51 protein-coding genes (1 of these 51 running past the window's edge) are annotated in these 57,329 nt (G+C 58.4%); 23 read left to right on the top strand and 28 right to left on the bottom strand.

From position 1 onward, the window contains the following. From NP603_RS17135 to NP603_RS17105, 7 genes are all read left to right on the top strand, one after another. On the top strand, positions 1 to 1,412 hold the 3' portion of the coding sequence (locus tag NP603_RS17135) for a complex I subunit 4 family protein (protein ID WP_256612117.1). Its footprint begins 61 nt before the window's first position; the window shows 1,412 of its 1,473 coding nt (coding positions 62–1,473); the start codon falls outside the window, past its left edge; its stop codon occupies positions 1,410 to 1,412. A 43-nt stretch (positions 1,413 to 1,455) separates the two neighbouring features. After that, positions 1,456 to 4,608 carry a DUF2309 domain-containing protein gene (locus NP603_RS17130; protein ID WP_256612113.1) on the top strand — a complete coding sequence of 1,051 codons (3,153 nt, stop codon included), beginning with the start codon at positions 1,456 to 1,458 and terminating at the stop codon, positions 4,606 to 4,608. 5 nt (positions 4,609 to 4,613) lie between these two features. Continuing rightward, positions 4,614 to 6,185: a proton-conducting transporter transmembrane domain-containing protein gene (locus NP603_RS17125; protein ID WP_256612112.1), complete on the top strand. Its 1,572-nt coding sequence runs from the start codon at positions 4,614 to 4,616 to the stop codon at positions 6,183 to 6,185. Continuing rightward, positions 6,182 to 7,717, top strand: coding sequence for a complex I subunit 4 family protein (locus tag NP603_RS17120; protein WP_256612111.1), 1,536 nt, complete (start codon positions 6,182 to 6,184; stop codon positions 7,715 to 7,717). The genes NP603_RS17125 and NP603_RS17120 overlap by 4 nt, the downstream gene beginning before the upstream one ends. Beyond that, on the top strand, positions 7,710 to 9,272 hold the full coding sequence (locus NP603_RS17115) for a complex I subunit 4 family protein (protein WP_256612110.1): 1,563 nt from the start codon (positions 7,710 to 7,712) through the stop codon (positions 9,270 to 9,272). The genes NP603_RS17120 and NP603_RS17115 overlap by 8 nt, the downstream gene beginning before the upstream one ends. Before the next feature lie 147 nt (positions 9,273 to 9,419). Continuing rightward, entirely contained in the window at positions 9,420 to 10,052 is a 633-nt protein-coding gene (gene can, locus NP603_RS17110; RefSeq protein ID WP_256612109.1) for a carbonate dehydratase, read from the top strand. Positions 10,053 to 10,085: 33 nt separating this feature from the next. After that, the gene (locus tag NP603_RS17105) at positions 10,086 to 11,645 is read left to right on the top strand and encodes a SulP family inorganic anion transporter (RefSeq protein ID WP_256612108.1); all 1,560 of its coding nucleotides are present in this window, start codon (positions 10,086 to 10,088) and stop codon (positions 11,643 to 11,645) included. Positions 11,646 to 11,678: 33 nt separating this feature from the next. On the opposite strand, the gene NP603_RS17100 is transcribed toward NP603_RS17105, so the two are convergent. From NP603_RS17100 to NP603_RS17085, 4 genes are all read right to left on the bottom strand, one after another. After that, positions 11,679 to 12,749 carry a phosphotransferase enzyme family protein gene (locus NP603_RS17100; RefSeq protein ID WP_256612107.1) on the bottom strand — a complete coding sequence of 357 codons (1,071 nt, stop codon included), beginning with the start codon at positions 12,747 to 12,749 and terminating at the stop codon, positions 11,679 to 11,681. Continuing rightward, positions 12,746 to 13,330, bottom strand: a complete 585-nt coding sequence (rdgB, locus tag NP603_RS17095) for an RdgB/HAM1 family non-canonical purine NTP pyrophosphatase (protein ID WP_256612106.1) — start codon at positions 13,328 to 13,330, stop codon at positions 12,746 to 12,748. The genes NP603_RS17100 and rdgB overlap by 4 nt, the downstream gene beginning before the upstream one ends. A gap of 4 nt (positions 13,331 to 13,334) precedes the next feature. Further along, a complete protein-coding gene (rph, locus tag NP603_RS17090) occupies positions 13,335 to 14,084 on the bottom strand; it encodes a ribonuclease PH (protein ID WP_256612105.1) in 750 nt (249 codons plus the stop codon). Between the two features lie 61 nt (positions 14,085 to 14,145). Then, positions 14,146 to 15,045, bottom strand: coding sequence for a serine/threonine protein kinase (locus NP603_RS17085; protein WP_256612104.1), 900 nt, complete (start codon positions 15,043 to 15,045; stop codon positions 14,146 to 14,148). Between the two features lie 55 nt (positions 15,046 to 15,100). On the opposite strand from NP603_RS17085, the gene NP603_RS17080 reads away from it, so the two are divergent. The 7 genes from NP603_RS17080 to NP603_RS17050 all read left to right on the top strand — a co-directional run bounded on the left by NP603_RS17080 (position 15,101) and on the right by NP603_RS17050 (position 23,621). Further along, positions 15,101 to 15,952 carry a YicC/YloC family endoribonuclease gene (locus tag NP603_RS17080; protein ID WP_504137975.1) on the top strand — a complete coding sequence of 284 codons (852 nt, stop codon included), beginning with the start codon at positions 15,101 to 15,103 and terminating at the stop codon, positions 15,950 to 15,952. A gap of 421 nt (positions 15,953 to 16,373) precedes the next feature. Next, complete coding sequence (locus NP603_RS17075) at positions 16,374 to 16,514, top strand: hypothetical protein (RefSeq protein WP_256612102.1); 141 nt, start codon at positions 16,374 to 16,376, stop codon at positions 16,512 to 16,514. A gap of 123 nt (positions 16,515 to 16,637) precedes the next feature. Then, the gene (locus tag NP603_RS17070) at positions 16,638 to 16,952 is read left to right on the top strand and encodes a hypothetical protein (protein WP_256612101.1); all 315 of its coding nucleotides are present in this window, start codon (positions 16,638 to 16,640) and stop codon (positions 16,950 to 16,952) included. A 721-nt stretch (positions 16,953 to 17,673) separates the two neighbouring features. Then, positions 17,674 to 19,005 (top strand): TolC family protein, encoded by a 1,332-nt coding sequence (locus NP603_RS17065; protein ID WP_256612100.1) that lies wholly within the window; start codon positions 17,674 to 17,676, stop codon positions 19,003 to 19,005. 17 nt (positions 19,006 to 19,022) lie between these two features. After that, on the top strand, positions 19,023 to 20,201 hold the full coding sequence (locus NP603_RS17060) for an efflux RND transporter periplasmic adaptor subunit (protein WP_256612099.1): 1,179 nt from the start codon (positions 19,023 to 19,025) through the stop codon (positions 20,199 to 20,201). A gap of 15 nt (positions 20,202 to 20,216) precedes the next feature. Continuing rightward, positions 20,217 to 23,285, top strand: coding sequence for an efflux RND transporter permease subunit (locus NP603_RS17055; protein ID WP_256612098.1), 3,069 nt, complete (start codon positions 20,217 to 20,219; stop codon positions 23,283 to 23,285). 9 nt (positions 23,286 to 23,294) lie between these two features. After that, positions 23,295 to 23,621 carry a P-II family nitrogen regulator gene (locus NP603_RS17050; protein WP_256612097.1) on the top strand — a complete coding sequence of 109 codons (327 nt, stop codon included), beginning with the start codon at positions 23,295 to 23,297 and terminating at the stop codon, positions 23,619 to 23,621. A 52-nt stretch (positions 23,622 to 23,673) separates the two neighbouring features. On the opposite strand, the gene NP603_RS17045 is transcribed toward NP603_RS17050, so the two are convergent. Further along, entirely contained in the window at positions 23,674 to 24,567 is an 894-nt protein-coding gene (locus NP603_RS17045; RefSeq protein ID WP_256612096.1) for a phosphoribosylaminoimidazolesuccinocarboxamide synthase, read from the bottom strand. A gap of 69 nt (positions 24,568 to 24,636) precedes the next feature. Here NP603_RS17045 and djlA point away from each other — a divergent pair, with 69 nt between their 5' ends. Then, positions 24,637 to 25,440, top strand: a complete 804-nt coding sequence (gene djlA / locus NP603_RS17040; protein WP_256612095.1) for a co-chaperone DjlA — start codon at positions 24,637 to 24,639, stop codon at positions 25,438 to 25,440. A gap of 89 nt (positions 25,441 to 25,529) precedes the next feature. On the opposite strand, the gene NP603_RS17035 is transcribed toward djlA, so the two are convergent. The 12 genes from NP603_RS17035 to NP603_RS16980 form a co-directional block, all read right to left on the bottom strand. Continuing rightward, entirely contained in the window at positions 25,530 to 25,691 is a 162-nt protein-coding gene (locus NP603_RS17035) for a hypothetical protein (RefSeq protein ID WP_256612094.1), read from the bottom strand. 157 nt (positions 25,692 to 25,848) lie between these two features. Beyond that, positions 25,849 to 26,409 (bottom strand): IMPACT family protein, encoded by a 561-nt coding sequence (locus NP603_RS17030; protein WP_256612093.1) that lies wholly within the window; start codon positions 26,407 to 26,409, stop codon positions 25,849 to 25,851. 1 nt (position 26,410) lies between these two features. After that, on the bottom strand, positions 26,411 to 27,151 hold the full coding sequence (locus NP603_RS17025) for an ABC transporter ATP-binding protein (RefSeq protein WP_256612092.1): 741 nt from the start codon (positions 27,149 to 27,151) through the stop codon (positions 26,411 to 26,413). Further along, entirely contained in the window at positions 27,148 to 27,909 is a 762-nt protein-coding gene (locus tag NP603_RS17020) for an ABC transporter permease (protein ID WP_256612091.1), read from the bottom strand. Before NP603_RS17020 ends, NP603_RS17025 begins: the two co-directional genes overlap by 4 nt. Then, on the bottom strand, positions 27,909 to 28,871 hold the full coding sequence (locus NP603_RS17015; protein WP_256612090.1) for an ABC transporter substrate-binding protein: 963 nt from the start codon (positions 28,869 to 28,871) through the stop codon (positions 27,909 to 27,911). Before NP603_RS17015 ends, NP603_RS17020 begins: the two co-directional genes overlap by 1 nt. Positions 28,872 to 28,966: 95 nt before the next feature. Further along, positions 28,967 to 32,239, bottom strand: a complete 3,273-nt coding sequence (locus NP603_RS17010) for an EAL domain-containing protein (RefSeq protein ID WP_256612089.1) — start codon at positions 32,237 to 32,239, stop codon at positions 28,967 to 28,969. Between the two features lie 50 nt (positions 32,240 to 32,289). Continuing rightward, a complete protein-coding gene (locus NP603_RS17005; protein ID WP_256612088.1) occupies positions 32,290 to 32,760 on the bottom strand; it encodes a pyridoxamine 5'-phosphate oxidase family protein in 471 nt (156 codons plus the stop codon). 4 nt (positions 32,761 to 32,764) lie between these two features. Further along, positions 32,765 to 33,334: a DNA-3-methyladenine glycosylase I gene (locus tag NP603_RS17000; RefSeq protein ID WP_256612087.1), complete on the bottom strand. Its 570-nt coding sequence runs from the start codon at positions 33,332 to 33,334 to the stop codon at positions 32,765 to 32,767. Continuing rightward, on the bottom strand, positions 33,334 to 33,693 hold the full coding sequence (locus NP603_RS16995) for a YajD family HNH nuclease (RefSeq protein ID WP_256612086.1): 360 nt from the start codon (positions 33,691 to 33,693) through the stop codon (positions 33,334 to 33,336). The genes NP603_RS17000 and NP603_RS16995 overlap by 1 nt, the downstream gene beginning before the upstream one ends. A gap of 14 nt (positions 33,694 to 33,707) precedes the next feature. Next, positions 33,708 to 34,712, bottom strand: a complete 1,005-nt coding sequence (gene moaA, locus NP603_RS16990) for a GTP 3',8-cyclase MoaA (protein WP_256612085.1) — start codon at positions 34,710 to 34,712, stop codon at positions 33,708 to 33,710. A 108-nt stretch (positions 34,713 to 34,820) separates the two neighbouring features. Continuing rightward, complete coding sequence (locus NP603_RS16985; protein WP_256612083.1) at positions 34,821 to 35,264, bottom strand: arsenate-mycothiol transferase ArsC; 444 nt, start codon at positions 35,262 to 35,264, stop codon at positions 34,821 to 34,823. An 86-nt stretch (positions 35,265 to 35,350) separates the two neighbouring features. Beyond that, the gene (locus NP603_RS16980) at positions 35,351 to 36,337 is read right to left on the bottom strand and encodes a hydrolase (RefSeq protein WP_256612082.1); all 987 of its coding nucleotides are present in this window, start codon (positions 36,335 to 36,337) and stop codon (positions 35,351 to 35,353) included. A 141-nt stretch (positions 36,338 to 36,478) separates the two neighbouring features. Here NP603_RS16980 and NP603_RS16975 point away from each other — a divergent pair, with 141 nt between their 5' ends. Beyond that, a complete protein-coding gene (locus NP603_RS16975) occupies positions 36,479 to 37,546 on the top strand; it encodes a lytic transglycosylase domain-containing protein (RefSeq protein ID WP_256612081.1) in 1,068 nt (355 codons plus the stop codon). Positions 37,547 to 37,702: 156 nt separating this feature from the next. On the opposite strand, the gene NP603_RS16970 is transcribed toward NP603_RS16975, so the two are convergent. Continuing rightward, on the bottom strand, positions 37,703 to 38,791 hold the full coding sequence (locus tag NP603_RS16970; protein WP_140911429.1) for a phosphatidylinositol-specific phospholipase C: 1,089 nt from the start codon (positions 38,789 to 38,791) through the stop codon (positions 37,703 to 37,705). A 324-nt stretch (positions 38,792 to 39,115) separates the two neighbouring features. Between NP603_RS16970 and hemF the strand changes: the two genes are divergently transcribed. Both hemF and NP603_RS16960 read left to right on the top strand, forming a co-directional pair. Beyond that, complete coding sequence (gene hemF / locus NP603_RS16965) at positions 39,116 to 40,033, top strand: oxygen-dependent coproporphyrinogen oxidase (protein WP_256612080.1); 918 nt, start codon at positions 39,116 to 39,118, stop codon at positions 40,031 to 40,033. Between the two features lie 209 nt (positions 40,034 to 40,242). Next, the gene (locus NP603_RS16960) at positions 40,243 to 40,683 is read left to right on the top strand and encodes a copper resistance protein NlpE (protein WP_256612079.1); all 441 of its coding nucleotides are present in this window, start codon (positions 40,243 to 40,245) and stop codon (positions 40,681 to 40,683) included. A gap of 216 nt (positions 40,684 to 40,899) precedes the next feature. Here the strand turns inward: NP603_RS16960 and NP603_RS16955 are convergent, their stop codons facing one another. The 4 genes from NP603_RS16955 to NP603_RS16940 all read right to left on the bottom strand — a co-directional run bounded on the left by NP603_RS16955 (position 40,900) and on the right by NP603_RS16940 (position 44,205). Next, positions 40,900 to 41,406 (bottom strand): YchJ family protein, encoded by a 507-nt coding sequence (locus NP603_RS16955; protein WP_256612078.1) that lies wholly within the window; start codon positions 41,404 to 41,406, stop codon positions 40,900 to 40,902. Continuing rightward, positions 41,385 to 42,446 carry a dual-specificity RNA methyltransferase RlmN gene (gene rlmN / locus NP603_RS16950; RefSeq protein ID WP_256612077.1) on the bottom strand — a complete coding sequence of 354 codons (1,062 nt, stop codon included), beginning with the start codon at positions 42,444 to 42,446 and terminating at the stop codon, positions 41,385 to 41,387. The genes NP603_RS16955 and rlmN overlap by 22 nt, the downstream gene beginning before the upstream one ends. A gap of 73 nt (positions 42,447 to 42,519) precedes the next feature. Beyond that, positions 42,520 to 42,876 carry a hypothetical protein gene (locus NP603_RS16945; protein ID WP_256612076.1) on the bottom strand — a complete coding sequence of 119 codons (357 nt, stop codon included), beginning with the start codon at positions 42,874 to 42,876 and terminating at the stop codon, positions 42,520 to 42,522. 201 nt (positions 42,877 to 43,077) lie between these two features. Then, positions 43,078 to 44,205: a GlxA family transcriptional regulator gene (locus tag NP603_RS16940; protein WP_256612075.1), complete on the bottom strand. Its 1,128-nt coding sequence runs from the start codon at positions 44,203 to 44,205 to the stop codon at positions 43,078 to 43,080. On the opposite strand from NP603_RS16940, the gene NP603_RS16935 reads away from it, so the two are divergent. Genes NP603_RS16935 through NP603_RS16925 form a run of 3 tightly spaced genes read left to right on the top strand, consistent with a single transcriptional unit; the run spans position 44,204 to position 46,197 of the window. Continuing rightward, on the top strand, positions 44,204 to 45,001 hold the full coding sequence (locus NP603_RS16935) for a sterol desaturase family protein (RefSeq protein WP_256612074.1): 798 nt from the start codon (positions 44,204 to 44,206) through the stop codon (positions 44,999 to 45,001). The genes NP603_RS16940 and NP603_RS16935 overlap by 2 nt on opposite strands. Continuing rightward, a complete protein-coding gene (locus NP603_RS16930; RefSeq protein ID WP_256612073.1) occupies positions 44,998 to 45,423 on the top strand; it encodes a hypothetical protein in 426 nt (141 codons plus the stop codon). The genes NP603_RS16935 and NP603_RS16930 overlap by 4 nt, the downstream gene beginning before the upstream one ends. Before the next feature lie 48 nt (positions 45,424 to 45,471). Continuing rightward, complete coding sequence (locus NP603_RS16925; RefSeq protein ID WP_256612072.1) at positions 45,472 to 46,197, top strand: class I SAM-dependent methyltransferase; 726 nt, start codon at positions 45,472 to 45,474, stop codon at positions 46,195 to 46,197. 182 nt (positions 46,198 to 46,379) lie between these two features. On the opposite strand, the gene NP603_RS16920 is transcribed toward NP603_RS16925, so the two are convergent. The 6 genes from NP603_RS16920 to NP603_RS16895 all read right to left on the bottom strand — a co-directional run bounded on the left by NP603_RS16920 (position 46,380) and on the right by NP603_RS16895 (position 54,971). Beyond that, entirely contained in the window at positions 46,380 to 46,637 is a 258-nt protein-coding gene (locus NP603_RS16920) for a hypothetical protein (protein ID WP_256612071.1), read from the bottom strand. A 167-nt stretch (positions 46,638 to 46,804) separates the two neighbouring features. After that, a complete protein-coding gene (locus tag NP603_RS16915; RefSeq protein WP_256612070.1) occupies positions 46,805 to 47,710 on the bottom strand; it encodes a diguanylate cyclase in 906 nt (301 codons plus the stop codon). A 9-nt stretch (positions 47,711 to 47,719) separates the two neighbouring features. Then, a complete protein-coding gene (locus NP603_RS16910; protein WP_256612069.1) occupies positions 47,720 to 50,731 on the bottom strand; it encodes a response regulator in 3,012 nt (1,003 codons plus the stop codon). A 4-nt stretch (positions 50,732 to 50,735) separates the two neighbouring features. Next, positions 50,736 to 51,245, bottom strand: coding sequence for a YfiR family protein (locus NP603_RS16905; protein ID WP_256612068.1), 510 nt, complete (start codon positions 51,243 to 51,245; stop codon positions 50,736 to 50,738). Positions 51,246 to 51,813: 568 nt separating this feature from the next. Further along, positions 51,814 to 52,908, bottom strand: coding sequence for a lipocalin-like domain-containing protein (locus NP603_RS16900; protein WP_256612067.1), 1,095 nt, complete (start codon positions 52,906 to 52,908; stop codon positions 51,814 to 51,816). Positions 52,909 to 52,934: 26 nt separating this feature from the next. Next, entirely contained in the window at positions 52,935 to 54,971 is a 2,037-nt protein-coding gene (locus tag NP603_RS16895; protein WP_256612065.1) for a TOL_0244 family TonB-dependent receptor, read from the bottom strand. A 334-nt stretch (positions 54,972 to 55,305) separates the two neighbouring features. Here NP603_RS16895 and NP603_RS16890 point away from each other — a divergent pair, with 334 nt between their 5' ends. Continuing rightward, positions 55,306 to 56,337 (top strand): agmatine deiminase family protein, encoded by a 1,032-nt coding sequence (locus tag NP603_RS16890; RefSeq protein ID WP_256612064.1) that lies wholly within the window; start codon positions 55,306 to 55,308, stop codon positions 56,335 to 56,337. Between the two features lie 68 nt (positions 56,338 to 56,405). Then, the gene (locus tag NP603_RS16885) at positions 56,406 to 57,290 is read left to right on the top strand and encodes a carbon-nitrogen hydrolase (protein WP_256612063.1); all 885 of its coding nucleotides are present in this window, start codon (positions 56,406 to 56,408) and stop codon (positions 57,288 to 57,290) included. Positions 57,291 to 57,329: the final 39 nt, after the last annotated feature.

Here is a 57,329-nt window from a genome sequence, read left to right as displayed (position 1 = left end):
TACCCGCCCATCGGGCACAGGCCGTCCGTTTGGCCGCCAATCTGTTTGCCGCGGCGGCGCTGATTTTGGCCTGCCTGTTATTGGCGCGTTACGACGCCGCCGATCCGGCTTTGCAACTGACCGAATTCTACCCGCTGAATCCCAAACTCGGTAGCGCCTACGCGCTAGGCATCGACGGCCTGTCGCTGCCGATGCTGATCCTGGCGGCCTTGTTGACCTCGATCTCGCTGATCGCATCCTTCAGCCTGGCCGACGGCGTCAAGGGTTACCACATCTGCATCCTGCTGCTGGAGTTCGGCATGCTCGGCGTGTTCATGGCCCAGGACTGGGCCTTGTTCTATATCTTCTGGGAAGTGACCTTAATCCCGCTGTTTTTTCTGATCGACCGTTGGGGCGGCAAACGCCGTCACGCCGCCAGTTTGAACTTCGTGCTGTACACGATGGGTGGCTCGGTGTTCATGCTGCTGAGTCTGTTGGCGATCAGCCAGTACGATTTGCAGAACCAGGGCTCGTTGATGGCATCGATGGGCCAGGCGGCACAGAACATGCCGGCCGTCGAACAGGTACTGGTGTTGTTGGGCTTTCTGATTGGGTTCGGCGTGAAAATGCCGATTTTTCCGTTGCACGGCTGGTTGCCGCTGGCGCACGTCGAAGCGCCGAGCGCGGTCAGTATTTTGTTGTCCGGGATTTTATTGAAGATGGGCGCCTACGGTCTGCTGCGCTCGGTGGTGATGTTGCCGGTCGCCGCGCAACTGATTCAACCGTTGCTGATGTTTCTGGCCTTGTTCGGCATGGTCTACGGCGGTCTGCTGGCCTGGCGCCAGCCGGACATGAAAGCCATGGTGGCCTATTCCTCGTTGAGCCACATGGGCGTGGTGTTGCTCGGCATCGCCACGTTGAACCAGACCGGCTTCATCGGCGCGATTCTGCAAATGACTGCGCACGGCCTGATCGCCGGCGCCCTGTTCTTACTGGTCGGTTTGCTGTACGAACGCACCCACACCCGCAATATCCAGGATTACAGTTCGCTGGTTCAGGTCATGCCGCGCTTTGCCGGGCTGGCGACGCTGGCGCTGCTGGCGGCAATGGGCTTACCGGGCTCGATCGGCTTTGTCGCCGAATTGCACATGCTGATCGGCGGCTTTCAGCAATGGGGCGGCTGGATGGCGTTTTTCAGTCTGAGCATACTGATCAGCGCGGCCTATGCCATGCGCACCATCGGCTTGCTGTTCACCGGACCGGTCAAGCCGCAGATGCGCGACATCGCCGATTTGACGCCGCCGGAGCTGGTGGCGTCGGCGGTACTGGTTGGCTGTATCGTCGTGTTCGGCTTGCTGCCGGCACCGTTGATCGAATTGTCGTCCGCGTCGGTCGGGCGGATGCTGGCCGTGATCGGCGAGAGGTTGCTGTGATGCGGGCGCGGCGTCTTGGTTTGCCAGGTCGGGGAGCGATCTGATGGCGGCATCGGTTTGCGAGGCTGGCGATCTGCGCGACATTGTTCGTCACGCGGTCGCACATTTGGACCATGTGTTGCCGGGCCAGGCGCCGATCCACGATTTCGTCCACCACAACACTCTGCACGGCTTTCAGCATTTGCCGTTCGAGCAGGCGCTGGCGGAGTTTACCACTCTGACAGGGATCGATTGCTATCTGCCGGCCGACAAGTTCCGCGAGTTTTACCGGCAACAACGCATCACCGACCGCGATCTCGATGCGGCATTGCAGCATCGGTTCGGGAGTGTATTGGCCCAACCGCTGGCCGGTAGCGCCGCTATTGCGCGGCGCGAACTTTACCGGACCGTGTTACTGCACGATGTACAGGCCATTAGCCCGCAGCAACTGGCCTGGCGGCTCGGCGAATCGGCTGAATTCGATATCGAGACGGCCGGCGGCCGGCCGCTGCGCGAGCTGTGGCAAGCGGTTTCGGCGAAATTGGCATTGCCGGCGGCAGAATTGCATCCCGAGGATTTGCTGGATCTACCTGCCGCGCCCTTCGACAATGAATTGCCGCAAGCGGACGATGCCGATAACCCGGCGCTCTGGTTCGACCGGGTCGGCGCCACTCTGACCTGGCGCGGTGTATTGCTGGCTTTGGCCGGCAAGGACATTTTGGAACTGGTGCGGCCGCAATTGATTCGATTGTGCGCATCGTTGCTGGACGAAGGTTTGGCGGCCTGGCGTTTGCCGGGACGCCAGGAATTGGGATTATATGCGGCCTGGCGGCAGGCGCTGGACTACGATGCGCTGCCCTTGTTTCACGATCTGGCGGAGTGGCGCAGCGTTACGGCGCGCTTGCCGGAAGATGCGGCGGACGCCATCGTCCAGCAACTGCAAGCCATGGCCTTGCCGGCGGATCGCTGGGAAGGCTATTTGCGGCGGCTGGCGCTGGAATTGCCGGGCTGGTCCGGGTTGATCAACTGGCGGCAGCAGCACCCGGATTATCGGGAAGGGCGGCCGGTTCCGGTGCGGCTTGCCGATTATCTGGCCATCCGCCTGGTGTTGGATCGGCTTTACGCTCAGTCGCTGTGTCGCAGCCTGTGGCATTGTCCGGCTCAATTCGACCGCCTGCAGGCCTATTTCGAAAAACATCAAGCCGAATTCGGCGTCCGTCGGGCGCTGTTCGCCGGCGAGTTGCCGGAGTACCTGGCTCAGGCCGCACAGCAATTGGCATCCGCGGCCGAGAGCTCCCGGCAAACTTGGCAAACGCTGGCGCAACGGATTCTGAGTTGGCGGCAAAGCCCGTTGGCGGCAGCCGACGGCAGGCTCAACGCTCACGACCACGGCTGGCGACTATTTTCGCTTTGTCGGAATTTAGGTTTGGGGCCCGATGCGGTGTCGGCTCTGGAAAAAAGCCAACTGCTGGCCTGGTTGACGCCGGTCGACGAATTCGACGAACAACAACGGGCTTCGGTCTGGCTGGACGCTTACGAGCGGCATTATCGCCAGGATTTGTTGCAAGCCTTGCACGCCAATCACGGTCGCGGCCGCTGGCAGCGCCGGGAACGCCGGCCGCAAGCCCAAGTATTTTTCTGCATGGACGAGCGCGAGGAAAGTTTCCGTCGCCATCTGGAAGAGTGGAATCCGGCCATCGAAACCCTGGGCGCTGCCGGATTTTTCGGCGTGGCGATGGACTACCAGGGGTTGGACGACCATCATCCGACGCCGTTGTGTCCGGTGGTGGTGACGCCGGCGCATCGGGTAGCGGAAGTTTGTCTACCCAGCCTCGAGGATTTGCTGGCCGACCACCGTGCCGGCTTGAACCGGGCGCAAATCATCAGCGACTGGTTGCATCAAACCTTGCGCCGGCATCTGTTGCGGGCTTATCCGCTGTTATACCTGTTTGCACCGCTGAAGTTGGTTGGACTGTTGGGCAAGACCTTATGGCCGGACCTGCAATACCGCCTGGAACAGGCTTGGCAGGCGCGGCTGGTGCCGGCGGCACCAACCCGCTTGCAGTTTACGGCCGGTACCGCAACGCCGGCCGCGGCAAAACCCGGGTTCAGTGACGAGGAACAAGCGCAACGGGTCGGCCAATTCTTGCGCACCACCGGACTCAGCTACGGCTTTGCCCGGATCGTCGCCATTTTGGGCCACGGTTCCACCAGCCAAAACAATCCGCACGAGGCTGCCCACGATTGCGGCGCTTGCGGCGGCCGCCGCGGCGGCCCGAATGCCAGAGTATTCGCGGCGATGGCCAATCGGCCGCAGGTGCGCGCCTTGCTGGCCGGGCAGGGCATTGCCATTCCGGACGATACCTGGTTCGTCGGCGGCCAGCACGATACTTGCAGCGACGCGATCGTCTGGTACGACGCGGATCTGGTACCGGCTGCGCTGGCCGACGATTTCACCCGCTTGCAAGCCGATCTGGCCGAGGCCGACCGGCGGGCCGCAGCCGAACGTTGCCGGCGCTTCGCCTCGTCGGGTTATCCGGTTTCGCCTGTGGCCGCGTTCCGCCACGTCCAGCGCCGCGCCGCCGACTTGAGCCAAGTGCGGCCGGAATTCGGCCATGCCACCAACGCCGCCGCCTTTATCGGCCGGCGTGCGGCGACCCAGGGTGTGTTCTTCGACCGCCGCCTGTTTTTGATTTCCTACGATCCCACTCAGGACGGCGACGGCACGATTCTGGAGAATATTTTGCTGACCGCCGGGCCGGTCGGCGCCGGCATTAATCTGGAATATTACTTCTCGACCGTCAACAACGACCGCCTCGGTTGCGGCACCAAGATTCCGCATAACGTCACCGGTTTGTTCGGGGTCATGGAGGGCGCGTTCAGCGATTTGCGCACCGGTTTGCCGCTGCAGATGGTGGAAATTCACGAGGCGATGCGCCTGCAAATCGTGGTTGAAGCCAAAACCGAGACCTTGGCGCGGATTTATGCCCGGCAACCAGTGTTACAGGAGCTGGTCGGCGGCGGCTGGGTGCATTTGAACGCGCTCGACCCGGACGATGGCCGGATTTTCGTGTTCGACCGCCGCGAAGGTTTTCTGCCCTGGCAGCCGGAGGACCGCGAACTGCCGCTGCGCGATGATTCGGCAGCCTGCTACGTCGGGCAGACCCAGGCCGTGGCGCCGATCCTGGTTCGGCAACCGGACATCGCAAGGGAATAACGACTATGGCCGCATACGCATTTTTGATTCCGTTGTTACCGCTGCTCGCCGCCTTATCTATAGGCGGCCTGCATTTTTTTAATCTGCTGCGCGGCGAAGCCGGCGAGAAACTCAGCGCCCGGCTGGCGGCCTGGGCGATCGGCTTGGCGGCAGCGCTGGCGCTCGGTTTGCTCGGGCTGGAGCTGGCCGGCAATCCGAGCGGGTTGCAGGTCTACGGTAGTTGGCTGGCCAGCGGCAAATTGATTATAGGCTTTTCGTTGCAGGCGGGCGGCCTGAATATGGCGTTGGCGGCGTTATTCGGGGCGCTGTTGCTGGCCGTGGCCCGCTTTTCCCGCAATTACTTGCACCGCGAGCCCGGTTTCCAGCGTTTTTTCTTTATTCTGAGCCTGTTTGCCGCGGCAATGCTGTTGTTGGTGTTGTCCGGCAACGCGGTGTTCACCTTTGTCGGCTGGGAAATCGCCGGCGTCTGTTCTTATCTGCTCATTGCCTACGCCTACGAGCGGCCTGTCGCCGCGCACAATGCCACCCGCGTGTTTATCACCAACCGGGTCGGCGACGGCGGCTTTTTGCTCGGCATCGGCTTGATGCTGGCCTGGCTGGAATCTGCCGACTGGCAAACCTTAAATACCGGCGCGGCCGACCTGGACCGCGGCGACGCTACTTTGCTGGCCTTGAGCTTTGCCGTCGCCGCCTTCGCCAAATCGGCGCAGATTCCGTTCTCGCCCTGGTTGGCGCGGGCGATGGAAGGGCCGACCCCGTCCAGCGCGATCTTTTACGGCGGCGCAATGGTGCATGCCGGGGTATTCCTGACCCTACAACTGCGGCCGTTATTCGAGCGGGCGCCGGCGGCAATGGCCTTGCTGGCGGCGATCGGGGCTATGACCGCCATTTACGGCTATTGGGTAGGTCTGAGCCAGACCGACATCAAAAGCTCGCAAATCTTCGCCGCATCGGTACAACTGGGCTTGATGTTCCTCGAATGCGGCTTAGGCTGGTGGACCTTGGCCGCCTGGCATTTGGCGGCACATGCCGTGGTGCGTTGCTATCTGTTTCTGACGACGCCGTCGATTTTGCATAACACCCATGGCCGGCCGATCGAGCCGGTGCCGGCGGCGCTCGCCGACTGCCGCTGGGCCTTTATCGCCTCGTTGCAGCGCGGCTGGCTGGAGCCGGCGGTGGATTGGCTGTTAGTGAAGCCAATCCTGCAACTGGCCAAGGATGCCCGTTACATCGAAGAGCGGATTCTGGACCCGTTGATGGGGTCGCCGGCACCGGCGATCAGGGCGATGTCGTCGTTGGCGCAGCAGGAAGAACAAAAGATGGGGGCCAATCTGAGCAGCACCGAAGACCGTTTTGCCCAGGGCAGCGGCCTGGCCGGCAAGTTGGCGCAATGGACTTCGGCGCTACTAAATTGGTTCGAATACCATTTCATTCTGCGCGGCATCGGCCGCGAGTCGATTCGGGTCGGACGCCGGCTGGGGCAGGCGGCGAACCGGTTCGAACACTTGTTGCTGCGCGCCCGTTATCTGGCGTTGTTCGTGTTGATTACGTTGATGGTAGCTTTGGGGTACCGATGACGACCGATATCGTTTACTGGCAGGCGGCCGCGGCGTTTCCGGTGCTGAGCGTGTTGACCGCGTTGCCGCTTTTGACCTGCGGCGCAGTGTTGGGTTTGAAAAGCTGGCGGCTGTGGCCGACGGCCTTGACCGGCGCGGTGGCGAACGTGTTGTTGAGCATTTACCTGCTGTGGGTGTTCGATGCCGAAGCGCCCGGCATCCATCTGGCCGAGAAAATCGACGGCCTGGGCTATCGGGTCGGCGTCGACGGCACCAATATCCTGTTTATTCCGTTGACGGCGGTGTTGGGCGCGCTGGCGTTGGTCTACACCCTGATCACTCGCCACCGCAACGACCGTTTATTCGTCGCTTGTCTGCTGGCTTACCAAGGCATCCTGATCGGGGCGTTTGCGGCGCTGAATACGCTGCAATTTTGGTGCTGGAGTCTGCTGGAATTGGTGCCGGTGGCGTTGCTGACCATGTTTGCCGGTACCGGTCGCTTGCGCAACCAGGCCGTCAAAACCTTGCTGCAATATTGGTCGTCCGGTCTGGCGATGAGTCTGGCCGGTTTTCTGTTGCTGAGTTTCGGGCTGGCCGGCAACGGTATGGAATTGAGTTTCGATTGGCTGGCGCTGAAACACCATAATTTGGCGATTCCGAACGAAACCTTGATCTTTCTGTTGCTGTTTTTCGGCTTTGCGGTGCGGATGCCGCTGTTTCCGTTCCACGCCTGGTTGCCGGTCTTGGGCGAGCACGGTACCGCAGCCAGCGCGGCGATTTTTCTGCACGGCTTGAAGCTGGGCATTTATGCGCTGATCCGCTTCATCTTGCCGCTGACGCCGGGCGCAGCCGAGCAATGGACCCATTTCGTCGTCACCCTGGGGTTGATCGGGATTTTCTACGGGGCGTTGCTGGCCTTGATGCAAATCAACATGCGGCGTTTGATCGCGTTCGCGGTGATCAGCCATACCGGCATGTTGGCGATCGGCGTGTTTTCGTTCAACGATTTCGCGCTGGAGGGCAGTATTTTGTTGTCGGTGGCTTACGGCTTGGCTACCGCCGGTATGCTGTTCTGCATCGGCCTGATTTACGAGCGGACCCGGACCTCGTTCCTGCCGCGCCTGGGCGGGCTGTTCGAGACCAATTCGACCTTGGCTTTACTGTTTCTGATCTCGGCGCTGAGTACGATGGTGATGCCGGGCACGCCGGGATTCGACGCCGCTCATTTGCTGATCGAGGGTACTATCGAAGAACACGGTTGGTGGATCGCGATCGCAATTCTGTTGGGCAACGTGTTGGGGGCGGCATTCTTGTTGTGGGCGTTTCAGCGCTTGTTCATCGCTCATCCCAAACGCTTCGTACAGCCTTACGGCAGTATCCACCATCCGGTATTGAAAGAACGTATCATCGCCGTGACGGTGTGCGGTTTATTGATCGGTACCGGTTTTTATACGACGCCGTGGCTGAAATACATCGACCAGGAGGCGCGGGAAATCGGCGAGCATTATCCGGCCCATCACAGCCACCATATCAACGAGACCCACCATGAATGACGCTGTGCCGCTGCTGACGCTATGCCTGCTCTGGCCGTTGCTCGGCGCATTGGCGATTGGCTGCGTGCGCGATGGCGGCCGGGCGAAGCGGCTGGCCTTGGCCGTGGCGGGTGTCGAGCTGCTGTTGACCATGGCCGTCGTCTTCGGTTTCGATCCGAGCGACGGCGGCTATCAATGGCAGGAGCAACATTTGTGGATACCCAGCCTGAACGCCTATTACGCGGTCGGAGTGGACGGTATCTCGCTGTTGTTCCTGCCGATGACGGCCTTGTTGACCTTGATGGCGCTATTGGCGGGCTGGAATTCGGCAACCCGATTGAACCGGTTTCAATTGGCGCTGGTACTGATTTTGGAGAGCACCACCATCGGCGTGTTCGTTGCGCTGGATATGGCGCTGTTTTTCCTGTTTTGGGAGTTGACGCTGCCGCCGATTTTCTTCCTGGCCGGCTTGTGGGGGGGCGGTGCCGAACGGCGCCAGGCCGCGCTGAAATATACTTTATATATGCTGTTCGGCGGCGTGCCGTTGTTGTTCGCGATTGCGACGCTGGCGTTGAACCATGCCCATTACACCGGCGGCGACGTGCCGGGCGGTTTGGGCTTCAATTTGCCGGATTTACTGAACACGCCGATGGATGCAGTGACTCAGGAGCTGGTGTTTTTTTTGCTGATGCTCGGTTTTGCAGTGAAAGCGCCGCTGGTACCGTTTCACACCTGGCTGCCGACCATGGCGATGGAAGGGCCGGCGTTTCTCACGGCCTTGCTGGTCGGGCTGAAGTTAGGCTTGTACGGTATTCTCCGCTTCGCCTTGCCTTTGGCGCCGCAAGCGGCGCTGGAGCATCGTTGGCTAGTGGCGATCGTCGGCGCCATTACGTTGGTATATACGGCCCTGATTGCGCTGCAGCAAACTAATTTGCGCCGGCTGCTGGCCTATTCCAGCATCAGTCACGTCGGTTTGGTGTTGATGAGCTTGGCGGCGTTCAATTACCAGGGGCAGCAAGGGGCGTTGCTGCACTTGCTGAATTTTACCCTGATAGCCGGCAGCCTGATGCTGATGGCCGGCATGCTGCAACAGCGACTTGGCAGTTGCGAACTGGTGCATCTGGGCGGATTGGCCAAACCGGCACCGCGCCTGGCTTGCTTGTTCTTTCTGTTCGCGCTGGCTAACATGGGAGTACCGGGTACCAACGGCTTTCCCGCGGAATTGCTGGTGTTGATCGGTACGCTGCAGGCCTATCCGGCCTTGGCTCTGGTAGCTTTGTTCGGCGCCGTGCTGGGCGCCGCCTATTTGCTCGGCTTTGTCAGGAAGGCTTTTTTCGGGCCGACCGGAGCCGTTTCCGCAACTTGTCCGGACCTGACCGCGCGCGAGCTTGTACTATTGCTGCTGCCAGCTTTGTTGGTGTTGCTGGTTGGATTCAGCCCGCAGACCATATTGGCTTGGCCGGAAAGCGCCTTGCGCGTGCGGCAGCAGGCCGTGGCCGAAGCAGAGGCGGTGCGTGCCGCATCCAGGTCGGCGCCGTCGCGGGCCGCGGCGGCTTATCAGGAGGGCTCGATTTAAACGATGTCGAAAGCGCGAACTGTGCCGGAAAATTGATTGGCATATAGTTTCGAATCGATATAGTATTGGCTTCGACCCGGTCTGCCATAGGCCGGCAACCCGACAAAACACTTTCTGTTATTGGGATTCCCATTAAGGATGACAATCATGCATACTCCCGCGAAATTATTGTTAGAAAACAAAGCCTGGTCCGAGGAAGTCAGTCGCAAAGACCCGGATTTTTTTGCCCAGTTGGCGAAGGAACAAAAGCCGGATTTTTTGTGGATCGGCTGTTCCGACAGCCGGGTTCCGGCTGACACCATCGTGAATGCCAAACCGGGCGAGATTTTCGTCCACCGCAATATCGCCAATCAGGTCATCGTTACCGACTTCAACTGTCTCAGCGTCGTGCAATATGCGATCAACGTGCTCAAGGTGAAACACGTCATCGTTTGTGGCCATTACGGTTGCGGCGGGGTCAAGGCCGCGTTGCAGCAACAAAAATCCGATCTGGTGATTGCCAATAAATGGCTGATGCACATCAAGGACGTATACCGGCTGCACCAGGAAGAGTTGGAGTCGGTCTCGCCGGAGCAGAAAGTGGACCGTCTGATCGAATTGAACATCGTCGAGCAGGTTTATCGGTTGGCGCATACTTCGATTATCCAGTCCGCCTGGCGCCACGGTCACAAGCCCACCTTGCACGGCTGGGTATACGGTTTGAACGACGGTTTGATCCAGGAGTTGATCAAACTCGACCATAACACCCAGATCAATCCGATTTACCGCTACGCGGATTAAGCCGCCGGATCCCTCGACTACCGATTGAAGCCAATGACATCGCACCCGAATTCTTACTTGAAACATTTGCACCAGGATCTGCCGGCCGGCATCGTGGTTTTTCTGGTGGCTCTGCCGCTCTGCCTGGGCGTGGCGCTGGCGTCCGGCGCGCCGCTGTTTTCCGGAATCATTGCCGGTCTGGTCGGCGGTTTGTTGGTCTCCTGGGCCAGCGGTTCGCAGCTCAGCGTGTCCGGTCCGGCCGCCGGCCTGACCGTGATCGTATTCGAAGCCATCGAGACCTTGGGCGGCTTCGGCGGATTCCTGTTGAGCGTCGTGCTTGCCGGCGGTCTGCAGGTTATTTTGGGCTTCTTGAAAGCCGGGGTCATCGGCGCGTTTTTTCCGGCGGCGGTGATCAAAGGCATGCTGGCCGCCATCGGTTTGATTCTGATCATCAAACAGACGCCGCATGCTACCGGTTACGACGCCAGCCCGGAAGGCGACGAGAGCTATATGCAGGAGACCGCCGAATCGAGTTTCTTCGAGCTGTCGGAGGCGTTGGAGGGCATTACGCCGGGCGTGACGCTGGTCAGCGTAGTGGCCTTGGCGATCCTGATCGCCTGGGAAAGCGCTTTCGTCAAACGTTTCAAAGCGTTACGGCTGGTTCCGGGGCCGTTGTTGGCCGTGATTTGGGGCGTCGGTTTCAATGCTGCAGCGTTGCACTACTTCCCGGAGCTTGCCATAGGCGAGAAACATTTGGTTTCGCTGCCGGAGCTGGGAACTACCGCCAATTTCGTCAACCAGTTGCGGTTGCCGGATTTCAGCTATTTCGGTAATCCGAAAATTTATTCGATTGCGGTGACCATTGCGATCATCGCTAGCCTGGAAACTTTATTGAGTATCGAGGCGGTCGACAAGCTGGATCCGCACAAACGGGTGGCGCCGACCAACCGCGAGCTGAAGGCGCAGGGCTTGGGCAATATGGTCAGCGGTATGATCGGCGGCCTGCCGATCACCGCCGTGATCGTCCGCAGCTCGGCCAATATCAACGCCGGCGGCCAGACCCGGTTGTCCTGCTTTTTCCACGGCGTGCTGTTGATGGTCAGCGTGCTGTTTTTCGCCAAGTACCTGAATATGATTCCGCTGGCCTGTCTGGCGGCGATTTTGCTGCAAACCGGCTACAAATTGGCCAAACCGGGAATGTTCGTCGAGTTTTACCGTAAGGGCTGGAACCAATTTCTGCCGTTCGTGATTACCGTCGCCGCGATTCTGTTGACCGATTTGCTGGTGGGTATCGCGATAGGCATGGCTTGCGGTTTCTTCTTCGTGTTGCGTGCCAATTTCCACGCGGCGATTACCTTGACCCGGCATGGCCGGCATTGTCTGCTGCGTTTGCACAAGGATGTATCGTTCCTGAATAAGGCTCTGCTGCGCAAGTATTTGCAAGAGGTACCGGATGATAGCGAACTGCTGATCGACGGTTCCAAAGCCCAATTCATCGATTTGGACATCCTGGAGACCATAGGCGATTTCATGCTGGCGGCGCCCGACCGCGGCATCGTCGTCGAGATCCAAGGTATCCCGCTGGAAGAAATTACGCCGTCTGCCGGTCATTGATTCCTCAGTCCGCCCGCATCGCCGCGGGCGGCGTTATCTGTCGGATACCGGGGTTAAACCCGCTATCAATTCCCGTATCGCGTCGCTTTGGCGTTCGATATCTCTCACAAGCTCGAATTGGGCCAGCGCCCGGCGCAAATTTTGGCCGGCGTCGTCGACTTTGAAGTAACGGTTGCCCTGCAAATAATCGGTGAAGAAGCGCAAACCCAGTTCGAACGGGATCAGGCGGATCGCCGGATACAGGTAACGGTAATCCGCTTCTGTAAAAAAACGGCCGGCCTCGGCCAGATAATGCTCGAGAATTATGCTGCAACGCTGCAAATCGAAGCCGTTGGTTTCCTGAATGTGGCAACAGGAACGCAGGCAATCGCCGAGGTCGTAATGTACCAGGCCGGGTTTGACAGTATCCAGATCGACCAAACCGATAATCCGGTCGCTGTCCGGGTCGAACAGAAAGTTGTTCAATTTCGGGTCGCCGTGTATTACGCGTTCGACCAGTTCGCCGCGCTGTCTGGCGTGTTCCAGCGTATGGACGCCTTCGCCGAAATCGGTGATGAAATTACGGCAATGTTCGAAGTCGGCGTCGCTCGGCACTTGCAGTGGCCGGGCTAGCGCTGCCTGATACTGGCGAAAATACTCGGGAGTGATGTGAAAGCCAGGTAGGGTGTCGTACAGGGTGTCGGCGGCCAGGCCGCTACACAAATTATGAAAATGGCCGAGTGCGGAGCCGACTTGGCCGGCTTCCGCCAAATTGCCGAGTCGTTCCCGGCTCTCCGATGGCGTGATCCATTCCAATGCCCGCCAGACCCGGCCGCTGTCGCGGTCGCGAATTTGCCAGTCGTCTGCGGCCGGCAACAGCCGCGGGATACGCAGCCGCACTGCGGCTGGCTGTTGGCGGCCGATATGACGGCTGAGTAAGTTTAAATTGGCGGCAATTCGCTGCGGCTGCGGGAATACCCGTTCGTTGATGGCTTGCAAAACAAAGCTGGCGCCGTCCGTTTCGACCAGAAAGGTATCGTTGATCAGGCCGTTACCGAGCGGTCGGATCGTGCCGATGCGCCGGCCGCCGGCGAAGCGGCGGGCAATCGGTTCCAGCCGGTTCACGAATTTAACTGCCGGGCCAGCGCGCGCAGGGCTTGGCCGCGATGGCTCACCGCATTTTTGGTTTCCGGCGGCAGTTGCGCCGAGGAGCACTGGAATTCGTCCAGCCAGAAAATCGGGTCGTAGCCGAAGCCATTCTCGCCGACGGCCGTACGCAGGATCTTGCCTTCCCAGACGCCCTGGGCGATCAGCGGAGTGGGGTCCGCAGCGTGGCGCAGATAAACCATCACGCAAATAAAGCGCGCGCTACGCAAGGCGTCAGGTACATCGCGCATTTCCGCCAGCAGTTTTTCCAGATTGGCGCGGTCGTCGGCGCCCGTGCCGGCATAGCGGGCGGAAATTACGCCGGGCGCGCCGTTCAGCGCGTCGACGACGATGCCGGAGTCGTCGGCAATCGCCGGTAGCCGGCAATGCGCGGCGGCATTGCGGGCCTTGATGATCGCGTTTTCGACGAAGGTGGAGCCGGTTTCGTCGGGTTCGGCGACGTTGAATTGCGACTGCGGCAGAATTCTATCGTTTTGCAGAATGGCCTGGATTTCCCGAATCTTGCCAGGATTGCCGCTGGCCAGCACGATCGAACTCATCGGCTTAGAACGCGATCGGTTTCGGCGCGGGTTTCTTCGCGTCTTCCAGCGCCGCCTGCTGTTTTTCCAGCAGTTGTTTGATGCCGTGTTCGGCCAGTTCCAGCATCGCATTCAGTTCGTCCTTTCTGAAAGCATGGCCCTCGGCCGTACCCTGGACTTCGATGAAGTGGCCGGCTTCGTTCATGACCACGTTCATATCGGTTTCGGCCTGGTGGTCTTCGGCATAGTCGAGGTCCAACACCGGCACGCCGTTGTAAATGCCGACCGACACCGACGCCACTTGGCCGTGCAGCGGGTTTTTCTTGATCTTGTTGGTTTTCAACAGGTGTTCGATCGCAATCGACAGGGCGACGAAACCGCCGGTGATCGATGCGGTGCGAGTGCCGCCGTCGGCTTGAATCACATCGCAATCGATGGTGATGGTATTCTCGCCGAGTGCCTTCAAGTCGATTGCGGCGCGTAAGGAGCGGCCGATCAGGCGTTGGATTTCCAAGGTTCTGCCGCCTTGTTTGCCGCGGCCGGCTTCGCGGTCCATCCGGCTGTGGGTCGAGCGCGGCAGCATGCCGTATTCGGCTGTGACCCAACCCTCGCCTTTACCTTTCAAAAATCGGGGGACGCTGTTGTCGACGCTGGCGGTGCACAAGACCCGGGTGTCGCCGAATTCCACCAACACCGAGCCTTCGGCGTGTTTGGTGTAATGGCAGGTAAAACGAATTTCGCGTAATTGGTCCGGATTGCGTCCGCTTGGTCTCATATTGTTCTCGGCAGTATCAAAAGTTGCGGCATTATACTGGCTTTGCCGAGCCGATTTTTAACTATTGGGGACTCAGCGCCTGCTGCAATTCGGCTACGCTTTGCGGCCGGTTTTCCGGGAAAATCGCCATGGCCCAGTCGATGGCTTTTAACAGGTATTCCGGAAACCGGCGCTTGTGGGCCTTGACCGCCGGGGGCAGATTATCCTGTTTGATCCGCTCCGGCGACGGTATCGGGATTTTGAAATCCAGGCAGGCACGCATGCTGGCGCCGACGGCGTAAATGTCCGACCAGGGGCCGAGATTGCCGTTGTTGTCGTATTGCTCGATCGGTGAATAACCGTTGGTTAGCACTTTGGCCCGGTTGCGCTGCGGGTCCATCGAGATTTTACGGATTGCGCCGAAATCCAGCAGCAACGGGTCGTTTTCCGCGCGGATCAGAATGTTGGCGGGCTTGATATCCAGATGCACCAGACCTTTTTGATGGACGGCGTCGATGCCGTTCAGCAACAACCGAAATACCGTCAGCAGAAACTCTTCGGTGATGGGCAGGATTTTGCGGTGCAGGATTTTGTCCAGCGTGATGCCGTAGTCGTAGGTCATGACCATATATACGGTATCGTTGGCCTGGAAGAAGTTGATTACGTCGACGATGTTATGGTGTTTCAGCATCGCCAGGACTTTGGCTTCCTCGAAAAACAGCGCCCGGCCGCGCATGAATAAGGTTTTTGCCTCTTCGTTGTTCGGCGCCACCAAGTTATTCCAGGTGCGGTGCGCCAGCTTGCGCGGCAAGTACTCCTTGATCGCCACTTGGGTCTGGTCGGACATTTGCCGGGCCAGGTAGACCGAACTGAAGCCGCCGTGCGCCAATTCCCGCTCGATCATGTACTGATCTATAATGGTTCCCGATTGCAGGTAGTTCCATTGTTTCGGGTAGGTTTCCGGATCGTAGTATTCGGCCATGGGTAAAGCTGCACGGGTAAAGCGTGAAGATTATAGGTGAAAAATGATTAGAAGCATGACCGCGTTCGCGGACGGCGAAATGAGCGCCGACAACCTGGCTATCTTGTGCGAATTGCGCTCCGTCAACCATCGCTACAGCGACGTCAGCGTCAAGTTGCCCGAGCGTTTGCGTTTTGCCGAAGCCGATGTCCGCCGCTTGATCTCGGAAAAACTGAAACGCGGCAAAATCGAATGTTCGTTGAGTTACAAGAAGCAGGCCTGCGAGGCGAGCTTCAACGTCAACCTGGAAATCGTGCAGCGGCTGTTGGCGGCGACCGCCGCTATCGAAGCCGAAATGAGCAATCCGCAACCCTTTTCCGCGCTCGACGTCCTGGCCTTCCCCGGCGTGCAGCAAGAGCAGGAGATCGATAAAGAGGCATTGCGCGACAAGATCGTCCGACTGCTGGATGAGACGCTGGACAAAATGCTGGAAACCCGCGCCCGCGAGGGGGCGCAACTGGCGCAATTGCTGGAGGATCGCTGCCAGAAGGTCATGCTTTTGGTAGAAGCTGCGCACAAGCGGATGCCGGAGGTGTTAAACAACTTGCGCAATAAATTGACGGCGCGGGTGCAGGAAATGGTGGCCGAACCCAATTTCGACCGTCTGGAACAGGAGTTGGTACTGTTGGCGCAAAAGTTCGACGTGGCGGAAGAGCTCGATCGTTTGGAAACCCATGTCCTGGAAGTGCAACGCGCGTTAAAGCAGCCCGAACCCACCGGCCGCCGTCTGGATTTCTTGATGCAGGAAATGAATCGTGAAGCTAATACCCTCGGTTCCAAATCCGCCGATCGGGAAATGACCCAGATTTCGATCGATTTGAAAGTTCTGATCGAGCAGATGCGCGAGCAGATTCAGAATATTGAATGATGTTTCAGGCCGTCCCGGCCAATCTCGCCAAGCCAACGAAGCCCAGTAAATCTGGGCTTTTTTGTGTCCGTAAACTTCTCGGTCAACACCAAACGTAGAATCGATGGGCAGTAGTGAGAGCATCAGAATGCAAAAACCTTTACCTTTACTGGTGCCTACTTATGGAAAGCCATTATGAGCGAATGAATAGGCATCCAAATCCAGACACACCTTTTCATCCAGGGCCTGATCAATTGACGGCGACGTCATGGATTTGCTGCAAACGCACGAATTTACATTAATATTTTACTGTAAGTGGTTGACATGGTTAATTCTTTAATAATCAATGCCTTAAGTAGACTTTAATCCAGTTGCTTTTTGTCGGTTTTATGTGAATACTCGCCGTCCCTAGTCAATTTTGCTGTCAATTTCGGGGGTGGATATGAAGATGGTCGTCGTCATGTTGTCCGGTTTAGTCATCGGTGCTTTGGTGGTTATCGCGGCGTTGCAATTGCTTCGCGTGGTTGGTAAAGAATTTGTGGATTTGATGGCCGAGGCTTGGCACAGCTCGGAGACTCATTGACCCTGAGGTTGCCGGCCCGCGTTGCTTTGATCCGACGGCAACCGCTCCAGGTTGACGAATCAGCCGAAATTAGTCACGCTGCTGGTTTCTGGGCAACAATTTCTATTTTCGGGGATGGTTAAAATGAGTTCGGTCAACAAAATTTGCGGAGTGCTACTGCTCGGTTTGGTTTCCGTCACGGTGCAGGCCAGGCAAGTCAACTATTGCAAGGTTTTACGGTCTTTCGACGACAAGGATGCCAGTGCGGCTCCCGAAATCAAATACGAGGACTGTGCCGGGGTTGCCCTTATCGATTATGCCAAGTATTACATCGCGGCCCGCTGTTGGGCCGGCTCTTACGATTTGCTCGAGGGCAAATGCGATGCGGTGAAGCCTGAAACTGCCGAGGAAGTTACTGCTGCCGAATCTACCTCCGCAGAACCGGCCGAAGCCGAGTAGGGATAGGTTTCCGAACCGGAATATCGAAAAGCCGCTTTGATCAGCGGCTTTTTTGTGCCTGTCGTCAAATCGTTCACGGGATGCGGAAAGCCGAGCTCCGGGAGCTAGTTCCGAAAGATTGCCGATAAAAATTTGCAAATTGGCGAAATGCTGGGAATTTTGCGCCTGGTAACCTGTCGTAACGGCGTTCGAAAACGTTCGGTTTAGGCAAAGGGCTACTGGATATCGCTGGAGGTTGGAGATGATTGCTATGCGCTATAACATCAAAAAATTCGGTAAAGTCATTTCGCATATAAGCCCGGAAAAGATGAGCCCGGGGTTGGCGAAGGAATTGAAATCGCGAGGCTACAGAATCAGCAGCGCTTCCCATGACCAACAGCATGCCGCTGTCGCGAGTGGCTAACGAAGCGCTCCATCACACTATACCTGGAAGCCGGCCTAGCGCCGGCTTTTTTGTTGTCCTAACTCTTCGCGAGAAATTTCGCGCGTTATTTTCAACCGGTCCTATTCGGTTGATTTGAACCGGTCGCCAACCGGAATTAGCTGATGAACAGATGCGGGGCTGCCGGGTTAGATGCAAATTGGTATCGCATCGATATTAATTTGCTACAATTTCCCGGTTTTGTACGCGCTCAGAGACGAGTAGCGGCAGATCAATTTTTGTGGCTCAAACGTTGCTTACTAGCGTTAAGACTGTTTAATCGAAAGGCGCTCACTGCCGATGAAAGTTTACTACACCCGTTTTTTTGCGGTCGCCTGCTCCATCTGGTTTGGGTTCGGTTCGGCTTATGCCCAGGAAGCGCAATTGTCGGTCGACGAGGTCGTCGCCCTGTTTTACCAGCGTAATTTGGACCTGATTGCCGCGCAATACAACATCGATCAGGCTCGCGCCGAACAAGTAGTGGCCGGGGCGATTCCGAATCCGGTATTCGGCGTCCAAGTCTCCGAAATCAGTAACAATCCCAACATGGGTTCCAATGCCACCGGCTGCAACCATAGCCCCAGCGTATCGTGCGGACCGGCCGAATATTTTTCCTTCAGCCAATTAATCGAAGTTGCCGGTAAACGCGGATTGCGGATGCAGAGCAGCGGTTTTGCCGCGCAGGCGGCCGAAAGCGATTTGCGCGATGCCGTGCGCATCTTCAGCAATATGGTGCGCGATGCGTACTTCGACTTGTTGCAGGCGCAAAAGAACCGGTGGCTGGCGCAGGAAATTGCCAACCATTACCAACAGATAAGCCAGGCCAATGACTTGCGCCTGAAAAGCGGCGATATAGCCGAGGCCGATTATTTGCGGGTGAAGATGGAAGGTTTGCGCGCCCAGTCCGATCTGGATAGTGCCCAAGCCGCTGTGGAGCAGGCGCAAGCGGCGCTGGCAGTGCTGCTGCGCTGGCCCGAACAGAGTTTGCGTATCGAGGCGAAGGATGCCTGGCCGGCGTTGGCCGATATAGGCCAAACCCGCGACAAGAACGAATTGATCGACCGGGCCTTGCAACAACGTCCCGACCTGCAAGCCGACAAACAGCGCGCCGAACAGGCGAATAAGGAACTGGAGCTGGCGCGGCGCTTGAAATACCCGGATGTCACGGTCAACGCCGGCTATGCCCGCGATCCGAGTAACAATGCGTTAAATTCGGCTTTCGTCGGTTTCAGCGTGCCGCTGCCGTTGTTTTACCAATACCAGGGCGAAGCGGATAAGGCTACCGTCAGTCTGAACCAGTCGCAATTGGCGGTCGAACAAACCGAACTCGGTATCTGCAACGATGTGGTCGGCGCGCTGGCGGCCTGGAACAGCGCCGATAAAATCGTAAAACGGTTCGACAGTGGCTTGCTGGACGACGCCCGTAACGTGCGCGACAGCGCGGAATTGGCCTTCAGAAAAGGCGCGACCGGCGTGCTGGATTTTATCGAAGCGCAACGCAGCTACAAAAACGTGATGCGCGATTATTACGCGGCCATGATCAACCGTACCAAGGCCTATTACGGATTGAGCAAAGCATTGGGCATCGAACCCAGCGGCGATAATGCTGCCGCAAGCGTTGGCCCGCAATAACTGGCCGGTAACTTCCCATGCTCACACCCTCCTTCATGAATAAGCAAGCGATTTTCCGTTTATGCCGGTGCTGTACCCGATTCGGGTTGTTGGCATTGTTAGTGCTGAATGCCTGTTCCGACTCCGCCGATAAAAATCAGCCCCAGCCGGTTATGCATGCGCTACCCGGCGAAGTTTACCTGACCCCCGATTCGCCGAAAAAAGCCTACGTCAAAACCAGCAGGTTGACCCTGACGCGGCCGCCATTGCTTGAACCGTTGGCCGGCAAAATCGCCTATAACGACAGTGTGACTTCCCGGATCAGTTCTCCGGTAACCGGCCGAGTGCTGACCAATCCATTGTCGCTGGGCAGTCAAGTGCAATCCGGAACGGTGCTGCTGGAATTGCATAGCCCGGAGGTTGCCGACGCCCAGGCCGACTACGCCAAGGCGCAAGCGCAACTGACCTTGGCCGATCGAGCATTCCGGCGCCAGCATGAGCTGTATCAAGGTAACGTCGTCTCGCGCAAAGACCTGGAACAGGCCGAGGACGGCCTGAGCGAGGCCCGCAGCGAAGTGCAGCGCGCGCAAAACCGCTTGAAAAATCTGCAACTGACGTCGGGCCAAAACAATTCCCGCTTTGCTTTGCGTTCCCCTATTAACGGCGTAGTGGTGGAACGAAACGTCAATCCGGGGCAGGAGGTCGGTCCGGGTTTGGATAAGCCGCTGTTCGTCGTTTCCGATATTCAACGGCTGACCGTGGTCATGGACGTGTTCGAAGTCAATCTGGCCAAGATCAAACCGGGCCAGCAACTAAAAATCTCGGTGCCCGCATATCCGGGCGAAGCCTTTCCGGCGACGGTAGAGTACGTCGGCCAGGTCCTTAACGAAACCACCCGTAGCGTACAAGTGCGCTGCGCGTTACCGAATCCGGACGGCCGCTTGCTGCCCGGCATGTACGCGACCATCGATGTCGAAAGCCCGCCGGATGCCCAGGCGATCGTCGTGCCGTTGACCGCGGTATTCACCGAAGATGACTCCGACTACGTGTTTGTCGCCGTCGACGAAAACCATTATCGGCAGCGGCCGGTAAAAATGGGCTTGCGGCTGAAGGAGCGCGCGGTGGTTACCGAGGGCTTGCAAGCCGGAGAGCAGTTGGTTACCGAGGGAGCCTTGGTGTTGCGCGCCGAGGAAGACGTTAACGATGCCAACCCTTAGCCCAGGATCGCCGAGATGATTGCCCGCGTTATCGCTTTTTGTTTGCAGCAGCGCCTGATGGTAATCGGTGCCACGTTGGCTATCGCCGTCTCCGGCATCGTTGCCTTCGAGAATCTGCCGGTACAGGCGTTTCCAGACGTGCAAAACGTGTTCGTGCAGGTGGTGACGCAATTTCCCGGCCAAGCGCCGGAGGAAGTGGAAAAGATCATTTCGTTACCGATCGAGCGCGAGATGAACGGTTTGCCGCATTTGCTGAATATGCGCTCGGTCTCGATTTTCGGTTTGTCGGTGGTAACGCTAACCTTCGACGACAGCGCCGAAGACTATTTCTCCCGCCAGCAAGTCCTGGAACGTTTGCGCGGCGCCGACCTACCCGGCGACGTTAAACCCCAAATCGGGCCGCTGTCGACCGGCGTCGGCGAGATTTACCGTTACGTAATCGACGCCAAACACCTGCCGTTGACCGAACAACGGGCCTTGCAGGATTGGGTAATCGAGCCGCGCCTGCGTACCGTGCAAGGGGTAGCGGACGTGGTGTCTTACGGCGGCGGCGTCAAGGAATACAAAGTCGTGGTTCGGCCGGATAGTCTGAAAAACTACCGGCTGGATCTGAATCAGGTTTATGCTGCGATTGCCGCTAACAATACCAACACCGGCGGCGGTTATATCAAGGACGGCGACGAAGCCTTGGTGGTCAGAGGTGTTGGCCTGTTGAAATCGGCCGACGAGATCGGCGAAATCGTCGTCGCCAGTAACGACGGTGTACCGATCCGGGTCAAAGACGTTGCCGACATTCGCGTCGGCCCGCAACCTCGTACCGGGATCGTCTCGCTAAACCAGCGCGACGATATCGTCGAAGGCATCGTGCTGCTGATCAAAGGCCGCGACGCGGTCAGCGTGCTCGACGGCGTCAAGCAGAAAATCGAAGAATTGAATGCGTTCGGTTTGCCGCCGGGCGTAAAAATTACGCCGATTTACGACCGTACCGAATTGGTCGGACACACCGTGCATACCGTAGAACACAATATGGTCGAAGGTGCGGTATTGATTTTGATCATTCTGCTGGTGTTTTTGCAGCGTTTCATGGCCGCGTTTCTGGTCACGCTGATCATCCCGTTGTCGTTGCTGTTTGCCTTCATTTTGGTCGATTTGGGCGGCATTTCAGCCAACCTGATTTCGCTCGGCGCGATCGATTTCGGCATCATCGTCGACAGCACCGTGGTGCTGGTGGAAGCCGTCATGGTGCAGGTAACGTTGGATATGCAGCGCAACGCCGACATCCGCGTTTTGCGGCAATCCTTGTTGAATACCGCGACCGAAATGGGCCGGCCGATTTTGTTCTCCAAAATCATCATCATCATCGCCTTTCTGCCGATTTTTACCTTCCAGCGGGTCGAGGCCAAAATTTTCTCGCCGATGGCTTATACGCTGAGCTTCGCCTTGGTAGCTTCGATGCTGTTCAGCCTGACCTTTATCCCGTCGATGCTGACCTATTTACTCGGGCCTAAGCTGGCCGAACGCCATAATCCGCTGGTACATGCGATGGAGCACCATTACCGCAACATTCTGGAATGGGTGTTGAAACATGCTCGATTGGTGTTTTTCGCGGCGGTCGGCACCTTGGCATTGAGCGTGCTGTCGGTACGCTTGATCGGTACCGAGTTCATGCCCAAACTCGACGAGGGCAATATCTGGCTGACCATCACGCTGCCGACGCCGGTATCGTTGACCACCGCCAAAGATATCGAGCGCAAGGTTCGCGACCGCTTGGAAACCTTCGCCGAAGCCAAAACCATCCTGACCCAACTGGGCCGCCCCGAAGACGGCACCGACCCTAAAGGCTTCAACAACCTGGAGGTGTTGATAGACCTGAATCCGAAGGAAACCTGGCGTTACGCCAAAAAAGACGAGCTGGTGCAGGCCATGGATAAGGCCTTATCGATTTTTCCGGGGATTCAGACCAACTTTTCCCAAGTGATTCAGGATAACGTCGAAGAAGCCATATCCGGGGTTAAAGGCGAGATCGCAATCAAAGTATTCGGTAGCGATCTGCAAACCTTGCAGGATAAAGCAGACCAGATTACCCATATCCTGGCCGGCATTCGCGGTGCCAGCGATGTCGCCGCCGAACAGCAAGCCGGTTTGGCCCAGGTCATCGTCGACATCGACCGGGCCAAGATCTCCCGCTACGGCATCAACGTTGCCGATGTGGAACAGGTATTGGAAATCGGCATGGGCGGCAAAGCGGCATCCCAGTTTCTGGAGGGCGAACGCCGCTTCGATATTGCGCTGCGTTATGCCGAAAACGCCCGCGATTCGATATCCGGCCTGGAAAGCCTGACCGTGCAAACTCCGGCGGGGCAATTGATTCCGTTGTCCGAATTGGCGACGATCAAGGTCAACCAAGGCGCATCCCGTATCAGCCGCGAAGAAAACATGCGCCGGATCGCGATCAAATGCAATTTGATCGACCGCGACCAGGGCAGCTTCGTCGCCGAAGCCCAAGCCAAGGTAGCGGCGCAAGTGGCGTTGCCGCCCGGTTACCGCATCGTCTGGAGCGGCCAGTTCGAGAACCAGCAGCGGGCGATGAAGCGCTTGGCGATTATCGTGCCGATCAGTCTGGGTTTGATCTTCGTGTTGTTGTTCTGGACTTTCATGTCGGTTAAAAATGCGCTTTTAATCGTGATGAACGTGCCGTTTGCGTTGATCGGCGGCCTGTTGATCCTGCTGGCAACCGGCATCAATCTCAGCGTCTCCGCCGCGGTGGGTTTCATCGCCTTGTTCGGGATTGCCGTGCAGAACGGCGTGATTCTGGTGTCGCAGTTGAACAAACTGCGCCGCGAGGGCCAATCCTTGCACGACGCGATCGTCAACGGCTCGGTCAGCCGGCTCAGGCCGGTGGTGATGACGGCGTTGATGGCGATGCTGGGTTTGTTCCCGGCGGCATTATCCACCAGCGTCGGCTCCGAGACCGCCAAACCGTTTGCCGTGGTCATTATCGGTGGCCTGATTAGCGCGACCTTGCTAACCTTGACCCTGCTGCCGGCGCTATACCGTTACTTTGCCGAAGCCGACGAGCTTTAAAGGATGGCCATGAAAGAAATCCGCGCTTATATTCAGCCGCATAAACTCAACCAATTGACGATGGCCTTGATGGAAATTCCGGATTTTCCGGGGATGTCGATCATGGATTGCGAAGGTTTCGGCCGCGAACGCACCGAACACGTGCAAGACTACAAACCGTTTCTGGCCAAAAAGCGGATCGAAATCTTCGCCCCGGAGCATCTGGTGGAGACCATTTTTCAGACCGTCATGAAGGTGGCGCGTAGCGGCCACCACGGCGATGGCAAGGTTTACATCGTCGAGGCGGTGGCGGGCGGCCGGATCAGTACCGGCGAACGGGATGCGGATCTGGGCTGAGCGGTTTCGCCGTCAGCCCGACAAAGGCGAATGCAGATAAATTCGGCAGAGCTCAGCCCAGCAGCTTCAATTCCGCTTCGCGGTATTTCTCGGCGCACTTCCGGCTGACATCTTCCGGCAATTTTGGGCCGGGAGCGGTTTTGTTCCAATCCAAGGTTTCCAGGTAGTCGCGCAAATACTGCTTGTCGAAGCTGGGCGGACTGATGCCGACTTGGTATTGTTCGACCGGCCAGAAGCGCGACGAGTCCGGAGTCAGTGCTTCGTCGATCAGGAACAGCGTGCCGGCGGCGTCCAGGCCGAATTCGAACTTGGTATCGGCGATGATGATGCCGCGCTGGCGGGCGTATTCGGCAGCGGTGGTATACAGTTGCAAGCTGGCGTCGCGAACTTTGCCGGCGATTTCCTCTCCCATCAACGCCACGGTGTCGGCAAAGCTGATGTTCTCGTCGTGCACGCCGACTTCGGCTTTGCTGGACGGCGTATAGATCGGTTGCGGCAGTTGCTGCGCCTGTTGCAGGCCTGCCGGCAGTTCGATGCCGCAGACCGCGCCGCAACGCTGGTAGTCCTTCCAGCCTGAACCGATCAGGTAACCGCGGACGATGGCTTCCACCGGCAACGGTTTCAGGCGTTTGACGACGATGGCACGGCCTTCGACCTGGGCTCTGAGCTCCGGATCGGGAATCACGTCGGCCAGCGTTAAGTCGTCGCTCAAGTGGTTCGGAATGATGTCGCGCATTTTTTCGAACCAGAAGTTGGAGACACTGGTCAATACCCGGCCTTTGCCCGGAATCGGATCGGGCATGATCACGTCGAACGCCGACATCCGGTCGGTGGTGACGATCAGCAGATGGCTGTCGTCGATTTCGTACATGTCGCGGACTTTGCCGCGGCCGAGCAGTTTCAGATGTGGCAGAGAGGATTCGTATAGTGCGGCGGGGACGTTCATATCGGGGGCGGATAGTCAGTGGATAGTGTTCGAAATTTTATCATCAATCGAAAGAGGGATAGTTAACGCATGAGTTGGTTGGGCAAATTAGTTGGCGGCGCTTTCGGCCTCTTGATGGGTGGGCCGCTGGGCGCCATTTTCGGCGCCGCGGTCGGACACCAGTTCGATACCGGGATGCAAGGCATGGCGGATCAGACTTTGCATCCGGGTGAGCAACATCGGGTACAGACCGCGTTTTTTACTGCAACCTTTGCCGTAATGGGACATCTGGCGAAGGTCGATGGCCGGGTGTCGAGCGAGGAAATCGGCTTGGCTAACCGGGTCATGGACAATATGGAACTGACTCCGGAATTGCGCGACGCGGCGATCCACTTATTTCGCCAGGGCAAGCAAGCCGGCTTCCCATTGGCGGAGGTGCTGCAGCAATTTCGCAACGAGTGCCACCGGCGTACGCATTTGTTGCGGATGTTCGTCGAAATCCAATTGCAGGCGGCTTTTGCAGATGGTGTGTTCGATGCCAGCGAGGAAGCCTTGCTGGCGGATATTTGCCGGCAGCTCGGCTTGTCGGAATTCGAATATCGGCTGATCAAGGGCCAGGTTGCCGCGCAGCAGCGTTTTCGCCAGCAGAGCGGCAGGTCATCAACCTCGGATCCGGCCGCGCCGCAATTGGCGGATGCTTATGCCGCGCTGGGGGTGGTGTCGGCAGCCAGCGACGCCGAAGTCAAAAAAGCTTACCGCCGGCTGATGAGCCAGCATCATCCGGATAAGTTGGTGGCTAAAGGTTTGCCGGAAGAAATGATGGCGCTGGCCAAACAGAAAACCCAGCAGATCAGAAAAGCTTACGAGACGATCAAAGAAAACCGGGGCTTTTAAAAAAAATGCCCGCCTCACCTGTTGACAGGTGGACGGGCCAAGCTAAACAGAGCTACTGCTTGATCGCGTGAGGAGGTACAACAAACAGGTTAAGCGCGGAACGAGCCGTTAAAGTCCAGATTGCTGGAAATGGTGGCGGCTCCGAACAGCATGGTGGAGATAATGAACTCACCCGACATGAAACCAAACACGCCGGTGGTAAAAAACAGACCAGTGAGTATGTCTCGATAAAGATTGTTAGATTTGCTCATGTTTTCTCCCTGACTGATGACAGTCAATTCAATGAAGACGGTTCTACTATATGAGCTATCGCTTTTATTTACAATACTGATGAATGTGTACATCTTGTTTCTCAATGGGAAACAATTCTGTCATAAAGCTGTCATACTGGCTTGATACAGCCCGGTTTTATGGCAGAAAAGCGCTGAGTGAAGCCAGATTGTGCTTGGGTAATTTCACCGTCAGGCGCACGTTGTCGCTGAAATCCTGCGACAGGATGCAGCCGTCCAATTTTTTCAGCTGATATTCCAGCGGCTGCAATTGGTTGTAGTCCAAGGTCAGGTTGACTTCGGCAAATTCGATGTAGTCGACAATGTCCGCCGCTTCGATCACCGCTTTGGCGACATTGCCGTAAGCCCGAGTCAAGCCGCCGGCACCGAGTTTGACGCCGCCGAAATAACGCACGACGGCGACCACCAGATTGATCAGTTGCTTCCCTTCCAAATGTTGAAATATCGGTTTGCCGGCGGTGCCGCTGGGTTCGCCGGCATCGTGAAAGCGGCAGACCAGACCGTCGGCCGACTGAATCCGGTAGGCGTAAACGATATGGCTGGCATCCGGATAACGCCGGTGCAGATCGGTTAACACTGCCAGCGCTTCGGCTTCGGAGCGGCAGGGACTGATGATGCCGATGAAGCGGGATTTCTTGACGATTTCTTCGACCTGGCAGGCCGCGACCACGATTTTCACGTTACAACAGTCCGTTGATAGCCGGATGCTGGCTCAACAAATATTCGCGAAAGGCTTCGATTTGGGCTTCGTCGTGGCGGCCGTCGCGCGGTATATCAACGGTAATGTCGCTGACGATACGCATCGGCGGCGGCGACAAGAAGATCAGGCGGTCGGCCAGCGCGATTGCCTCGCGCAAATCGTGACTGACGAACAATACCGTATGCGGCCGTTGTTGCCACAACGCATAGAGCTGCGTGCGGACCTGGCGGGCACTAGGCGCGTCCAGCGACACGAAGGGCTCGTCCATCAGCAGGATATCGGGATTCACGGCAAAGGCGCGGATAATCGCCACCCGGCGCTGCATGCCCAGCGACAAGCGCTCGGGATAGCTGTGTTGCACCGCATCGAGCTGCATGCCGGCCAGTAGTTCGTCGATCACTGCAGCCGGCGGCGGGCCGGCGAATACCAACTCGATGTTTTGGCGAACGGTCCGCCACGGCAGCAGCCGCGGACTCTGGAATACGTAACCGATTTTAGCGACGGCGGCTTGGCCGCCAATCCGAATTTGGCCTTGGTAGTGACTGTCCAGGCCGGCCACCATGTTCAGCAGTGTAGTTTTGCCGCAGCCCGACGGGCCCAGCAAACAGACGAATTCGTTGGGTTCGACCTCGAACTGCAAGTCGGCGATCGTCCTGTGCTGACTTCCGCCATGGCCGTCGCGGTAGGTTTTGTCTTGAATGCTGATGCTGATAGCGTTCATCGCCGCCACCTTAGCGCCGCCCGATCCAGCGGTCGCAACACCAGCCATTCGATGGCCTGAATCACCGCGACGAAAGCAAAGGTATAAGCTAATAGGCTGGCAACGTCGAACAACTGGAAGAACAAATGCAATTGGTAACCCATGCCGTCGCTGCGGCCCAGCAATTCCACCAGTAAAACGATCTTCCAAATCAAGGCGAGGCCGGAGCGGGTGGCGGCCATCACGAACGGGTGCAGTTGCGGCCAAATCACGTGCAGCAGCGTTTTTTTGCGGCTGAAACGGTAACTCTGCGCCATTTCCAGCAAATCCTTGTCCAGCGCCCGCGCGCCCTCGCGAATCGTGACGATTACGTTCGGCAACTTATTGACCACGACAGCCAGAATTGCTGCCGATTCGTCCAGACCGAACCAGATGTAACACAGGATGATCGTGACCAAAGCCGGGATGTTCAGAAAAATCACCAACCAATTGTCGAAGAACGCGTCCAGGCTTTTGTTTTTGCCTAACAACAGTCCGATCGCGCAACCGAGCAGCATCGCAATCGAAAAACTGACAGCCAACCGGTAAAGGGTGGAGGCCAAATGATGCGGTAGTTCGCCGGAAGCGGTTGCCCGCCAGAACACTCCGGCCACCTTTGCCGGCAGCGGCAGGCTGGGATCGTCGAGCAGCATGGCTGCCGCTTGCCAGATGCCCAGCAACAGCAATAACGATAACAACGTAACGACGCCGCTACGCTGCCGGGTATAACCGCAGGCCATCAATCGGCGGACCAGAACGTGCCGGGTTGTATATGGTCGGAAGCGCCGGTCAGCTTGCTGTCGACCTGGTGCAGCATCTGGTGAATTTTTTCGGCCGCGGTTTGTTGGGCCGGGGTCCATTGCTCGATGCGGCCCTTGCAATAACCGGCGCGGAGCCTGTCTTGCTCTGCGGGGCTGCCGGCTTCGGTCAGCGGCAGGATTTTCGCCCATTCGGCATCGTTGCTGCACAAGCTGTCGCGGGCCACCCGGCTCAAATCGAAGAATTGCTTCAGTGCGGCTTTATGCTGATCGGCCCAATCCTGTTTGAAAACATAGCCGATGCTGGGCACAGTCTCGACTATACCCAATTGGCGGACGATGTCCTCGCCGCTGAGCAGGGTGCGGTAACCCCGGGCTTCCAGGCGGACGGCGAATTGCCAATAGGTCAATAATGCATCGACGCGCTTATCCAGCAATTGCTGGCTGAGCAAGGGCGGTGCGCCGTAGATTTTTTCGACGCCGGCATTCAGGTCTATTTGCTGTTGCCGGCCCAACGCTTGCAGCAACAGCCAGTTTTTATCCAGCTCGCCACCGGCAATGCCCAATTTCTTGCCTTTCAGGTCGGCCAGCGTTTTGATTGGGCTATCGTTTGCGACCAGCAAGGCGCCGGAGGTATCGGAGAACGGGTAAAAGCTCAACTTGACGCCTTCGCCGCGCATGCTCGAGGTCCAGATCCAATCGGAGACGATCAAGTCGACCGCGCCGGCTTGCAGCGCAACTTTACCGGCTTGCTGGTTGGCGATGGCGACGTTTTCGACGGCGAGGCCGGCCTTATCCAGCAAGCCTTGGTTACGCATCGCCGCCAGTTCCCAGTTTAGCGTGCCGGAGGCCATCGCACCCACTCTGATCGCAGTTTTCTCGGCGGCGTCGCCGATGGCGGCAAACAGAGCCGCCGAGGTAAACAGGCAGATTTTCAAGTTCATCTTTATTGTCCCTGGCTGAATGGTCGAACTCGCGATTTTAACGCAGCCGCAACGATTGCAATAAGCTTTCTCCGCGCGGATTCCCGACTCAGCAGTCAATTGCGGAAATCGGCGGCCGGAACCGGACGGCCGATGTGATAGCCCTGGTAGGACAAGCAGCCTTTTTCCCGCAGGAACCGGACTTGTTCCTCGGTTTCCACGCCTTCGGCAATCACGTGCAAGCGCAGGCTTTTCGCCATGTTGATGATGGTCTCGACGATTACGGCGTCGTTCTGGTCTTCCGGCAAGTCCTTGACGAAGCTTTGGTCGATTTTGAGTTGGCTGATCGGCAGCGTTTTCAAGTAGGACAGCGACGAGTAGCCGATGCCGAAATCGTCGATCGAGGTTTTGACGCCCAAGGTTTGCAAATCGCGCATTTTTCTGACCGTGTCGTCGATGTTGCTGATAACGGAACCTTCGGTCAATTCGATCACCAGGCGATCGGCCGACAGGCTCGCATCGGCCAGTATCCGCTCGATCTGTTCGACGAAGTCCGGTTGGCGGAACTGGCGGGAACTGACGTTGACCGCGACATGGCCGATGGCCCGGTTTTCCCGGTCCCAAACCCCGATCTGGCGGCAGGTTTCGCGGATCACCCATTCGCCGAGCGGCAAAATCAGGCGGGTGTCTTCGGCGATCGGGATGAATTCGGCCGGGGAAATCATGCCGCGCTGCGGATGCTGCCAACGAATCAGGGCCTCGGCGCTGACCACGCGGCCGCTATCGTCGACCTGGGGCTGGTAATGCAACACGAATTGCTGCTCTTTCAAGGCTTGCCGGATTTCCTTTTCCAGCGTCAACCGCCGGTCTGCGGTTTCCTGCATCGACGGTCGGTAGAAACTGATGCCGTTGCGGCCGCTTTCCTTGGCGCGGTACATCGCCGTGTCGGCTTGCTGGATCACCGCTTCCGGCTGTTCGGCCGCTTCCGGAAATAGGGTAACGCCGATACTGGTGGAAAAATGGTGCTCGCTGCCTTGCACGTTGAATGGCTGATTGATGGTGTGCAGGATTTTCTCGGCCAGCATTACGGCGTGGTGGGTGGCTTGGGCCATTTCGCGGTAACGTCCCGGCACCATGACGATAAACTCGTCGCCGCCCAGGCGGCAGGCCGTGTCTTCTTCGCGGATGATGGCGCGCAGGCGCTGGGCGACCTGGGTCAGCAGCTCGTCGCCGACCTGATGGCCGCGGGAATCGTTCAAGGTTTTGAAGTGGTCCAGGTCCAGGAAGAACAGCGCGCCGTAACAGTGCTGGCGTTTGGCGGCGGCGATTTCCTGTTTTAAGCGGTCCAGCAGCAGGCGCCGGTTAGGCAGTCCGGTCAGCGGGTCGTAAAACGCCAGCTCGTGGATTTCGCGTTCCGCCGCTTTTTGCTCGCTGATATCGGAAAAAATCGCCACGTAATTCAATAGCTTGCCGCTTTCGTCGCGAACGCCGGTCACGGTCAGCCATTCCGGAAACACGTCGCCGTTTTTGCGCCGGTTCCAGATTTCGCCGCGCCACTGGTTTTTGCGTAGCAAGGCGCGGAACAGGCCGTACAGCAAGCCGGGAGCCTGACGGACTTTGGATAACAGATCCGGCCGGCGGCCAACCACTTCTGCGGCGCTGTAGCCGGTGATTCGGCTAAAGGCGTCGTTGACTCTGAGCACTATGCCCTTGGTGTCGGTCACCATGATCGCTTCGTGCGACTGAAAGGTGGCGGCGGCAATGCGCAACTCGTTTTCCTGTTGTTTGCGACGCTCGATTTCGCTGTTCAAGGCCTGGTTGCTACGCAGCAAATCCCGGGTTTTCAGCGCGACCAAATCTTCGATGCGGGCGGTACGGCCGGTCATCAACATCAAACCGAAGCTGGTCAGGCCGCATAACAGAAAACTGCCCGAGAGCAGCCACCACACCGTCCAGGAGCGCTGCTCGGCGTAAAACTGGGCCGAGGGCCGGTAATGGATCGCCCAGAGCCGGTCCGCTACCTTTAATTTCAACTGCTGATGCAGTTCCGCAAACGGCGTGGCGGCGGCGTCAACGGTCGATTCGCCGTACAACAACCGGTCTGCGTCGTATATGCTCAACGCCAACTGATTTGCCTCGAGGCGAGAGACTATTTCCGCGACTTCGCTACTCAGCCGAAATACATTGGCGACCAGACCGCGCAAATGTTCCTGGCGTTGTTGTAGCGAGTTGAGGGGTTTGCCGCTGCTGTAGATCGGCGAAAACACGGCAAAGCCGAATTGCCCGTCGGCGAACGCCAGTCCGCTGGTGGCGCTGGTTTTGCCGGAGGCGATGGCTTTCTCGATCGCTTCGCGAAGTTCGGGGCGGCTCAACGCGTCCAGCCCCAGGTTTTGTTCGTTGCCGAACCAATAAGTCACCGGCAGATAGTAGTCGCGCTCGGCTGCCGTTTTAACGGCGCCCTCGACCTCGCGATCGACGATGCGAATCTGTTCCCGCTCCTCAAACTCGGCGCGTTGGCTTTGTCTGACCTTGGGTAGCCACTCCAGAACCTCCAATTCCGGATGTTGGCTGAAAATGGTGTGGGCGAACAGACGGAATTCGTTACGGTCGACGCTATCGGAACTGTCGAACAGCGCTTTCAGCAATTGGTTGTTCAATACGTCGTTGTCGAAATGTTGCTGAATGCTTTGGTGCAATAAACTGGTTTGGCTTTCGAACAGTTCGCGGATACGGCGGTTTTCCAGATTGCTACTGTACACCACGGCGACGACCACCAGGATCAAGGTCGCAGCCAGAGGATACACCACGAATTGTTGGCGTTGTCGCCATATGTGGCGAGGGGCGGCTATGAACGCGAGCAACATCGGCGCGAAAATTACCGCACCGATCGAATCGCCGACCCACCAAGTGCTCCAATTCAGGCCGATGTCGCTGAATTCGATGCAACCGAGCAAATAAAGCAGGCTGGAGCCCAGTGTCGGCGCCAGCAGGCAACTGGCGATGGCCAATACGAAAAAATGGACGATGTGGCGGTCTTCCAGCAACGGATTGTGCGGGCCTATCCAGCGGTTGATTAAAAATGCGCCGAGCCAGGCTTGTCCGCAAGCTGCGATACCTGCTGCGGTACCCATCCAATACCCCAGGGTTGGCGTTTGGCCGGCGCCGAGTCCGGAAAACGCGTAAATCTGCACGGCAATCGCACCGACCGCCAGGCCGGGCAACACTTTCCGTCCCGAGTGCAGCATGCCGGCCAGGGCGATGCCTGCCGGCGGCCAGATGGCACTGGCCTGGCTGGGCGGCATGCTCAGCATGTGGCCCAAGAAGCCGCCGATGAAATACGCCAGTGCGAAAAAACTGTTGCTTATTAGCGGTTTGAAAAAAACTGGCATGGCGGTTAAGCGGACTCCTGGATCGGTCGAGCGTGCTGGTCCGGATAAGTTTAGTCGGATGGGGCCGGTTCGTTGGGATTGGCGGTAAAACTGTAGGCCTGGCCGAAGCCGGCGATATAGTGGTAGCGAATCGGCGTCAATGCCAACAAGCGGAAGTCCGGCAAGTTGCGTAGCAGGCCGATGACCTTGCCGAACCGGTGTTCTAGCCCATCGAGTAATTCGACATAACGCGGATCGTCTCGCCCGATTTCGGCGACAGTGCAACTTACGCTGGCTCTGGGCCTGGCAAACGGATTGCCGGCTGCGTCGCCCAAAAACAGTAGCGAACCTTGGCGGCTGCGCAATAAGTTGCCGGTATGCTTGGCCAGACCGCTGACGTAAACGTAAAACAAGCCGTCCTGCTGCAATACCGGAGCATAGCTGGCTTCGGCATCGCCGTCGACCGTACAACTGGCGATAGCCGCGCCGTCGCTTGCCGCGATCAGGCTGAGGCAGTCTGCTTCCGGAGCGGCGGCCTGCATTGCTTTACGGCCGGGCCAATTCCGCGTGGCGGAAGCAATCGACGGTATGGTCGTTGACCATGCCCACCGCCTGCATGTAGGCGTAACAGATGGTGCGGCCGACGAACTTGAAACCGCGTTTTTGCAGATCCTTGCTCATGCGTTCGGATTCCGCCGAATAGGCGGGTATCTCGGCATGGGTTTGCCAGCGGTTCTGGATGGTACGGCCGCCGACAAAGCCCCAAATGTAACTGTCGAAGCTGCCGAACTGCTGTTGAACCGCCAGAAATGCCCTGGCGTTAGCGACGGCGGACTGGATTTTCAAGCGGTTTCTGACGATGCCGGGATTTACCAATAGCTGTTCGAGTTTGGTAGACCCGTATTCGGCGACGGCTTGCGGGTCGAAACCGTCGAAAGCGCTACGGTAGGCCGGCCGTTTGTTCAATATCGTGCGCCAGCTCAAGCCGGCCTGGGCGCCTTCCAGCACCAGAAATTCGAACAGCCGGCGGTCGTCGTGGAGCGGTTCTCCCCATTCGCTGTCGTGGTAGAGTTCCTCGTTGGCGCTGGCCAGCGCCCAAGCGCATTTGGCCGCCATCAGTCTTTGTTCATCATTTTTTTCAGATCGGCGAACGGATTAAAAGTCGCCGTTGGCGATTTGCCGTCCGTGCTGCTTTTGCCGCCGTAGCGCACCTGTTCTTCGTAGCGCTGGTGTTCGTTATCGTGGCAGTAAAGGCACAGCAGCTCCCAATTGCTGCCGTCGGGCGGGTTGTGGTCGTGGTCGTGGTTGATGTGATGTACCGTCAGTTCGCGCAGATTCTTATGGTCGAATTCCCTGGCGCAGCGCCCGCAGATCCACGGATACAATTTCAAGGCCTGCTCCCGGTAGCCTTTTTCCCGTTCTTCTTTGTAGCGCCGGGCTTCGGCAACGATATGGTAGGCTCTGTTATCCGACATGGTTTCCTCCGTTATCAACCGCCGGTCGCGTTCATGTGCCGCAAAATCACCGGCTGTTCGTGAATGTTGAATTCGTGTTTCTCGGGCTTGATCTGCATGGCCGCGACGATGGCTTGTTTCAGCGCGGCCATATCGCCCGGCTGCTCCCTGACCACGCGTTTCAGATCCACCGAGTGCTCGTTACCCAGACACAGCAGCAAGCGGCCTTCCGCTGTCAGCCTGACCCGGTTGCAGCTGCCGCAGAAATTGGCGCTGTGCGGCGAGATAAAACCGACCCGGCTGGCGCTGCCGTCGACGCGGTAGTAAGCCGACGGACCGCCAGTGTTGTCGGCGATCGCTTGTAAGCTGAAACGGCTGCTCAAGTCGCGGCGGATTTCGTCGCTGGTATAAAAACTCTCGCCGCGGTGGTGGCGGTCTACCACGCCGAGCGGCATTTCTTCGATGAAGCTGATGTCCAAGCCATGGTCCAGCGCAAACTGCACCAGATCGACGACTTCGTCATGGTTGCGGTGTTTCATGATCACCGCATTCAGTTTGATGCGCTCGAAACCGGCGGCGCGGGCGGCGGCGAGCCCGTCCAACACCCGTTGTAAATTGCCGGTGCGGGTCAGTTCGCGGAATTTTTCCGGGTGCAGGGTATCCAGGCTGATGTTCAGGCGTTTGACGCCGGCGGCGCGCAAGTCCGCCGCCATTTCGACCAGCTGCGAGCCGTTGCTGGTCAGTACCAGTTCTCTCAAGCCGGGCATGCCGCCGATTTCGCGCAGCAGACCGAGCGCGCCCTTGCGTACCAGGGGTTCGCCACCGGTGACCCGAATCTTTGTCACGCCGAGTTCGACAAAGGCTTGGCAGATCGTGCGAATTTCCTCCAGGCTGAGGATTTGGCTGCGCGGCAGGAATTCCATATCTTCGGCCATGCAGTAGACGCAACGGAAATCGCAGCGGTCGGTGATCGAGACCCGCAGATAATTGACCACTCGGCCGAAGCGGTCTATCAGTTGCAACGGTTTATTCGGTGCCATTACAGAACAATGAAAACGAAAGGAAATAAATAGTAACACGCTGCCGCCCGGTGTAAGAACGGCTCACGCTCAGATTGCGCGTTTCCTGAGGAGTTCCGGATTCGGTGGTTAGCGGCCGGCGTCGGCCAGGCGTTGCAACAACCCGAGTACCGCGATTTCGATTTGCGGCAGGGCTTGATCCGGATGGCTGTCGCCGATGTCGTCGACTTGCCAGTATTCGACGCGCTCGACCCAATCCGGAAATCGTTGCAGCAGCATCGGCAGGTGCTCGCTGCGTTTCAACGCCACGATCAGGCGGGCGCGCTGCAAATCCGGTTCGCTGACCGCGAGCGGCGGCCTTACCGGTTCGACCGGAATCCGGCGCAAAGCCAAGCCGCGCAGGGTGTGCGGCGATATCGGCCCGGCGTCGCGTTCCAGCAATTCGATCGCCAAACCGCGCGAATCGGCGCGCCAAGGCAAGCTGTAAGCCGGCGCGTGGTGGTTAAAAAGGTACTCGGCGAAACGGCTGCGGTAGTAATTGCCGGTACAAAGAAACAAGACTTGATCATGCATGCGAAGGCTTGCCCATGCCCGTGGGTCAACGTTTAACAGTGTCCGGCATTAGACAACGCCGCCGGGCCGTTTTCAAGTCTGCCCAATCAGGCCGGCAACTGCGCCTGTAAAAATCCGCCGATTTTCGCTTCCAGCCAGTAAGCGGGGCGGAACCCCGAGCCGCCGACGAAGCCGACATGGCCGCCGCCGTTGCTGATTTCCAAATGCACTGCGGCCGACAGTTCCGCCGGACTCGGCAGCACGCGTTCGGTCATGAACGGATCGTCTTTGGCTTGCAACAACAAGGTCGGCACCCGGATCAGCGGCAAAAACTGGCGCGAGCTGCTGCGGCGATAATAGTCGGCGGCGTCGGCGAAACCGTGCAGCCGCGCCACTACCCGATCATCGTATTGCCAGAACGAGCGAATCGGCTGCAGATCGCCGAGTTGGCGGATCCGTTCGGCCTGGTCGTCGCGGCCGATAACCAACAGATGGCGTTGCTTGATCCGCATGTATTGCTTCAATTCCCGCAACAGGTAGTCGCGGTAGATTCTGGAAAAACCCCGGTCCAATTTGTCGGCGCATTCACTCAGCACCAGCGGTACCGATACTGCGGCGGCGGCGAATAGGTCGGCATCGGTGCCTTGCTCGCCCAACCACTTCAGCAATACGTTGCCGCCCAGCGAAAAGCCGATCGCCGCCAGCGGCCGGCGCGGAAAACGCCGGCGCAGTTCCCGGTGCAAAAAGCCGATATCCTCGGTTTCGCCGGAGTGGTAGCAGCGGGCCAAGCGGTTCATTTCGCCGCTGCAACCGCGAAAATTAAGGGCCACGCTGGCAAAGCCATGGCTTGGCAAGCTGTGTTGCAAACCGGCGATATAACCCGAGCGGCTGCTGCCGGCCAGGCCATGCAGCAAAATCACCAGCGGTTTGGTCTCGTCTTCGCACCAGTCGATATCCAGAAAATCGCCGTCCGGCGTTTCCAGCCGTTCGCGGCGAATGGCTGCCGGTGGCGCGGTCCGCCGCAGCAAGGCCGGATAAATGGTTTGCAGATGGGGGCCGTTCAGCCACCAGGCTGGGCGGAAAGCGTTGTGCATGGTTGGCGCCTGCTTTATAGTTGAGCCGAGTATGAGTACCTGCCGCAAAATATACCGTCGCTCGCGACAAATGCCAGCCGGTGCGGTTTCGTCGGCTAAATCCGCTCCCCCTATTTCTTTCGCTGAATTTCCGATGGTTCGATGTCCCGGCCTGTACCGATAAAAAAAGCTCAGGCAAAGCCGCGCCCACCGGCCCGTGCCGGCCGCGCCAAACCGCCGCGTAAAGCCAAACGCAAACCGCCGGTTCGGGCGGAATGGAACGGCTGGCTGCTCAGTCTGGAAATTGCGGCACTGGCCGTCGCCGCGGTGTTGGCGACCATGTTTCTGCTGGGCTATTCGGCCAGCTGGTTGTCCGGCCCCGGTTTTTTTTCCAATCTATTGCCCTTCGCCGGCGGCGTCGTGCTGCTGGTGTTGGCCGCGGCATTATTGTTGATTGTCTGGTGGCAGGCGCGGCGCTGGCTCAGCGAGCGTTTGCGCTATTTGCCGGCCGCGACGGCAGTCGCGTTGGCGCTTAGCTGGGTTTGGTTCGTGCTGCACGACGGTTACACGCCGGTATTCACCCATTTCCGGACCCTGGTCGGCGGCAAGCAGGAGGCCGAGCGGGTGACGCTGGCGCATCAAGTTTATGCCGCGTATCGCCGGCACGACAGCGGCGGCCTGCAAAAAATGCTGGCGCGGGCGGCGTCGTTCGATCCGGCGATTACCGATGCGGCAAAGGCGTTCGATGTCGATGCGGATTTGCTGCACGGTATCGCCGCGACCGAATCGTCGTTCATGCCGCGCGACAGCCGCGACGGCGGCAAGGGCTTGTTTCAAATTACCGCGGTGCCCAAATTTATCACCCGCGAAGCCGCCCGCGAACTCGGCGTGGCCGAGCCCTCGGTTGCCGACCCTCGCCACAACGCTTATCTCGCCGCGGCGACTTTCAAGCACTACCTGGAAGAAATGAACGATGATCTGTTCCTGGGCTTGCTGGCATATAACATCGGCCCGCGCAACGGCGGTTTGCGTTTCATCATGCAGCAATACGGCGCCAGCGATTTCGCGACGATGCAGCCTTATCTGCAAACGCTGCCGCGGGATTACCCGATCCGGGTGTTGTCCTATGCCTTGGCGTTCAAGTTGTGGCGGCACGACGGCAAGTTATTGGCCTACGAGGAGGGCGATAACGCCGTGCATATCCAACAGGTGGGGATTCCGGGGCTTTGAACGGCGGGTTGGCGGGCGGTCCGGCGGAGATTCGGACCAATGCCGTTCAGTTTGGAAAAACACTCATCCCGGCAGTGAATGCCGGCTGCCACATCCCTGTGGACTGGATACCGGCAATCCCTGCCGGTATGACGGCTTAACCTACTGGCATTCGGTTTACCTGTTCATCGCAATCACGTTGTTGATCAGGCTGATGCCGGGAAAGTCGGCCATGATGATGCCCACCCGTTTGGTCAGGCGGATGTTCAGATTCAAGCGTTTGTACAATTCGTTCAAAGTGGCGTAATTCAGGCGCAGATCGGCGATGAATTTACTGCTGAGCTGGTTGGTTCCCAGGAAGGCGATCGAGCACAGGCTGCCCAGGCAACTGACCCTTGGGAAATCCGGATAGGTATTCGGGTTGGTCAGCGTGGTCAGGCCGGTCATCAATTGCGGCGCGCCGGTCTCGTGGGAACTGTGGCCGCTGGCGACGAAATACGGGAAGGCGCCGGTCGCACCGCTCAGGTAATTCAGATAGATTTTATTGCTGTCGCCGGTTGATGCCGACATGATTTGGCTTTTGACCTGCTGCCATTTGCCGTACAAGTCCCAGTTGGTTTTCAGTTCGTAGTTGTCCTGCACCGTGCCCTGGTTTTCCAGCGACGAATACGAGATGCCCTGTAACACGCCGGCGAAGTTTTGCAGCATTACCACCTTGCCGCGGACTGAACCCAGTGTCGGATTACTAGTGCCGTTCGGTGTCCAGAACAGGCCGGGATACTTACTGGCGATGGCGTTGAAGGTGTCGGCAAAGCTGCGGGTATTGTTCTTGCCGGTATTTTCCTCCTTGACCCGCATCACCACGGTTTCGCCCGGATTCGCCGCCAGAAAGGCGTCGACGGTATCCAACACGTCGCTGAAGGTCGCGTTTTGCAACACGATGCCGTGGGCGATTTGGAAATTGTTGGCGATATGCCAGCAACGGATGTCCAGCACCCGGATGCCGGCATTCAATTGGGTTTCCAGGTCCATGGACTGGGTTTGGGGAATGTCGCCGCCGTACAAAGCCATCGAGTCGTGAGTTCCTGGTAGCGACAATTGGCTCAATCTCAGCGTATCCGGCAGCGCGGTCAGCCATTTGGGATTGACGGCGCCGTTGTAACTGTCGTGGGAATAGGCGGCGTGGTCGATGGCGGTGGCGGCACCGGCGTCGAAGGCGATCGCGGCGGCGAATGTGCAGGCGGTCAAAATGGATTTGATGTTCATAGTAGCGTCCTCTTTTTGGCGGAAATTTGTTGGGTTAATGCCGATTGCTTCGGTCGCTAACTAAATCGCAAAGCCCGTGCCGGATTGGGTTGGATTTTTTATATGTTTGATAAAAAAGGATTATTTAGAATTTTGCCGACTGCTGGCATTGAGATGATGGCCGATTTCGATACGATATTTCGTAAGCAGTACAATATGCCGTAACTCGCTAGCCGCTAGCGGCTGCCGGAAAAATCGTGCGGTCGGCAGCGGTTCGCCTGCTTTCGCCGCGCCGAATTTGTGTTAATTTTGCCGGCTCGTTTCGTTACCACAGGAGCCTGCCGCATGAGCCACGACCCCGAAATAGCTGCGGTAAAGCAGTATTTACTCGATTTGCAAGACCGGATTTGCGCCGCACTGGAGGCGGAAGAGGCGGATGCGCGCTTTAGCGAAGACGCCTGGCAGCGGGCCGAGGGCGGTGGCGGCCGCAGCCGGGTGTTAGCCGGCGGCCAGGTGTTCGAACAGGGCGGCGTCAATTTCTCGCACGTGTTCGGCGACCGCCTGCCGCCGTCGGCGACCGCGAAACGGCCGGAGCTGGCCAACCGGCCGTTCGAGGCAATGGGCGTATCGCTGGTGATCCATCCGCGCAACCCGTACGTGCCGACCTCGCACGCCAACGTCCGCTTTTTCATCGCCAAAAAAGACGGCGAGCCGTCGATCTGGTGGTTTGGCGGCGGCTTCGATTTGACGCCGTTTTACCCGTTTTTGGAAGACGTCGAGCATTGGCATCGCACCGCCCGCGCCGCCTGCCAACCGTTCGGCGATGAGGTTTACCCCAAATATAAAAAGTGGTGCGACGAATATTTCTATTTGAAACACCGCAACGAAACCCGCGGCGTCGGCGGCCTGTTCTTCGACGATTTGAACGAACCCGATTTCGATCAGGCCTTCGCCTTTATGCAAAGCGTCGGCGATCATTACATCCCGGCCTATTTGCCGATCGTGCAAAAACGGCGGAATACGGCATATGGCGAGCGGGAGCGCGATTTTCAGTTATATCGCCGCGGCCGCTACGTGGAATTCAATCTGGTATACGACCGCGGCACGTTGTTCGGTTTGCAGACCGGCGGCCGTACCGAATCGATTTTGATGTCGATGCCGCCGCTGGCGCGCTGGCAATACAATTGGCAGCCCGAGCCGGGCAGTGCCGAAGCCGAGTTATACGAAACCTATCTAAAACCGCAGAATTGGTTGGGAAATTAACGCCGAATCGCACGATAGCCGCCAAATTGATCTCGGCCGATAAACTGGTATTCTTGGTTGCGGCACTATTCGAATTCGTCTTTAACCACGCTTGAAAACGGAAAAAATCTGGTATGCAAACATTAACTAAAACAATAACAAAGACTGCGACGATGATTGTTTTCGGCGCATTACTGCCGCTTGGTCACGCTGCCTGGGCGGAGTCGGACATGAAATTGCAGGAAAAAGCGCTGAAGGCGCGGGAAATGCAGAACATGGACCACTCCAAACATGCCGAGATGGAAGAAGCCGGCCAGACAGGCGGCTTTCGCGGCGTGTTTTACGGCTATCTGCCTTGCGAGCAGGAAGGTTGCGACGGCTTCAAAATGACCTTGTCGTTAAAGCAAAAGAACAATTACTTGCTGGTCACCCAATACGCCAAAGCCTCATCGCGCGAGTATTACGACAAGGGTAAATACACCTGGGACGATAGCAGCCGGACTCTGACCCTGGTGTCCAATAAAAACGAAGAGAAACGTCTGTTTGCGATCAAGGACGAAGGCACCTTGGTCCATTTGAATAACGACGGCCAGCCGTTGGCGGGCGACCAGGACGATTACACCCTGAGCCGCAGCGATAAAGCCAAATCCCGCGAAGTCCATATCCATTGAACCTTGCCTTATCAGCCCCTCTCCCGGCGCGCGGGCACGGGGCTGAAAACACTAGCGCACGCGGCGGCGTAGCGGAAAATCGACAAAATATTGCGAGCATTCGCAATACGGTTCACAAAAGATAGAGCGTCAAACCTGCCGGGTATAAAGAAAGCAATTGCCTGTTAATCGGCGTGCGGTTTTCGTTTTGACCAACCGCCGGCTCGCAGCCGGGCGTCAGTCCGGCCGCGCTGCCGCGCCGCAGCATTTCTTGGCTTTTTTGCCGGAACCGCACGGGCACGGATCGTTGCGGCCCACTTTTGCGGAGACGCGTTGCGCTTCGCGCAATTCGGCGCGGCCGCCGACATACAACCAACGACCGCTTTCGCGGCGGAACTGCGAACGCTCGGCATGCAGCATCTCCCGATTGTGCTGGCGGAAACGGGCAACGAATTCCACCTCGGCCGAGTCGCCGCGCTCGGCCCGGTCGACGATCTGCAAGCCTGTCCATTGACATTCGTCGGCCATCCGTTCGATATCGGCGCGCCCGAATTTGGCGCCGACTTCCGGGCTTTGCGTAAGCTCGATATGGTCCAGTTGCCGCGTTGCGAACGCGCTGTAGCGAGAGCGCATCAAGGCTTCGGCCGTCGCGGCCGGCGCGCCGGTGAGGATCGGGCCGCAGCAGGCCTGAAAATCCAGACCGGAACAGCAGGGGCATAAATTCAGCCGGTATTTGATAGCCATATTTTGTCGTTTGAATTGAGTTGCCCGCAGGCCGCTAACACGTCATCGCCTTTGGCGCCTCTGATCAGGGTCGGAATTTTAAAAGTATCTAAAACGGCTTTGAAATTTTCGATGGTCTCCCAATCCGGACAGGTATAACGAGACCCCGGAAACGGATTGATTGGAATTAAATTAATGTAGGCGCTTTTGCCTGCCAGCATCGTTCCCAGTTTTTTGGCATCGTCCGGGGTATCGTTGAAATCCTTTACCAAGATATATTCATAGGTAATAAACTGTTTCTTTTGTAAAGGAATTTCATCGATATACGCCAGCACTTCATCGAGCGGGTATTTTTTGTTGAGCGGAATCAGTTCATTCCGCTTCTCCGTAACAGGTGAATGCAGCGAGAGTGCCAGGTTGACGCCCGGAATTTCCTGGCGCCATCTTTTCAGCCCCGGAATATAACCGGCCGTTGAAACGGTAATTTTTTGAATGCCGATGGATGTGCCGTGTTGCGATAAGAAAATTTCGCAGGCTTTTTTAACGGCATCGAAATTATGTAACGGCTCGCCTTGCCCCATAAACACGATATTTAAGATGCGCTGTTCGCCAGGCCGATGATTGGCTAACCAACGCCAAGCCTGCAGAAACTGGCCAATAATCTCACTGGTGGTCAAGTTGCGTTTCAGCCCCTGTTCGCCGGTAAAGCAAAACGAACAATTCATCGCGCAGCCGACCTGCGACGAGAGGCAAATCGAATATTTGTTATTAAACGGTATAAGCACCGTCTCGACTTTATGACTGTCTTTCAGCCTAAACAAAAATTTTACGGTTCTATCCTTCTCCGATTCATAAACCGTATCGATTTCGGGCAGCGAAAAGTCGAAATTTTGCTGAAAAAAGTTCGATGACTGTTTCGATATTTTTTCCAGGCACGGCGCGGTTTCCTTTTTCTTGTAATGCCAATTAAAAAGAACGGACGCGACTGACGGATTCAAGCCATTTTGACTTATAACCGCTTCTAAATCGGAATAATTCAAATCGTAGAAAGAGGGTTTCAAAAATTCACTCCGGATAATACGAATCTGGCCGCTGCCAATTCAGCTGATCGACAGGCGCTGGCCGCGCAGCGGCTCATTCGGCCAATAACGCCGCAATCGCGGCTTTGGCGTTGCATTGGGCAACAGCTTCGGCAAGCTGGGCAGCCGTCAGTTTGTGCTTGATGGCCTGGGTGCCTTGCCAAGCGAATGCCTGGTATTCCTTTTGGGCGAAGGTGGCAAGCTGGCATTTTTTCCAGGGCGAATTTTCGAACGGCATTTTGTCGTCTGGCGCCAAAGGTTCCATGCCTTCGGAACTCGGCGCATAGATCAGAAACTCGCCCTTCATCGCCAGCACCGCACGGTATTGTCCGGCCGTGGTCAGGTATAGGCAACCGACTTCGATCTCGGCTTGTTGCAGCCAAAGGCTTTTGTTTTTCTTTTGCTTTTTCATGCGTGACGCGGAGGGATACTAGATTTTTCCAAAAAGAGATTTAAATGCTCGAGCATTGGCAATAGTGGATAGTAACGTCAAAATCATGCCACTTGCCAAGCTTTTCCAATTCAGGCGGGTTGGGCGGCGAGTATAGGCTAACCGGAATAAATTCGGTCGGGTTGTGCGTTTTTAAAGATCGTCACCGGCGCCGTTGCGGCTTTAACCGCGCGCCGGGCCGTCCAGCGACAGCCGCAAGCCGCGAAAACGCTTGCGGTATTGGGCCGGCGTCAGTTTGACCTGGCGTTGGAATAGCCGGTTGAAGAAACCGGCGTCTTCGTAACCGACGTCGCGGGCGATGGTTTCGACCGGCAGGTCGCCGGCTTCCAGCAATTGTTTGGCTTCCTCCAAGCGTAGCGTGTGCACGTATTCCAGCGGCGACAGGCCGGTGGCGGCTTTGAAGCGCCGGTTCAGACTGCGTTCGCTGAGGCCGCTCAGCTTGGCCATGGCCGCGACCGGCGCCGGGCTGCGGTAATGCTCGGCAATCCAGACCTGGCAGCGGGCGATGAGCGCGTCCTCGACCTGGCGCGTCTGCGCCAATCGCGCATAAGGCTGTTGGCCGATCTGATGCCAGTCGATCAGATTCAGTTTGGCCACCTGCATTGCCGCTTCCACCGACACCAGCCGGGCGATCAGAAACAAGGCCAGATCCAGCCAGGAAGTGCCGCCGCCGGCCATGACCAGACGCTGGCCGTCGCCGGAGCAGACCAGCGAACGCTGGCCGTGCACGTTAACCTTGGGAAAACGCTGCCGCAACGTCGCGCAGTAGGCCCAATGGGTGGTGGCGTCGTGGCCGTCGAGCAGGCCGGCCTCGGCCAGCAGCATCGCGCCGGAGCAGGATGCGGCCAGCGTCGCACCGGCGTGGTAGCGCTCGATCAGCCAAGCGATTTCCCGGTCGAACAGACCGGTCATCGGTGCGCTGGGCGGAATGTTGACTTCCGGCACGCAGACCACCGCGACCGGCGGACAATCCGCCAGCGGGTAATTGACCGGTACCGGGATGCCGTTGCAGACCATCAACGGGCCCGGTTCGGCAGCCACCAGCAGCGGCCGGATCGCCTGCGGGCCGGGGCTGCCGCCGACGATCAGCGGCCAGTCCCGGCCCACCGACAACAATAAGTCGTACAATCCGAAGATCACCGAGGCGCTGGAGGCCGGAAATATCAAGATCGCCACCGGAATCGGCGCGTTGGCCGATTCGGACTGTTTTGCGCCGATTTGCCGCTGGTCCGGCCCGTCAACCTGGGCTATGGTATCGCCTCTGTCGGAATCCATTGCGTGTGACGCCATGCCTACTCCTCTCGAATTATTGCTCGACCCGATGTCGTTAACCGTGTTTGCGCTGTATGCGCTGCTGATTGCCTGGGAAGCCTTGCTGCCGGCAAGGCCGTTGCCGACGGTGCCGGCTTGGCGCCGGCGAGGCATCGCCGCGTTTGTTTGTTACTGGCTATTATCGTCGTATCTGCCGCTGCTGTGGAACGGCTACTTGCTGCGCTACCAATGCCTGGACCTGACCGGTCTGGGCGACGCTTACGGCGCGCTGGCCGGGCTGTTACTCTACGAATTCGGCGTCTATCTGTGGCATCGGTCTATGCATGCATCTGTAAGTCTGTGGCGCAGTTTTCACCAGTGGCACCACAGTGCCGAACGGCTGGACTGCTTCGGCGCCTTCTGGTTTAGCCCGTTGGACATGCTGGGTTGGACGCTGCTGTCCAGTCTGGCCTTGACGCTATTGATCGGCGTCACGCCGCAAGCGGCGGCCTGGGTGCTTTATGCGACCACGTTCTGCAGCGTGTTTCAGCACGCCAACGTCAAGACGCCGCATTGGCTGGGCTATTTTTTACAACGGCCGGAAAGCCATTCCATACACCATCAGTCGGGCGTGCATGCCGGCAATTACTCCGACTTGCCCTTGTTCGACCTGTTATTCGGTACCTTCCGCAATCCGCGGGAGTTTGCCGGTCAAACCGGGTTTTACCGCGGTGCGTCGAACCGGCTATGGGACATGCTGTTGGTGCGCGACGTGACCCGGCCGCCGGCTGCTGCGGTCGCGGCCGGCGCTAACCGGCGGCGGAGATCGCTATGAGCGGCTGGCGGTTTGCCCTGGCGGCGTTGGCGATCTCGGCTTTCGCCCTGGTTTGGAACGGCTTGGTGCACGGGTTGCTGCTAGCCGACGCCGAGACCGAGTTGCAACTGCTGATGCGTCCGCCATCGAGCCGCAGCCTGCCGTTGGCGCTGCTGCTGACCGTCGCTATCGCCGGCCTGTTCGTATATGCCCATGCCGCTTGGGTGCGCCCGGCCAATCTGAAGCAATCGGTCGGCCACGGCGCGTTTTTCGGCTTGCTGGCCGGTTTGCTGGTCGACTTGAACCAGTTTCTGTTGTACCCGATTCCCGGGTCGTTGGCATTGGCCTGGTTCGGTTGCGGCGTCGTCGAGTTCTGCGGTTACGGCCTGTTGGCCTATTGGCTGTATCGGCCGCGTGCGGCGGCAAAAACGAAAGCGATATAAATCCAACCGAACCGCACTCGGCGTATCGAACGATTCCGAGAGGAGAATATGAGCAGTGTAGAACGACATTACGCGGACCATTTGGCCCCGATCTACCTATGGATGGCCGGCGGCGTCGAGAGCGCTTTGCAAGCCGGCCGGGCAGACCTGGACGCACTGGATTTGGCATTGGCAGTGGGTTGCAAAGTGGCCGATCTCGGCGCCGGTTTCGGCATGCACGCGATTCCGCTGGCCGAACGAGGTTGCCGGGTCACAGCTGTGGATCGTTCCGAATTGTTGCTCGGCAGCCTCGAAGGCCTGCGCGGCAATTTGGCGATCGAAACCGTGAATGCCGACTTGCTGGATTTTGGCGCCTACCTGCCGGACCCGGTCGCAGCTATTTTCTGCATGGGCGACACGCTGACCCATTTACCGGATTGCGCAGCGGTGGAAGCCCTGATCCGGCGGGTAGCAGCGGCATTACTTCCCGGCGGCGCGTTTGTCGCCACCTTCCGCGATTACACAGCCGAACTGCTGGGCGACCGCCGCTTCATCCCGGTCCGGGCCGACGATAGCCGGATTCTGACCTGTTTTCTGGAATACCGGCCCGATACGGTTTTGGTGCACGACATCTTGCACGAACGCGAACAGGGCGTCTGGCGGACCCGCGTCAGCCATTACCCCAAACTGCGGCTGTCTGCGGAGGTATTGGCCGGCGCCTGCAGCGCCAACGGTTTGGCGGCCAGTCTCGATTCGGGGCCGCGCGGCATGGTCAGGTTGGTGGCTCGGCGGTAGTGGAAATGTTTTCGTTTTCGGCCGGCGAGAACGATGTGAACGATTAGCGGGCGGTGCGGGTGAGAAGTAGCGGTAGTGGTTCGGAACGAGGAGCCCGGAACGCCAATCGACGTTCCGGGCCGAAACCGCAGCGGCCGGTTTTGCTGCCGGCTACGGTGTGCGGGCTTGGCCGATGCCTAGGCTTATTTCAGGATTTCGGCGGCCGCCGCTTTCAGTTTGGCGGTGTCGGCCTGCATCGGTTTCATCATGTCGTTTTTGGAGGCTTTGGCGCCGGCCACCAACTCGTCTACGGTTTTGAATTTGCTTTTCAAAGCGTCGACCCCCGGTGCCACCGAGCCGTTGTGGCAACCTTTGCAGGTATCGGCTTCTCCGGCAGACGCCAAGGATGGCAGCAAGGCTACGGCAATAGATGCGGTGAAGGTTATTAGGGCTTTTTTCATTCTCGGTCTCCTCGGTGTTGTAGTAATTATTGACTCAGAGATAGCGTTCGCGCGTGTTCTGAGTTGTCGCCGCGCGAACGTTAAACGCAACCGGCTTTTATCCGCTTGCGAAAAATTTTCTACCACAGCACAAAAGCCAATGCAAATTCCGTCGCGCCGACACCGACTCATCGGGCGCAGTTGCGCCCCGCGCCCTTGGCTAAATACAACTGGCGGTCGGCCGCGTCGAGCAGTTCCGTCGGCGCTTGGCCGGGCTGCGGAATCAAGGCGGCCGCGCCGAGACTGACCGTGATCGAGTCCGATACGGCGGAATTGCGGTGCAGGATGTGTTGGGCTTCGATATCGCCGCGCAGTTGGTCGGCGATGCGCAACGCGCCGGCGGTGTCGGTTTCCGGCAGCAGGATCACGAATTCTTCGCCGCCGTAGCGGGCCGCCAAATCGCCCGGCCGGCTGGCGGCTGCAGCCACGCAGCCGGCGACTCGTTTCAGGCATTCGTCGCCGGCGCCGTGGCCGTGATGGTCGTTGTAGGCCTTGAAATAATCGATGTCGGCCAAAATCGCGGCCAGCGGGGCTTGGCTGCGTTGCGCCCGCTTCCACTCGTTGTCCAGGGTTTGGTCGAAGCGGCGCCGGTTGGGAATTCCGGTCAATGCGTCGATCCAGGCCATCGCTTCCAGCATGTCGGTGGCCTGTTTCAGGCGGATGTGGTTGCGGATGCGGGCCTTGACCACCGGCAGATAAAACGGTTTGGTGATGTAATCCAGCGCCCCCAGGTTCAGGCCGCGCTCCTCGTCGCTGGCATCGTTCAACGCGGTGACGAAGATCACCGGTATCGAACTGGTTTGCGGGTTGGCTTTCAGGTGGCGGCAGACTTCGTAGCCGTCCATTTCCGGCATCATCACGTCCAGTAGAATCAAATCCGGCGCGCCTTGCGCGGCAATGGCCGCCAGCGCCGCCGCACCGCTGGCGGCGACTTTGATCCGGTAATCCTGGATCAGATTTTCCGCCAGAACCTGAATATTGGTAGGGGTGTCGTCGACGATCAATATCAGCGGTTTCGGCAGATCGGTCTTCATGGCGGCGGTTCAAGGCAAGTGGCGTTTGATGGTAATTTCCAGTTCCTGCAGTGTCACGCGTGCCTGTCGATAATTGATATCGCCGACATATTTTTCGATCAATTGCACTAGCCGTAGCGCGTCGGCTCCCGCTACGGCCCGGCACAATTGATCGGTGATTTCGCGCGGTACGTAGTCGCTGCCGTCCAACAGCGCCGCCAGTTGCCCGGCCAAGCGGTCGGCGGCCGGCCAATCGGCCGTTTCGGTGCCGCCGCCGTTGCCGGCCAGCGGCCGGCTGTAGGCGGCGATGGCTTGCAGCGTTTGCGCCAACTTCCGGCTCAAGGCTTCCAAATCGGCCGGCGACCAAGTACCTTGCAGCAACTCCGCTTCCAGGCGGCCGGCGATGCCGCTCAGTTCCGCCGCGCCGATCGCGCCGGCGGCCCCCTTCAGGTAATGCAGCCATTGCGCGCCGGGTTGCAGTTCGCCGGCCAACAGATGCCGGCGCAACTTGGCGTCGGCGTCGGTGAATTTTTCGGCAAAGCGGTCGAGCAATAATTGCAATTTACCGGCATCGGCAATTGCCGCGGCGATGTAATCCCAATCGAAACCGGGCAGCGCGTCATGTCCGGCGCCGATCGCGAAGGCTGGCGGCAAAGCGGCCGGCGGCTGCGTGTCTTTGGGCCGGATGCAGCGTAACAACGCGGCAATCAGCGTTTGCGGCAGTACCGGCTTGCCGACGTGGTCGTTCATGCCGGCGGCGTAACATTCGTTGCGGTCCGGCTCTTGCACCGCAGCGGTCATGGCGATGATCGGCAATTGGTCGCGGTCTTTTTCGGTCCGAATCAGCCGCGCCGCCTCGATGCCGCTCATTTCCGGCATTTGCAGGTCCATCAGCACGGCGTCGAAACGTTCGCGGCGCATGGCCTCCAAGCCCTCGCGACCGTTGTTGGCAACGCTCACGTTCAAGCCGGCGTTGGTCAGATATTCGCAGGTCACCATTTGGTTGATTTCGTTGTCTTCCACCAGCAGGATGCGGGCGCCGCGGATCGGCGCGGCCATTTCCGCCAATTGCGGCCGGTTGGGTTCGGCCGCGGCGTTGGGTATGCCGCCTTGCAAGCGGGTCACCGAATCCAGCAACATCGACGGCAACACCGGTTTGACCAGCACGTCGTCGGGCGGCGTGTCGCCGGCGGCGTGGAGCAAACTTTCCCGGCTGAAGGCGGTGACCATGATCACGACCGGCGCGTGGCGGATTTCCGCCTGCCGCACCATGTCCTTGATGGCGCGAGTGACTTGAATGCCGTCCAGCCCCGGCATTTTCCAGTCCAGCAAGACCAGTTCGAAGTCCTGGCCGGCTTGGTTGGCCCGGCTGAGCAGGGCCAACGCGTCGGCGCCGTTGGCGGCCTCTGCCACTTCGAAGCCCCAGTTTTGCAAAATGTCGCGCAGCATTTGCCGGGAGATGTCCAGGTCGTCGACCACCAGCACCCGCATGCCGGCCAATTGCTCCGGCCCTTGTCGGCTTTGCTTTTCGGCCGCAAACGGCAGCCGCAATTCGAATTCGAACAGGCTGCCCTTGCCGATTTCGCTTTCGACGTGCAGATCGCCGCCCATCATTTCGACCAGGCGTTTGCTGATGGTCAGGCCCAGGCCGGTGCCGCCAAAGCGGCGGGTGATGGAGCCGTCGGCCTGGGTGAAGGCCTGAAACAAATTGGCGGCTTGTTCGGCGGTCATGCCGATGCCGGTGTCGCGTACCGAAAACAAAAGATGGGCAAGGCCGTCCCGTTTGCAGAGCAGGGAAACTTTGATGTGGATTTCGCCGCGTTGCGTGAATTTGACGGCGTTGCCGACCAGGTTGTTCAGAATCTGGCTTAGCCGCAAGGCGTCGCCGTCCAGCAGCAGCGGCACGGCCGGGTCGAGTTCCAGCACGACCTCCAGTTGCTTTTCCTCGGCGCGGACGATGAATAAATTCAGCACGTTTTCGAGCACTTCTTCCAGATTGAAGGTTTCCAAGGCTAATGCCATACGGCCGGCTTCGATTTTCGAGTAATCCAGAATGTCGTTGGTAATTGCCAGCAGCGCCAGCGAAGAGGTATGGATCTTGCGCAAATAATCGCGCAGCTTGGCGGGCGGGTTAGCGTTCAAGGCGAGATCCGACAGGCCGATGATCGCATTCATAGGCGTGCGGATTTCATGGCTCATGTTGGCCAGAAACAGGCCTTTGGAGCGGGAAGCCGCCTCCGCCAGTTCCTTGGCTTGCAGCAACTCGGCGGTGCGTTGCGCCACTTCGTGCTCCAGCCGGTCGCGGTGTCCGGTCAGGGTTTGGTCGCGGCGTTGGATCTCTTCCAACATGCTGTTGAAGGCGTCGACCAATTCGCCGATTTCGTCGCGATGGCGTTGCGGCACGCGCAAGCTGTAATTTTGTTCGTGGGCAATCAGGCGTGCGGTGGCCGCCAACTGCTCGACCGGACCGGAGACGATGCGTTGCAGGCGCAAGGCCAGCAGCGATACCACGATCAAGGCCAGTGCCGCGGCGGTGAGGCCTTTGCCGAGATCGGCGAGTTGGCTGTTCCAGTGGCCGGTAAAGTCGGCTTGCATCAGCACGTAACCAACGTATTCGGTATTGCGGATCACCGGCGCGTATAACTCCGCGCTACGGCTCCAGAAGTCGGTGCGCAGCTGCCGCGCCGGCGAGCGCGAATCGTACGGCGGCGGAGCCGGTTGGCCGTTGCGGTTCCAGTTGGCCAGCACCGAGCCGTCGGCCGCCACCATCCAGGCCGCGGCGATTTCCTGGTGCTCTTGCAGTGAGTTCAGCAGGCGGCGGGCTTCGTTTTGGTCGGAAAACATCAGGGCAGCCTGGCCGTTTTCGGCCAGCACGTCGGCCAGTCCGGCGATGTCCTGCAAGGCGTTACGGTAGCGGCTGACCGCCGAACTGACCGCCATTGCCGACAAGCTGACCAACAGACACACCGCGCAGCTCAGCATGATGATCGAGAGCAATTTGCGGCGTAGAGACCAATTCGGAAAGTCGGGTAAAACGCGCATCGGTCTATCTCCCGTAGACATGGCTGGCGATGTTCAACAGTTGGCCGGGAAGCCTTAGCCCGGCATGGCGGATCGATTCCAGATTGACTTCGAACACGACTTTGTTGTCGCGGAACAGCAAGGCTATGCCGCCGCCTTTTTCGGCGAAATCGGCGATATCCGACAGCGTCAGTATCGGCGCACTGCCCAGGTTTTTCAGTATCGGCACCATCCGCTGTTGTTCGGAGACGCCGACGAACAGCAACTGGCAATCGGCCAGCGACGTGTCGGTAGAGCTGTGCAATGTGACTTTCAGGCTGCGTTCGCCGGCCTTGCGCCCGTCCAGGCTCTGCAAGGCGCCGTCCAGTACGTTGTTGCCGACCACACACAGGTTGATATCGGCAGTCACCGGCGCAGCGGCATCGGGCCATTCCACGAATTTGGCGAAGTTGTACAGGTAGGCGGCCTTGATCTGGGCTTCGGACAAGCCGTCGGCGGCCTGGGGTTGCCGGCTGTCCGCTGCGAATAAGGCCAATAGCTGGAGTGCGGCGACAAGCAGGGCCCGGATGCGGCGCCATTCCGGTGCCGGCCGCCCGGATTTGCCCGACTGGCGGCGCTGGCCTGGCTCGGTCGATTTCGTTCCGCATCGGTTAACTCGGCGCTTTATCAGCGTTCGCTCTGAGCGTGTCGAAGGGCGCTCCAATTTGGGCTTCGACCAACTCAGCCCGAACTTAATACCGGCAATCATTCGGGCCGAGTTGATAAGCGCTGGGTGAATGGGCCCTAACCGCGGCAACGCGGAAACCAGAGTAGCTAGCGCGCCGACCAATCCGGAACGCAAACGGCAAAACGCACGGCGGCGCAAGCTGCGGGCGGCCGAGGTTGACGGTGCGTCTGGGGCGGTTGGTGTCATCTATCGTGTGGTGCAACGGGATCGGTGTGCCGACGGCGGGCGCCGAGCTTGACACGGTCAAAGGCCATCCAGGCTCGCATGGTTTTTATTCCGTAGGCTAAGGTAACAGCTTGTCGCCGCGGCCGCTACAGTATTGGCCGCGGCTTGCCGGCGCGCGGAACTAGCCGCCGCGGTGTGCGGCGACTGTTTTTTACCCCAAGCCTTTGTTCGGGCAACGGCAGAAGCCGTTCAGTTCGACATAGGCTTGGCCGGCGCTGGCGCCACTGACGCTGCAGGCCCCTTCCCAGTATACCGGGCCGATCCACAGCCTGTGCTGGGCGCGCAGTTCCTGATCCTTGACTAGCGGTTCCACCGTAAAAGTCTCGCCGCGCACGGTCACTGCCCAGCCGGATGGATAGGTACAACCGGTGTGCGGACTAATCCATTCACCCAACACTTTGACATCGAATTCATGCGCGGCCAGCGTCACAGTCTGGCCCTGGGCGTCAGTGATCGAACCGGACTTCTCGACGTTGCTGTCGCTGCCCTTGAAGTCGAACAGCATGATTTGCCGGTTGTCTTCCAGTTCGATAGCAAACCATTGCCAGCCTTGCTGAATGGCTTGGTAGAGTTCGCCGTATTGACGGTCGAACCAGCTATTACCGCTGACGTTGAAGGTCCGGCCGCCGACACTGATCGTGCCGGTGGTCGCCATTTTCGGCCGGGAATAGTAATAGGTGTAGCCGCCGAAACGGTAGGGATGGGCGTCGCCGCCGTAATGCAGAGCCGGCTCTTGCGTCGATTTCAGTTCCAGATCCAGCACGTAGCCGTCGACTTCGGCGTGCAGGCGGTCGCTGCCGTTACCGCCGACCGCGGTGACTTTGTTGTCTTTGCCGGAGGTCAGGTTGAAGCCGTTCGGCGTGCGCTGCGGCAAATGGAATTCGACGAATTCTTTGAAACTGAATTTTTGGCCGTCGACGTCGGTCACGGCGGCCTGCACCAGTTGGTCGCGGAAAATCACCAGACTGTCGAACGAGAAGAACACCACTTCGAAACCGAAGCGGCGGCCGTCTTCGGTGAACAAATGCCCGGTCCAGTACCACCATTGCACCTGTTCGGTCGGTAAAAAGGCGTCGTCGGCCGGCAATTCGACCGGGCCGATCAAACCCCGGCGCGGCAGGAACAGCCAGGCGGCGACCGCCAAGGCCAACAGCAGCCAGGGTAACCAAGCCGGCCACAGCCAGCCGACCAGCAGCACGATGCCCGCTGCGATCCAGGGTAGGTATTTTTTCAAGAACGCTTGCATGGTAGGTACTCGCATAGAGGGAAAAATCAAAAACGCCAACTGAGTTTGCCGTAGATCGAGCGCGGAATTTCTGCCGCAGCGCCGGGCAGAGAAATGGCGGCCGAGTCTTGAAATTCCGGATGCCGCGGCGAGAACAGGTTTTGGGCAACGAATGCAAGTTCCAGTCCGGAAACCGGTTCGTAAGCCAGGCGGGCGTCGAAGGTGGTGTAAGCCGGAATTCGCTGGCCGACCGCAGCCAGTTTGCCGACATGGCGCAAGGTCAGGTCGAGTTTGATTCGTTCCGGCAAATCCATCTGCCAGCGCAGCGAGCCGCGGTGGCGCGGACTGAGGCCGGCGATATCCGGGTTATTGCTGTCGTAAGGCCGTTCGATTTTCAGATGGCTGTAATTGCCGGTAAAGCGCATCCAATCCAAGGCTTGCCATTCGCCGGCGATTTCGATGCCACGGGTGGTGACTTCGCGGCTGTTGTTGTACCAGATCAGCGGTTGGGTCAAGGTGGCGAAGTTGAGCGCCCCTTGGCGGAACATGATCAGATCGGTGTAATGGTTACTGAACGCGGCAATATCGGTGGAAAACTTGTCGGTCCATTGCGTCCGGTAGCCGATCTCGGCACTGAACACTTTCTCGGCCCGCAAATCGGGATTGGGCTGCGCCATAACCTGAATCTGATCGAAGGGTGCCGGGAAGCCGGTGGGAACGCCGCCCAAGGCAATATTGGCCTGAGCCTCGCCGCGCGACGGCGTGCGCGCCGCCCGCGACACCGAGGCCCACAGCGAATGTTTCGGGTCCGGTGTCCACATCAGCCGGGCATTGGGTTGCACCTGGGTGTTGCCGAAATGGCTTTCTTCCAGTTTGGTGCCTAAAGTCAAACGCAACGTGTTGTCGATCAGCGTGATGTCGTCCTGCACAAAGGCACTGCCGTTATGGTAGCCCAGGCTGGTAGGGTTGAACGCGATCGCCGCGCTGCCCGTGGTTGCGCTGTGGATGAAGCGGTAGCTGGCGCCCCACATCAGGTCGTGGTCGGCATTGGGATGCAGCCGGTGCTGGAAATCGATGTCGAACATGTCCTGGCTGTCGGATAACGCCGCTGCGCTGAAATTGACCCGGTCGTAATACCCTTGCAGCATAAACTCGGAGCCGTCGCTGAGGTTGCCTTCCCAGCGCGCCAGCAGGTTGGCGCCTTCGGCATGGTCGTCGGTATCGAACGGCCTGTTGAAAGGCGCCCCGACGGTTTGCGCCGGCACCGTGTTGCCGACGTTCTTGCGGTAGACGTCGCCTTGCACGGTGTAGCGGTTATCGTTGGAGACGCGGTTGTCGATCCGGAAACCGCCCTGGACCGAGCGCCAGTCGTCGTGCAGACGTTCTCCGGTGTTGCGGACAAAGGTATTGCGCTCGAAAGTTCTGGCGTAAACCCGGTAACTGCCGTCGTCGCCGACCCGGCCGCCGTGGCGGTAACCGGCGAAGCCGGTTTCCTGGTTGCCGCCGCCGGCCACCAGCAGGTTGCCCTGGGTATCCTTGGCTTTTTTGGTGATGATGTTGATCACGCCGTTCACCGCGTTGGCGCCCCACATCACGGCGCCGGGGCCGCGGATCACTTCGATGCGTTCGATGTCCTCCATCATCGTGTCCTGCAAGTCCCAGAACACGCCGGAGAACAACGGCGTATACACCGAACGGCCGTCCATCAATACCAGCAGTTTGTTGGCATAGCGGCCGTTGAAGCCGCGGGCGGTAACCGACCACAGGCTGGCGTTGATTTGCGCGACTTCGAGGCCGGGCGCCAAGCGCAGCGCATCGGGAATCGAGGTCACGCCGGAGCGGCGAATGTCGTCCTGGCTGATGACGAAAGCGGCGGCGGCCGTGTCGGATACGGTTTGGGTTTTTCTGGACGCCGACGATACTTCCATCTGCATCAGTTCGTTGATCGACAAGTCTTCCAGTGCCGGGAGCGGCTCGGCCGCCACGGCGCAATTGACGCTTAAGGCCAGTCCGAAAAAAATGCGGCGCGAACCGGGCATCGCCGGCACGAATTGGCTGAATAGGAACGGCTGGTAAGGTTTCATGTTTGCGGACTGGTTAACGTGGCTGGCGGCGAATCGGCATCGGTATCTGAAGTAAGCTGGCTGCGGTGTGGTTAAGGGCCGGTCGGGTTTCGCTCCGGTACCGGCCGGTCTAAGTATGGCGGGAATTTGCAAAAAGCAAGGTTTGGCGCTCGGTTTTCGATCGGCCTGGCGCGGCGGCGGCCGAGGGAGTGCAATGCATTCCCCTGTTTCCGATTTTATTCGAATCGCGCCAAAGACTGATCGGCTCGCGAATAAAAATATGCCGGACAAGTCTTAACCGCCGCCTGTTGGTACAATGCCGCGTTTTTTCCAGTCATTTATCCGGGAGTATTCCATGATTCGCTTTCCTGCCGAATGGGAACCGCAAGCGGCGGTTATCATCGCCTGGCCGCACCATAGCGGCGATTTCAGCAATTTGTCCGCGGTCGAGGATTGCTACCACGCGGCCGCTACCGCGATCAGCCGGTTTCAGCCGTTGGTGATCGTGTGCAAGGACGGCGAGCATCAAAAGCATATCCAGACGCAATTGCCGCACAATCCGCAAGTCCATTACGTGCAAGCCGAGTACAACGACATTTGGCTGCGCGATACGGTATTTCTGACGATGGAGTGGCAACATCCGAAGGCTAGCGTGCAAATGTTGAATTTCCGTTTCAACGGCTGGGGTAACAAATACCCGCATGCCGCCGACGATGCGTTGAATCTGGCATTGTTCGCTCACCCTATTTTCAAGGGTTACCCGACCGCGACGCTGGATTTGGTGTTGGAAGGCGGCAGCATCGAATCCGACGGCCAAGGTACCTTGATGAGCACCAAGAATTGCCTGTTCAATCCGAACCGCAATCCGGAGATGTCCGCCGACGCGATTACCGGCCAATTGCAGAACTATTTGGGGGCGAAGCGCATGCTGTGGGTCGAACAAAGCAATCTGGCCGGAGACGATACCGATGCCCATATCGATACGCTGGCAAGGTTTTGCAGTGCCGATACCATTGCCTATACCGCTTGCGAGGACAGCGAGGATCCGCACTATGCCAGCTTGAAAAATATGGAGTCCCAACTGCAGGCTTTCCGCACCGAAGCCGGCGCGGCTTATAAATTGGTGGCGTTACCGCTGCCGAAACCGATTTTCGACGAACACGGCCAGCGTTTACCGGCCAACTACGCCAATTTCCTGATTATCAACGGGGCAGTGCTGGTACCGGTTTACGACGATGCCAACGACGCTGTCGCGTTGCAGCGTTTGGCAACCTGCTTCCCGGATCGCGAAGTCGTTGCCGTGCCTTGCCGCGCATTAGTGCACCAATACGGCAGCCTGCATTGCGCCAGCATGCAGGTACCGGCCTTCGTCAAACTGAACTTTTGAAAATCAACCCTTGGTATTGTTTCCGGCGCGAATGTTCGCGCCGACCGATTTAGCGTAATCACTTGAGTATGAAGAAAACGATCATCGCTTGTGCGGTGCAACAACCGTGCAATCGCGGCCGGGAGACCAATCTGGCCTATTCCATCAGCCAAATCGCAGCGGCCGCCAAGCAAAATGCCGACTTGGTCGTGCTGCCGGAACTGCATCTGGACCATTATTTTTGCCAAAGCGAAGACACGGCTTGTTTCGATTTGGCGCAGCCGGTGCCAGGGCCGACCTGCGAGGTGCTGGCGCAAGTCGCCGCCGACAATAAAGTCATGATCGTATCGACGATCTTCGAAAGGCGGGCGCCGGGGCTCTACCACAATACGGCCGTGGTGTTCGACAAGGACGGCAGCATTGCCGGCACCTTTCGCAAAATGCACATTCCGGACGATCCGGGTTTCTACGAAAAATTTTATTTCACGCCGGGCGATCTCGGCTTTCGGCCGATCGAAACCTCAATCGGTAAATTGGGGGTATTGATCTGCTGGGACCAGTGGTATCCGGAAGCGGCGCGGCTGATGGCCTTAGCCGGTGCGGAGGTGTTGATTTATCCGACCGCCATCGGTTGGGACCCGAGCGACGCAGCGGAAGAGCAACAGCGCCAGCGCGACGCCTGGGTGACTGTGCAACGCGGCCATGCGGTGGCCAACGGTTTACCGGTGATTTCCTGTAATCGGATCGGCTTCGAGCCGGCGCCGGACCAGGCGCAAGGCATCCAGTTTTGGGGCAATAGTTTTATCGCCGGTCCGCAGGGCGAGATTTTGACCAGCGCCGACGATAAACAGGATTTACTGCTGTTTGCTGAACTCGATGTGCAACGCAGCGAAGATGTTAGAAGGATCTGGCCGTTTTTACGCGACCGCCGTATCGAAGTCTACCAGGATTTGTTGCGCCGTTACATCGATTAAGCGCGCTTTACGTAGCCGGGCGCCGCGTCGAAACGGCGC

The sequence above is a fragment of the Methylomonas aurea genome (genome assembly GCF_024505045.1).
Lineage (GTDB): Bacteria > Pseudomonadota > Gammaproteobacteria > Methylococcales > Methylomonadaceae > Methylomonas > Methylomonas aurea.
Note: the sequence above shows the minus strand (reverse complement) of the source record. Positions and strands in the feature narration are given on the sequence as shown.

Bases quoted from the DNA above. Each gene is read 5' to 3' on its own strand.
- NP603_RS17020 (WP_256612091.1), bottom strand. From the start codon at position 27,909: ATGGCCTGCGGTTATACCCGGCAGCGTAGCGGCGTCGTTACGTTGTTA.
- NP603_RS17130 (WP_256612113.1), top strand. From the start codon at position 1,456: ATGGCGGCATCGGTTTGCGAGGCTGGCGATCTGCGCGACATTGTTCGT.
- NP603_RS16935 (WP_256612074.1), top strand. From the start codon at position 44,204: ATGCCTACTCCTCTCGAATTATTGCTCGACCCGATGTCGTTAACCGTG.
- NP603_RS17080 (WP_504137975.1), top strand. From the start codon at position 15,101: ATGACCGCGTTCGCGGACGGCGAAATGAGCGCCGACAACCTGGCTATC.
- NP603_RS16970 (WP_140911429.1), bottom strand. From the start codon at position 38,791: ATGAACATCAAATCCATTTTGACCGCCTGCACATTCGCCGCCGCGATC.
- djlA (WP_256612095.1), top strand. From the start codon at position 24,637: ATGAGTTGGTTGGGCAAATTAGTTGGCGGCGCTTTCGGCCTCTTGATG.
- NP603_RS16885 (WP_256612063.1), top strand. From the start codon at position 56,406: ATGAAGAAAACGATCATCGCTTGTGCGGTGCAACAACCGTGCAATCGC.
- can (WP_256612109.1), top strand. From the start codon at position 9,420: ATGCATACTCCCGCGAAATTATTGTTAGAAAACAAAGCCTGGTCCGAG.
- NP603_RS16915 (WP_256612070.1), bottom strand. From the start codon at position 47,710: ATGAAGACCGATCTGCCGAAACCGCTGATATTGATCGTCGACGACACC.
- NP603_RS16890 (WP_256612064.1), top strand. From the start codon at position 55,306: ATGATTCGCTTTCCTGCCGAATGGGAACCGCAAGCGGCGGTTATCATC.
- NP603_RS17000 (WP_256612087.1), bottom strand. From the start codon at position 33,334: ATGGCGGCCAAATGCGCTTGGGCGCTGGCCAGCGCCAACGAGGAACTC.
- NP603_RS16895 (WP_256612065.1), bottom strand. From the start codon at position 54,971: ATGAAACCTTACCAGCCGTTCCTATTCAGCCAATTCGTGCCGGCGATG.
- NP603_RS16975 (WP_256612081.1), top strand. From the start codon at position 36,479: ATGTCCCGGCCTGTACCGATAAAAAAAGCTCAGGCAAAGCCGCGCCCA.
- NP603_RS16995 (WP_256612086.1), bottom strand. From the start codon at position 33,693: ATGTCGGATAACAGAGCCTACCATATCGTTGCCGAAGCCCGGCGCTAC.
- NP603_RS16955 (WP_256612078.1), bottom strand. From the start codon at position 41,406: ATGGCTATCAAATACCGGCTGAATTTATGCCCCTGCTGTTCCGGTCTG.
- NP603_RS17035 (WP_256612094.1), bottom strand. From the start codon at position 25,691: ATGAGCAAATCTAACAATCTTTATCGAGACATACTCACTGGTCTGTTT.
- NP603_RS16920 (WP_256612071.1), bottom strand. From the start codon at position 46,637: ATGAAAAAAGCCCTAATAACCTTCACCGCATCTATTGCCGTAGCCTTG.
- rdgB (WP_256612106.1), bottom strand. From the start codon at position 13,330: ATGAGTTCGATCGTGCTGGCCAGCGGCAATCCTGGCAAGATTCGGGAA.
- NP603_RS17085 (WP_256612104.1), bottom strand. From the start codon at position 15,045: ATGGCCGAATACTACGATCCGGAAACCTACCCGAAACAATGGAACTAC.
- NP603_RS17075 (WP_256612102.1), top strand. From the start codon at position 16,374: ATGAAGATGGTCGTCGTCATGTTGTCCGGTTTAGTCATCGGTGCTTTG.
- NP603_RS17005 (WP_256612088.1), bottom strand. From the start codon at position 32,760: ATGCAGGCCGCCGCTCCGGAAGCAGACTGCCTCAGCCTGATCGCGGCA.
- NP603_RS17010 (WP_256612089.1), bottom strand. From the start codon at position 32,239: ATGCCAGTTTTTTTCAAACCGCTAATAAGCAACAGTTTTTTCGCACTG.
- NP603_RS16930 (WP_256612073.1), top strand. From the start codon at position 44,998: ATGAGCGGCTGGCGGTTTGCCCTGGCGGCGTTGGCGATCTCGGCTTTC.
- NP603_RS16960 (WP_256612079.1), top strand. From the start codon at position 40,243: ATGAAATTGCAGGAAAAAGCGCTGAAGGCGCGGGAAATGCAGAACATG.
- NP603_RS17050 (WP_256612097.1), top strand. From the start codon at position 23,295: ATGAAAGAAATCCGCGCTTATATTCAGCCGCATAAACTCAACCAATTG.
- NP603_RS17060 (WP_256612099.1), top strand. From the start codon at position 19,023: ATGCTCACACCCTCCTTCATGAATAAGCAAGCGATTTTCCGTTTATGC.
- moaA (WP_256612085.1), bottom strand. From the start codon at position 34,712: ATGGCACCGAATAAACCGTTGCAACTGATAGACCGCTTCGGCCGAGTG.
- NP603_RS16940 (WP_256612075.1), bottom strand. From the start codon at position 44,205: ATGGCGTCACACGCAATGGATTCCGACAGAGGCGATACCATAGCCCAG.
- NP603_RS16945 (WP_256612076.1), bottom strand. From the start codon at position 42,876: ATGAAAAAGCAAAAGAAAAACAAAAGCCTTTGGCTGCAACAAGCCGAG.
- NP603_RS16900 (WP_256612067.1), bottom strand. From the start codon at position 52,908: ATGCAAGCGTTCTTGAAAAAATACCTACCCTGGATCGCAGCGGGCATC.
- NP603_RS17065 (WP_256612100.1), top strand. From the start codon at position 17,674: ATGAAAGTTTACTACACCCGTTTTTTTGCGGTCGCCTGCTCCATCTGG.
- rph (WP_256612105.1), bottom strand. From the start codon at position 14,084: ATGAGACCAAGCGGACGCAATCCGGACCAATTACGCGAAATTCGTTTT.
- NP603_RS17120 (WP_256612111.1), top strand. From the start codon at position 6,182: ATGACGACCGATATCGTTTACTGGCAGGCGGCCGCGGCGTTTCCGGTG.
- NP603_RS17070 (WP_256612101.1), top strand. From the start codon at position 16,638: ATGAGTTCGGTCAACAAAATTTGCGGAGTGCTACTGCTCGGTTTGGTT.
- NP603_RS17025 (WP_256612092.1), bottom strand. From the start codon at position 27,151: ATGAACGCTATCAGCATCAGCATTCAAGACAAAACCTACCGCGACGGC.
- NP603_RS16925 (WP_256612072.1), top strand. From the start codon at position 45,472: ATGAGCAGTGTAGAACGACATTACGCGGACCATTTGGCCCCGATCTAC.
- NP603_RS16980 (WP_256612082.1), bottom strand. From the start codon at position 36,337: ATGCACAACGCTTTCCGCCCAGCCTGGTGGCTGAACGGCCCCCATCTG.
- NP603_RS17125 (WP_256612112.1), top strand. From the start codon at position 4,614: ATGGCCGCATACGCATTTTTGATTCCGTTGTTACCGCTGCTCGCCGCC.
- NP603_RS16910 (WP_256612069.1), bottom strand. From the start codon at position 50,731: ATGCGCGTTTTACCCGACTTTCCGAATTGGTCTCTACGCCGCAAATTG.
- NP603_RS17105 (WP_256612108.1), top strand. From the start codon at position 10,086: ATGACATCGCACCCGAATTCTTACTTGAAACATTTGCACCAGGATCTG.
- hemF (WP_256612080.1), top strand. From the start codon at position 39,116: ATGAGCCACGACCCCGAAATAGCTGCGGTAAAGCAGTATTTACTCGAT.
- NP603_RS16985 (WP_256612083.1), bottom strand. From the start codon at position 35,264: ATGCATGATCAAGTCTTGTTTCTTTGTACCGGCAATTACTACCGCAGC.
- NP603_RS17045 (WP_256612096.1), bottom strand. From the start codon at position 24,567: ATGAACGTCCCCGCCGCACTATACGAATCCTCTCTGCCACATCTGAAA.
- NP603_RS17115 (WP_256612110.1), top strand. From the start codon at position 7,710: ATGAATGACGCTGTGCCGCTGCTGACGCTATGCCTGCTCTGGCCGTTG.
- NP603_RS17015 (WP_256612090.1), bottom strand. From the start codon at position 28,871: ATGAACTTGAAAATCTGCCTGTTTACCTCGGCGGCTCTGTTTGCCGCC.
- NP603_RS17055 (WP_256612098.1), top strand. From the start codon at position 20,217: ATGATTGCCCGCGTTATCGCTTTTTGTTTGCAGCAGCGCCTGATGGTA.